This window comes from Affinundibacterium danionis (assembly GCF_042432465.1).
Lineage (GTDB): Bacteria > Pseudomonadota > Gammaproteobacteria > Burkholderiales > Burkholderiaceae_D > Undibacterium > Undibacterium danionis.
Genome location: NZ_JBHLXJ010000014.1, coordinates 1 through 57671, shown reverse-complemented (window position 1 = coordinate 57671; position 57671 = coordinate 1). Strand labels below are relative to the sequence as shown.

Genomic DNA, 57671 nt, shown 5'->3' with positions numbered 1-57671 from the left:
TCTCTACTTTTAGGCTTGATGGCAAACCATCTTGAATTGTTAACGTGGGAAATCCCACCATTTTTGAATAATGTAGATAGCTATGAGTACAATCCCTCTCACTAAATTTGGCGCAGAATTGCTCAAGCAAGAATTGCACAAGCTTAAAACCAAAGATCGCCCAGAGGTGATTAATGCGATTGCCGAAGCGCGCGCACAAGGTGACTTGTCAGAAAATGCCGAGTACGACGCAGCGAAAGAGCGTCAGGCATTTATCGAAGGCCGTATTGCTGAACTAGATAGCAAATTAAGCGCCGCGCAAATTATTGACCCAACCGAATTGGATGCAGAAGGACGCGTTGTGTTTGCTTCAACGGTACAACTCGAAGATTTGGAAAACGGTCAAAAAGTGCAATACCAGATCGTTGGTGAAGACGAAGCTGATCTGAAATTGAACAAAGTATCGATTACTTCGCCGATAGCGCGCGCTTTGATAGGCAAGTACGCAGGTGATGTGGTTGGCGTGCAAGCACCAGCGGGTGTTCGTGAGTACGAAATTTTGGAAGTGCTTTACATCTAATTATCTGTTTTGAAGCAGGCAATTCTAGGTAAAGCAAGAGTGGGGCGCGCAATTAGCGCCCCTCTTTTTTAGTGAGCAAAGAGGCTGAACAAGTCGAGTAAGAATTACGCCTTGATCGATTTTTTGACGCTAGATTGACGTGGTTTTGCACGTTTAATGGAACCACCTTGAGTGACACGTTCATTACCTTTAACTAAGACTTTAGAAACAGATGGTTTTTTTGTGCCACTTGCGCTAGGCTTCACAATCGTTACTTCGCGCAGACCTTTTCCACGTTTGACAAATTTGGTTTCTTTGATGCCGTCTAATTTAGGACGATAAATCACCAATAATTTGCCAATATGTTGAACTGGTTCGGCACCAAGTTCTGCGCAAATTGTTTCGTACATCGTTACGCGTGCTTCACGATCATCACCAAAGACACGTACTTTGATTAACCCATGAGAATTCAGGCTGGCATCGATTTCCTTCATGACAGCGGGCGTTAAGCCAGCTTCGCCGATAATGACGATAGGTTTCAAACCATGTGCTTCTGCGCGTAATTCACTGCGTTCCGCGGGAGTGAGTTTTGATTTTGGCTTGATTTTTTTAGTTGTTGCGTCGTTTGACATATAAATTCCTTTAAAAGCAGTATTTTACGCCAATGGCCAAGAATAAATTCAATCAAAATTGGGTTCACGATCATATTAATGATCCTTATGTGAAATTAGCACAAAAAGAAGGCTACCGATCACGTGCCGTTTATAAGCTCAAAGAAATTGATGAGACTGAAAAACTGATCAAAAGTGGTCAGGTGATTGTCGACTTAGGCGCAACTCCAGGTGGGTGGTCGCAATATACGCGTCATAAATTGGCGGGGAAAGAGGGCGGTGGCATCAATGGTGAGATCTATGCACTAGATTTATTGCCAATGGAACCGATTGCCGATGTTGACTTTATCCAAGGTGACTTTCGTGAAGAAGAGGTATTGTCTCAGTTGGAATCAAGATTACAAGGAAAAAAAGTCGATGTCGTTTTGTCGGATATGGCACCCAATCTCTCTGGTAACTCGACGGTTGACGCCGCGCGAGTCGAGTATATTATTGAATTGGCGGTTGAGTTTGCCAAGGCTCATTTGAAACCGAATGGCGCTTTGCTGGTCAAATGTTTTCACGGCCCTAGCTACAATACGCTAGTTACCTTGTTTAAAAACGAGTTCAAAACTGTTACCAATAAAAAGCCTAAAGCGAGCAAAGATAAATCTGCGGAGATATTTTTGCTTGGAAAAGGCTTAAAAAATCCGAATTGAGTAAAATAGCGCGAAATTTGAGAATAATTTGATTGTTTTGCCCTTGATAATTGTCAATCACGCCAGCATATCTTGTTCAGCAAGCTGTATTTAATGCGAGTAGAATGTTTGCTTGAGTGGGTAGTAAAGATCGCCAAATATTTTTCTTGCGACTTTTTGTGCGCATGAAGCACCTGAGGAGTTTTTGTGAATAATTCAATGTTAACCAAAATTGCAATGTGGGGCGCGGTGCTCTTAGTGCTCTTTATGGTGTTCAATAAATTTGATAGTAAGAATCTCGCTGCCAATGCAGTGACGATTCCTTATTCTCAATTTCTCGATGAAGTGCGCGCAAAACGCATCAAAGAGGCAGTAATTGATGATAGCAATCGCACGGTTGTTGCTACCACGATTGATGACAAGAAAATCAAAGCACAGTTGACGATCTTTGATAAGGGCTTGGCTAAAGACTTAGTTGATAACGGAATTAAATTCGATAGCAAACCACCAGAAGAGCCATCATTATTAGGGCAAATCCTGATTTCTTATGGACCAATGTTATTGCTGATCGGTGTATGGATTTTCTTTATGCGTCAGATGCAAGGTGGTGGCAAAGGTGGCGCGTTTTCATTCGGTAAATCAAAAGCGCGCATGCTCGACGAAACGAACAACCATGTCACTTTTGCTGACGTCGCAGGTTGCGATGAAGCCAAAGAAGAAGTTAGTGAAGTCGTCGATTTCTTAAAAGATCCAAGTAAATTCCAAAAGCTCGGCGGACGTATTCCACGCGGTGTTTTGATGGTTGGTCCTCCAGGTACTGGTAAAACCCTGTTAGCGCGTGCGATCGCGGGTGAAGCGAAGGTTCCCTTCTTTACTATTTCAGGTTCAGATTTCGTTGAGATGTTTGTTGGTGTCGGTGCATCTCGTGTACGCGATATGTTTGATAACGCGAAAAAACATTCACCATGTATCATTTTTATTGACGAGATTGATGCTGTAGGTCGCCATCGTGGCGCTGGTATGGGCGGTGGTAATGACGAGCGCGAGCAAACCTTGAACCAGATGCTGGTTGAGATGGATGGCTTTGAGCCAAATTCCGGCGTGATCGTGATCGCTGCGACGAACCGCTCTGATGTACTTGATAAAGCATTGTTGCGTCCAGGTCGTTTCGATCGCCAAGTTACTGTGGGCTTGCCAGATATTCGTGGTCGCGAACAAATCTTGAACGTACACATGCGTAAAGTACCAATCGCACCCGATGTGCGTGCAGATATTTTGGCGCGCGGAACACCAGGTTTCTCAGGTGCTGACTTAGCTAATTTGGTGAATGAATCTGCTTTATTTGCGGCACGTCGAAATAAACGTTTGGTCGAAATGTTGGATTTTGAAGATGCGAAAGACAAGATCTACATGGGTCCAGAACGTAAGTCTATGGTAATGCGTGAAGATGAACGTCGCAACACGGCCTATCATGAGTCTGGCCATGCTGTCGTGGCGAAATTGTTGCCGAAAGCCGATCCAGTTCATAAAGTCACAATTATGCCGCGCGGTAATGCACTTGGTTTGACATGGCAATTGCCAGAACATGACCAGATCAGCGGTTACAAAGATAAAATGTTGGAAGAGATCGCGATTTTATTCGGTGGTCGTATTGCAGAAGAAATTTTTGTCGGACAAATGTCAACAGGTGCGTCAAATGACTTCTCTCGAGCGACCAAGTTGGCGCGTGCGATGGTCACTCGATTTGGTATGTCAGATACCTTGGGTGTGATGGTGTATGAAGATAGCCAAGATAGCGGATATTTCGGCGGCTCTTCTAAAACTATTTCCGAAGCGACGCAACAAAAAGTGGATGCAGAAATTCGTTCTATTTTGGATGCACAATATGCGATCGCCCGTCATCTGTTAGAAACGAATCGTGACAAGGTAGAAGTCATGACTAAGGCTTTACTCGAGTGGGAAACCATCGATGCCGAGCAAATCAATGACATTATGAATGGTCAAGAACCGAAGCCGCCAAAGTCATATACAGCGACTCCAAAGTCGTCGTCTGATACGCCACCAGGTGGTGTCACGCCAAATGCGACTGCGCCTGCTTAAACTTTCTTAGTTTGATTGATTTTGATGATTGTGTAAGGGTGAGGAGAGTTTTCCTCACCCTTCATTTTTACAGCGTTTGATTTATGTTACCTACTTTTTTTGAATGCGGACGATTTCGTTTTCCAATGAAACCAGTCAATAACGCGTCGACGATGTGTAAGCCATTGATCATGGGTATTTTAAATATCACTCCCGATTCGTTTTCCGATGGCGGGAAATTTTCATCTTTAGATCACGCAATTAGCCATGCTGAGCAAATGATAGAAGACGGCGTTGATATCATCGATATCGGTGGCGAATCAACGCGTCCAGGCGCAGTCGCTTTGCCACTGGATGAGGAACTCAAACGTGTGATTCCTTTAGTATATGCATTACGTGATTGTGGTAAACCTATTTCGGTCGACACTTACAAGCCTGAAGTAATGCGCGAAGCAATCATAGCTGGCGCGGATATGATTAATGATATTCGTGGATTTGCCTCGTCTCAAGCGCGTGAAGTGATCGCTGACAGCGATGTAGGATTGTGTGTGATGCATATGCAGCAGTCACCAGAAACCATGCAGCAAAGACCGAGCTATGCCAATGTGACCGCTGAAGTGATTGCATTTTTACGCGAACGTTGTGATCAGCTTCTGTCGTCAGGCGTCGAGAAAAATCGTCTGAGTATTGATCCAGGGTTTGGGTTTGGAAAAACTCTGGAACACAATATCGAATTATTGCAGCACATTCGATTGATCCAAGATGAGCTTGAGTTGCCAGTTCTGGCTGGAATGTCGCGAAAAACTATGATTGGCGCGATCACTGGAAAACCTGTTGAGCGTCGAATGGCTGGCAGCCTCGCAGCAGCATTAATGGCGATGTCACAAGGTGCTCGAATTTTGCGCGTGCACGATGTTGCGGAAACAGTTGATGCGGTGAGAGTTTGGCAGGCAGTGAATGCAACCTAAGAAGTTGAGTTGGGATTGTGAATGCATGACGAGTGATGCAACATGGAAATAATCTAGGAATCAAATAAAGTAAAACAAAAAGATAGAAGAAGAAAGGAAACGTATGTCCCGTAAATATTTTGGTACCGATGGCATTCGAGGAAAAGTCGGTGTTGCTCCAATCACGCCTGATTTCGTTATGCGATTGGGTTACGCTGCCGGAAAAGTTCTGGCGCAACTGGCACCTGCTACTAGCGGCAAACCAACGGTCTTGATCGGGAAGGATACGCGCGTGTCTGGCTACATGTTGGAAGCTTCACTCGAAGCTGGTTTCGCGGCAGCGGGCGTCGATATTATGCTTTCAGGTCCGATGCCGACGCCAGCGATTGCGTACTTAACGCGTGCGCTTAGATTATCAACCGGCGTCGTAATTTCTGCATCACATAATCCTTATGATGATAACGGTATTAAATTCTTTTCCGCGCAGGGAACTAAATTGCCAGATGAGGTTGAGCTGGCGATTGAAGAAGAGCTAGGGCGCGAAATGCAGTGCGTTAGCTCTGACAAATTAGGCAAAGCAAAACGACTCGAGGACGCGAACGGACGCTATATCGAATTTTGTAAGAGTACCTATCCCAATGAGCTGGATTTACGCGGTTTGAAAATAGTGGTCGATTGTGCGCATGGCGCTGCTTATGATATTGCACCGCATGTTTTTCATGAGTTGGGCGCGGAAGTCATTGCGATCGGCAATCAACCGAATGGTTTCAATATTAACGATAAAGTAGGCGCTACGGCGCCTGATGCACTTGCCTTGGCAGTTCGCGCCAATCATGCCGATCTTGGTATCGCATTGGATGGTGACGCTGACCGACTTTTGATGGTAGATAAATTTGGAAAAATTTATGATGGAGATCAACTACTTTATTTGATGGTTTTAGATCGAATGGCAATTGGTCCGGTAGTTGGTGTCGTCGGCACATTGATGACTAATATGGCGGTAGAGTTGGCGTTTAAAGATTTAGGCGTTGGTTTTATCCGGGCGAAAGTCGGTGATCGTTATGTCTTAGAGCAAATGCAGCAGCAAGGTTGGCTGCTAGGTGGCGAGGGCTCGGGTCATTTGTTGTGCCTCGATAAACATACAACGGGTGATGGTATCGTTTCTGCTTTGCAGGTCTTGTCTGCGTTAAAACGTAACGGTAAATCTTTAGATCAGTGTTTTGAAAATCTGAATTTATTTCCGCAAGTTTTGATTAATGTGCGGGTGCAAGCTGGCTTTGATTGGCAAAGTAATGCCGCTTTGCTGACAGAAAAAGAAGCCGTAGAAAAAGAATTGGCAGGGCAAGGGCGCGTACTTATTAGAGCCTCAGGAACTGAGCCACTAATTCGCGTCATGGTGGAAACATCAGATGCCGATCTAGCTAATAAATTAGCGCGTCGTTTGGCCAATTGCTTAAGCTAAATTTGCGCAGATCGGGGATTCATTCTTGATGTTAGTAGCGATACACTGTAATATTCAGCCTTCTTATTTTTCGCTCATAATCGATTGAAAAATACGTGTGCGTCGGTAGCTCAGTTGGATAGAGCAATGCCCTTCTAAGGCATGGGTCGGGGGTTCGAACCCCTCCCGACGCGCCAAAGTAATACCAAAAAGAACTAGCAGTGTCAGACTGTTAGTTTTTTTACCTAAAAAATCTGCGATTTAGTGTGTAACAAAAAAAATACAAAAGCCTACCTAGGCGTTTTTACATACCAAGTCGGCTTTTTCTTGGGCACGCTTTAATTTCGCTTGTGCTTTCATTTCACCTTTGGGTTGGGTGCTGCGTAAATCCTCTTTCGCCCATTTGGTCTTTAACTGCTGGCTTTCGCACTGTTTTTTGGCTTGTGCATTTTTGCTTGCGATACGACGACTGGCTGCCTCTTGTTTGGCGAATTCGCGATCTCTGGCTTTTTGGTTTTTGTTGGACTCGCTAAGTCTATGCTGATGACGCTTTAAGGCGCGTTGTGTTTCTTCTTCTGGAATTTGAGTCGTTTTTATGTCGATGGGGGTAGATTGCATGCCTTTACATGGTGTTTGACTAAAAATAGTTTTACCATTTTCTTGGCATTTAAACGCTGGAGTGTCTGCATAGCTGGAAAGACTGAAGAAAAAACTGCTTAAGGCTAAACTCAAAGTTAGATTCACTAAACTAAGATATTTCATGCTGTCTCCTAAATGATTTTTCCGGGGTTCATGATGTTCTGCGGGTCTAGTGCTCGCTTGATGTTGCGCATCATTGTCAACTCTACGGTCGATTTATAACGCAGCAGTTCTTCTTTTTTGAGGGTACCTATGCCGTGCTCTGCTGATATCGAGCCGCCAAATTGATGGGTCTTATCGTGGACTAGGCGATTGATCTGATTTTGGTGAATTAGGAACTGATCGTGATTAGCGTCAGATGGAGGTGATACGTTGTAATGCAAATTACCATCACCCAAATGCCCAAATGTAACCATTCGGCAGTCGGGAAAAGCTTGTTGCAAAGCCAGGTCCGTCTCCGTCACAAAATCGGCGATGCGTGAGATAGGTAATGAAATATCGTGTTTAATATTTTTACCTTCTTTCGCTTGCGCAGCAGAAATGGATTCACGTAACGCCCAGCAGTTTTTTGCTTGCGCCAGCGAATTGGCGATGACTGCATCTTCAATTATTTGGGCATTAAGTGCGTTTGTAATTAACTGTTCGAGCTGCTGATAAGTCGCTTGTTCAGTGTCGCTACTCGATAGTTCTAGCAATACGTAGAACGGACTTGCTTCAGTAAATACTCGTTGCAATTGAGGGAAATGTTGATGCACCAATTGCAAACTAAGTTGGTTGATTAATTCAAATCCACTAATGGAGGTGTGGCAGTGTTGTTTCGCCAATGTCAGGAGCCGGACAGCAGCTTGTATGGAATTGAGTCTAATGAAGGCTGTGCCATAACTGAGAGGTTTGGGATACAGTTTTAGAACGGCGGCGGTGATAATGCCCAGCGTGCCTTCTGCACCTATCAATAGATCTCGTAAATCGTAACCCGTGTTGTCTTTACGCAGGCCGCGCAGGCCGTGCCAGATTTCACCTTGCGCAGTGACGACTTCTAAACCTAAACATAGCTCGCGCATATTCCCATAACGCAAGACCGCAGTGCCACCTGCGTTGGTTGATAGATTCCCGCCTATGGTGCAACTGCCTTCTGATGCCAACGACAAAGGGAATAATAAATTTTGTTCGTCTGCCGCGTTTTGAATCTGTGCTAGTAGACAACCGGCATCGACAGTCATGGTGCTATTTGCCGTGTCAATGGCGCGTATTTGATTTAATCGTTGTAGTGACAAGACGACCGCGTTGCCGGATTGATCGGGGATACTACCTAGTACCAGTCCGGTGTTGCCGCCTTGCGGAACGATAGGGATCTGAAATTGTGCGCAGAGACGCACGAGGTGTGCGACTTGTTCTGTGTTTGCGGGTCGAAGTACCGCGAGCGCCTTGCCCGTAGCGCGTTGGCGCCAATCTTGTAGGTAGGCGGCTTGTTGAACCGCTTCTAGCAAAACATGTTCTTCACCAATTGCTGATTTGCAGAGAGAAAGAAAGTTATGCATAAGATTGGCAGTGGATTTGGGAGAGTTATGAGTTCGATTTTTGCAAAGCTTTTTCTGCCGCCAACGCTTCTTTCTTTGCCGCTTTTGCGATTTTTTTGTAGGGGCGTACAAAATAAATGCTGCTGATAAAAAAGCTGATGCTCAATATGATTTCTAAACCTGCCAGCCAGCGCGACATATATTCCGCATCGCCCATAGCTCTGACCACGCCTTCCATGAAATAAAACATGATAAACATCGAAGCCCATTGCATGGTGTAGATATTTTTTTGAAAAACGCCACGTAAAGGAAAGAGCAGAGGAATGACTTTTATCACAAAGAGGTAATGACCCGGTTTGTAAGGTGCCAGCCACGTTTCCCATACGATACCAAGTAGTATCAGGCCGATGAGGCTAAAGCATGCGATGCGATGAAAATGATTGGTGCTTTGGTTCATATTGTTTGCAGTTTTAAAGCCGTCTCAGCCAAACGTTTGCCGAGGGCAATGGTCAATACGCGCGTTTCTTCTGTGATGGCGAGCTTGCCGTCGAGTCCTGACCAGTGGCTAGCGCCATAAGGGCTGCCGCCAGATTTTGTTGTCATTAATTCGGGATGGGTGTACGGCAATCCTAAGATCAACATGCCATGGTGCATCAGCGGCAGCATCATTGAAAGTAAAGTTGATTCTTGACCACCATGCAAGCTACCTGTTGAAGTAAATACACAAGCTGGTTTGCCACATAAAGTGCCAGAAACCCAATCGGCTGCAGTACCATCCCAAAAGTACTTCATCGCCGAAGCCATGTTACCAAAACGAGTGGGTGAGCCTAGTGCAATACCTGCACATTCTTTGAAATCTTCGAGTTCTACATACGGAGCACCATCATTAGGAATAGCCGCTTCAGTCGCTTCAGAGACAGGGGACACGCTAGGTACGGTGCGTAGCCGCGCTTCACAGCCAGCAACGCTTTCTATGCCTTGGGCAATCAATTGAGCCAATTGGCGCGTGCTGCCATGACGGGAGTAGTACAAAACAAGCAGGGGAATAGAGTGTGCATTCATTTGACGAATTATAAAGAATTTCGACCCGGTCTGGGAGCTTACACATTAATTTGGGACGCAAGTTTGGACGTAAGTTAAAGAATAAATTGATCTACATAGCGAGCTAATTGCCCTCAATCCAGGAAATTGATAAATATCTCAAGGCTTGATAGGTAAGTCTGGGTAAAATGAGCGTTTTAGTAAGATCGCTAATGTGCGCTAGCTTAGAAAACTAGCGGCGTTGCGAGTAAGTAGTCTTGGTGTAGTCAGTTACATAGGAAATGGGAAGTTAAGTATGGGTGGTTTTATTCGTGGTTTAAGTTGGGGACAATTGAAGAATTTGATTCAATTTGCCGTGCGTCGCTTGCAAGAGGTGCGCTTGCCTCAAGTGGCAGGTAGTTTGACTTTTACTACGGTGCTGGCATTGGTGCCAATTTTGACTATAGGCTTGGCCATACTAACGGCTTTTCCTCTATTTACTGATTTTAAAGCCTCACTAGAAGCTTACTTTACGCAAAGTTTAATGCCTAAGCAGATTTCCACCACGGTGATGGGTTATCTCACTCAATTTGCCACCAAGGCGACGCGTCTTTCGGCGGTGGGTGGTGTGGTCTTGATGGTGACGGCGGTTGCCACCATGGCGATGATAGACAAAACTTTTAATCAAATTTGGCAAGTGAAACGTTCTCGACCACTCGTGCAGCGCATTGTCGTGTACTGGGCAATTGTGACGCTCGGGCCGCTGCTGATTGGTATCTCTATGAGCGTGACGTCGAATTTGTTCATGGCAACTAATGGTTTGATGAAAACCGTACCTATGTTGGGAACCATTTTCTATACCACTGTGTCGATCGCATTTACAACCGGCGCCTACACGCTCTTGTATTTGACTGTGCCCAATCGACCCGTAGATTGGCGCGATGCGGTTTGGGGCGGGGTTTTTGCAGCGGTGGCATTTGAGATTGCCAAGCGTTTATTTGCCGTATTCATTAAACAATTTCCGACTTATACCGTGATCTACGGCGCCTTGGCGGCGATCCCTATTTTTCTCATCTGGATTTATTTATCGTGGCTGATTACCTTGATTGGTGCGGTGATTGCAGCGTCTTTGCCTGTGGTCAAGTATGAGCGTTGGTGGCATGTACCAGAGAAGGGGAGTGCATTTGAAGATGCAATTGCTTTGCTACGTATTTTGGTGCTGGCACGTAATTCTGATGCCAATGCCTCCGTCAACGTTTTAGATATGCGGGCGCAAACTCGATTTGGCGTGGATGAAATAGAAGGTTTGCTGGAAAAAATGCTGGAAGTCGGCTGGGTCGCCCGACTTACTTTGGATACGCCAAATCGTAAGCCAACAAAATGGTGGCGCAAACATGATGCCGGTGCTGAGCGTTGGATTTTGATTATGAATCCTGCTGCCTTATGCCTTGCTGACGTGTATCGATTTTTTGTCTTTGATGCTAAGGCGGATTCTGCGCTCGCTAAGCAAGTTCATCGCGTTATTGGTGACGGTATGTCGGAAAGTTTGTTTGAGTACTTTCTGATGCGCTAAGGCGTTGTGAGGGCGTGGCGATGATGATCCTTAATTTTATTTGGCTAAAAACGATTCGAGGTTATTTAATTTGGCAGATCCTGCATGGTGAAATAGTGTTTTCACATCGTGAAAAGTTCTAATGTGCTGCACCAAAAATTTATTTCATTTCGAGGAAAGTCGTTTTGCATCATGAAATGTATTTGTTAAGTATTTGATTTTAATTGAAAAAATATTTCTCCTATGTCTTATATAAGACATTGTTGCGCTGCAAGGTTTGTCCTACTATAGATCTCAAGGACGACCACTTTTTTAAGCAATTATTTAAAACCGCAGCAATCACATCAGGAGAACTACCATGACCCAAAAACTCACTCGTGAACAGCAAATCGCCGAAATCCAAAAAGATTGGGATACCAATCCGCGCTGGAAAGGTATTAAACGTAATTACACCGCGGAAGACGTGGTACGTTTGCGCGGCTCTTTGCAAGTCGAACACACCATCGCAAAAACAGGCGCGTTGAAATTGTGGGATTTAGTCAATAACGAACCCTTCGTCAACGCACTTGGCGCATTGACCGGCAATCAAGCGATGCAGCAAGTCAAAGCCGGTTTGAAAGCGATTTATCTCTCTGGTTGGCAAGTCGCTGGCGACGCCAACGTTGCGGGCGAGATGTACCCAGATCAATCCTTGTATCCAGCAAATTCTGTACCCTTAGTCGTGAAGCGCATCAATAATACGTTGACGCGTGCTGATCAAATTCAATGGTCAGAAGATTCAGGCGAAGTCGATTACTTCGCTCCTATCGTGGCCGATGCGGAAGCCGGTTTTGGTGGCGTATTGAATGCATTCGAATTGATGAAAGCCATGATCGAAGCGGGTGCTTCAGGCGTTCATTTTGAAGATCAATTGGCCTCAGTGAAAAAATGCGGTCACATGGGCGGCAAGGTATTGGTGCCAACTCGCGAAGCAGTAGAAAAACTGAATGCGGCACGTTTAGCTGCAGACGTGATGGGTACGCACACAGTCTTGTTGGCACGCACCGATGCGGAAGCCGCTGATTTATTGACGTCCGATATCGATGATAACGACAAGCCATTCTTGACAGGCGAGCGTACCTTGGAAGGCTTCTATAAAACTAAACCAGGCTTGCAGCAATCCATCTCTCGCGGCTTGGCTTACGCAGAGTATGCCGACATGATTTGGTGTGAAACAGGTAAACCCGATTTGGCATTTGCAAAAGCGTTTGCTGATGCGATTCACGCGAAGTTCCCAGGTAAATTATTGGCGTACAACTGCTCACCAAGCTTTAACTGGAAAAAGAATTTGGACGATGCAACGATTGCGAAATTCCAAAAAGAATTGGGCGCAATGGGTTATAAATTCCAATTCATTACTTTGGCAGGTTTCCATGCATTGAACTACGGTATGTTCAACTTGGCACACGGCTACGCACGCCGTCAGATGTCCGCTTTCGTGGAATTGCAAGAAGCCGAATTCGCAGCAGCAGAGAAAGGATTTACTGCGGTTAAACATCAACGTGAAGTGGGTACAGGTTATTTTGATGCGGTGACGCAGGTGATTCAGCAAGGCCAATCATCAACTACAGCTTTGCATGGCTCTACTGAGGATGAACAATTTTTTGATGCTAAAAAAGTGGCTTAGTAGAAAATTGTAGTTTAAGTTGTAAAAAGAGGCGACGTTGTGAGTGTGTCGCCTCTTTTTTTCGTTATTGTCGATGAGATGTAAGCATCTAACACAATGGCAAATTTATCTGACTGGCGATTCCATGTTAGAACTGATTTGCTGTACAAGGTCGCGCATAATCGTATTTTGAGGCAACTGTTTTGAATACAGTTGTGCACGTTCATTGAGCACTTTGAGATCTTCCTTTTGTTTGGCATTCTGTAGATGATCAATCAAATACTTGCCTTCAGTCGCGCTCAGAAAAGCGATAATTTTACGTGGGTCTATATTAGGATTGTTTAAGTGTTTGAAAATCAGCTCTTGATAAGTTTTTCCTGTCATGTCGATTTCCAGCATAGTGCTTGCTTGTAGCCAGGTTGTGTATCGCGAAGAATCTGAGATGCCATACTCTCCAATCGCGACAGAAAAGTTCGGTTGATTTTTCTCGAAATGTAATCGCAAAATTTTTTTCAGACTCGAGTCTAGCTTCTTAATCCTTGATGTTTGGGTAAAACTCGATGCGAGGATCTCGTTCGCATAGTTTTTATTGCCCGCGCTGAGTATGGTAAATAATTTGTGTTGATCTGAAGCTGGTGCGTACGGCAATAAATGCGCGATCTCTCCCAAATAGCCAGTTACATCTATCATCTTTTTGTTATAAGCCCGTTTTAAGAGTTCCGCTGAGTCGCTAAAATAGTCTAAGCGCGAGAAAGTTAATAGTGCTGCCACACTAATGTCTTTTTCGTTTGAATGGATATGGTGGCGCAGGTCTTGCGCAATCAGGTGATTGCTGTTGCTTTGGTTATCGTAGGTGTACAGACTTCCTGAAAGTCGAAGTAAAGCGATTTTTTCTTCCGTCTTACTGCTTGACGCAAGTAAGTTACGTATGGTCTCCACATTTCTTGCAGTTCTTGGTAAGCCTTTTGCATGAATCGCCATGATGGCTTCGGTATTGTTTGAAAATAGATTTTTTATACCGATTAGGCTATTTTTGTTGGATCGATATTGATCGAGTAAGCGCTGACCTTCGTTCATCTGTTGTTGACGTTTTTGCGGCAGTTGCGGGTCGCCATTCGCTTGGTGAGTGAGTGCAAATGAGTTGGTCGATATCAATACCAGTAGAGCTGATAGAATCCGCTTGTATCGAAGAATTGAGTTCATTTATTTGCCCGAATAAAATTTATCTACCAACTTTTTAGTGTAAATTAATAGAGCTAAAAAAACTAAATTAATTTAAATCTATGATTGTAGATTTGTATTTTTAATGGAAATCATTTTGATTGGAGAAGATCGAGTGCTGATCTTTGACTTTAGTTGCACTGAATATGAATTGAGAATGGACATTTGCAATATGCAGACATTTTTTCGCGTTGTATTTTTTTGCTTTATATTTTTGTTGATACCATTTGAGTCAATCAGCGCCGCAACTAAAGAGATCCCGATTTGGAAGCGTTCTAAGTTTGAGCAACTTAAATATGCCGAGGCAAAACTTCAAGAGGCAGAATTGGAAATTCAAAGTGATCCATCAAAAAATCAATTGAATTATCTAAATAGCCCATTGCAAAGGTTGGGTACGATTCGCACTTTTGTTGGTGATGCTTTTGGCGCTATTGAAAGTTTTGATCGATGGACGGCTTTGTCGAACCGAATTGGCACAATTCAAACTGGTGATCTAGAGCGATTACAGGAGGCGAGAGCCTTAAATGCGATCGAAACCATTGTTGAAGAAGCTAGATCGCGTCAAATAGTTATTCTTAATGAGGCCCATCAGATGCCATTGCATCGTGCATTTGCTATGCGACTTGCAAGTGAATTGCGGAAAATCGGTTATGAATACTTGGCTTGTGAAACATTAAGTGAACCCCTTGAGTCGGGTTATGTCAAGCAAAGTACAGGCTATTATTCACAAGAACCTGTATATGGCAATTTTCTGCGTGATGCTGCAAAAGACGGATGGAAATTTGTACACTACGACGACATGGCATTCGATAAAACACTGTCATCCGAGCAAAATGAAATACTGCGCGAAACGAGGCAAGCCGAAAATATTGTTGCTGCAACTATTAAGCTAAATTCAAAAGCGAAAGTGTTTGTTTATGTTGGGCATGGTCATGGAATGAAAACGCATATTGATTCAACACAGACTATTTTTATGGCTGAGTATTTGCAAAAGTTGACTCAGATTAATCCTTTGAGTATTGATCAAACGACTTTGTACGAACATTCAACTGCATATTTCAACCACCCACTTTATCTTCCTGCTTTGAATTTACAAACAAAGAATTCGCTGATCGGGCAACAGAGCGCATTTGTATTGAAATCGACAATGGCGAAATATGAGGTTTTTGGGCGCTATCAGGATAGAGTCGATATGCAAGTAATTCATCCTAGTTATAAGATAGATCCACAAACGCATAGGTATGAATGGCTATCTGTGTTAGCCCACTTATCGCCAAGTGATATTCCCGATTATCTATTACCTAAGGTAGGGCGGCGCGTCATTTATGTATACCGGTTAGAAGAAGTGACGGATGCGGTGCCTGTAGATGTCGTCATTGTGGAAAAAGGTAGGCCTATTCCCAAGTTGATGCTACCTAGAGGACAATTTCGGTTTGAATTTGAAGACTAATTGCGGGCAGTTGTGTTTATTTGGAGTCGTATAGTAGTTTGTTCTTGAGTCAAAATATTTGATTTTTGTATAAATTTATCCAGTGCCTATAGTTTTGATCGGTTAGTATTGATTGCATATACGAATTAATCGGCTAAATATTTCAAACTTAAACTATGTTTTTACTGGATAAAACCCGAATCAAAATCTGCGGTATCACCCGCTTAGATGATATTAGTGACGCAATCCATGCTGGCGCCGATGCACTCGGTTTTGTATTTTACCCACCAAGTCCACGTTACTTAAAGCCTGAGGCAGCAGCGCCTTTGATTGCCGCCATTCCGCCATTTGTGACTTCTGTAGGTTTATTTGTAAATGCGAGTCTTGAAGAGTTGCAAGCTGTCATAAAACTGGCCCCCATTCAATTATTGCAATTCCACGGTGACGAATCTCCGGATGAATGTCATCGTCTTGCTAGTGCTGTGAGCCGGCCTTTTATCCGTGCTTTTCGGGTAAAACCTGACACAAGCGCGGCAGATTTGTTAGAATGCGAAGCTCAATACAAAGCAATTAGTCCTTTATTTCAGGGTTTGTTGCTCGATACTTTCGTTGATAGTTTCGGTGGTAGTGGAAAGGTTTTTGATTGGTCTCTCATTCCAAAAGAACTCGCGCCTCGGGTCGTTTTAAGTGGTGGCTTGAGCGCACAAAACGCGACTGACGCAGTCGTGCGAGTACGGCCGTTTGCAGTTGACATCAGTAGTGGTGTTGAATTGTCAAAAGGCATTAAGGATGTGGCAAAAATGCGGTCTTTTGTGCACGCAGTGCGCTTGGCCGATAACATGCCAGACAGTTAAAATTCGTTTTCCAAGGAATTCTCATGAAAGAATTATCTTCTCTTGATGCTCACAATAATGGATTATTTGGGTATCAATTAGTCGGCGCACAAGCGCCAGCAGCGATTTATCATTCCGCAACTTATAATTTCCCCGATGCCAAAGGTCACTTCGGCATGTACGGCGGCACTTTTGTTTCTGAAACTTTGACTCATGCATTAAATGAGTTGAAAGAAGCCTATGCCAAATTTCAACATGACCCAGAATTTTTAGAAGAATTTCGTTACGAACTCAAACACTTCGTTGGTCGTCCATCACCGATTTATCATGCCAAGCGTTGGTCTGAAATCATGGGCGGAGCACAGATTTATTTTAAACGCGAAGATTTGAATCACACCGGCGCGCACAAAATCAATAATGTGATTGGCCAAGCTTTGCTGGCAAAGCGCATGGGCAAGCCGCGTGTAATTGCAGAAACTGGCGCGGGTCAACATGGCGTGGCAACTGCGACGATTTGCGCACGCTTTGGTTTGGAATGCGTGGTGTACATGGGCTCTGAAGACGTCAAGCGTCAGGCGCAAAATGTGTATCGCATGAAGCTCTTGGGCGCGACCGTAGTGCCAGTTGAATCTGGATCTAAAACATTAAAAGATGCCCTGAACGAAGCGATGCGTGATTGGGTCGCGAATGTCGATAATACTTTCTATATTATTGGCACGGTGGCGGGGCCGCATCCTTATCCTATGATGGTACGTGATTTTCAATCGGTGATTGGTGAAGAATGTTTGTGGCAGATGCCGGAAGTCGCTGGGCGTCAACCTGACGTGGTGACCGCTTGTGTGGGTGGAGGTTCGAATGCGATGGGTATTTTTTATCCTTACATCGATTTAAAAGAAGTGCAGTTGATTGGCGTTGAAGCAGCGGGTGAGGGCTTGGAGACAGGAAAACACTCTGCGTCTTTAACGGCCGGTTCACCCGGTGTTTTGCACGGTAATCGTACCTATTTGATGCAAGATGAAAATGGTCAAGTGATAGAAACGCACTCTGTTTCTGCCGGTCTCGATTATCCAGGCGTGGGGCCTGAACATGCTTGGCTTAAAGATTCTGGTCGTGCGCAATATGCGACGATTACCGATGACGAAGCGCTCAAGGCTTTTCATGATTGTTGTCGTATTGAGGGCATTATTCCTGCTTTGGAATCGAGTCATGCGCTCGCCTATTCGGCGAAGCTGGCGGCAAGTTTGCCTAAGGATAAGATCGTGTTGGCGAACTTGTCTGGGCGGGGTGACAAGGATATGCACACCGTTGCTGAGCGAGCTGGGCTGAAGTTTGCCTAATTCCCTCCCTTTCAAGGGGAGGGCTGGGTAGGGATGGGGTTAAATTTTGCGTCGAAATCTTTGGAATTTTGACCAAGACCCATCCCCATTCCCCCCCTTCCCCTTGAAGGGGAAGGAGCTAAAACCGGACATCAAGACTGAGATTGTTGCTTGTAGTGTTAAGTGACACATGACGCAGAATTGGTTTTGATGAAACAGTATTCAATTTAAAGTGACTCCCAAAACTATGTCCCGAATTCAAGCATGTCTAGCTGCCTTAGCAGCACAAAATAAAAAAGGTCTTATCCCATTTATCACTGCAGGCGATCCCGATCCTGAGTTAACTTTGCCGCTGATGCACGCCTTAGTCGAAGGTGGTGCTGATATTATCGAATTGGGTGTACCGTTTTCCGATCCTATGGCGGATGGCCCTGTGATACAGCGAGCCTCTGAGCGTGCTTTGCTCAAAGGTGTCGGTTTGCGTGATGTCCTGAGTATGGTTAAGCAATTCCGCAGCACCAATCAAAGCACGCCCGTGGTACTGATGGGTTATGCCAATCCAATTGAGCGTATGGGGCAGGAACAATTTATCCATGCGGCGTCCGAAGCCGGCGTGGATGGTGTTTTAGTGGTCGATTATCCGCCAGAGGAATGTGACTATTTCGCAGAAAATATGCACAAAAATGGCATGGATACGATTTTCTTGCTGGCACCGACTTCGACCGACGAGCGTATTGCGCAAGTGGGTAAAATCGCGACTGGCTATGTGTATTATGTTTCACTCAAGGGAGTAACTGGCTCCGGTGCTTTGGATTTGGATGCGGTTGCAACCATGATTCCCCGCATTAAGAAGCATGTGAACGTGCCAGTTGGGGTTGGCTTCGGCATACGTGACGGCGCAACTGCCAAGGCTATTGCATCGGTCTCGGATGCCGTCGTTATTGGTTCTCGTATCATTCAAGAGTTGGAAAATACCCCAAGAGCGCAAGCGGTCGCTGCGGTACAAAATTTTATTATGGGAATTCGTAGTGCTCTTGATAATTGAATGCGTTAGGAATACCCGATAAATCGCTATTTGATACTTGTCAGGTAACTATCTGAGTCGCAATTGGCGCCGAAATAGAATAGAATACGCGCCAATTGCAGCATTCCCAGATGAGTGCGCCCCCGTTTGATGAATGAAAATTGATCAAATAGATATGAGGAGAGAGCTATGAGTTGGTTAGAAAAATTACTTCCCCCACGTATTCAACGTTCTGAAACGGCTAACCGCCGTTCTATGCCCGAAGGCTTGTGGGTCAAATGCCCATCTTGCGAAGCCGTTTTATACCGTTCCGATTTAGAAGCGAATGTCCATGTCTGTTCTAAGTGTAATCATCACTTACGTATCAGTGCCCGCGAGCGTCTGGATGCCTTGTTAGACACAGGCGGTCGTTATGAAATTGGCCACGAAGTGGTTCCTGTCGATACTTTGAAATTCAAAGATAGCAAAAAATACCCAGAACGCATTAAAGATGCCATGGACAGTACCAACGAAACCGATGCATTGGTGGTGATGGGCGGCTCTATTATGTCGGTGCCGGCTGTGGTTGCTTGTTTTGAATTTGGCTTTATGGGCGGCTCTATGGGGTCAGTCGTCGGCGAACGTTTTGTGCGTGGTGTGCAGGCGGCTTTAGAGCAAAAAGTGCCATTTATTTGTTTCACCGCGACGGGTGGTGCGCGTATGCAAGAAGGCTTGTTGTCTTTGATGCAGATGGCGAAAACGACCGCGATGTTGACCAAATTGACAGAAAAGAAATTGCCGTTTATTTCTGTGTTGACTGACCCTACTATGGGCGGTGTATCTGCGTCTTTCGCTTTTATGGGCGACGTCGTGATTGCAGAACCTAAGGCCTTGATTGGTTTTGCAGGTCCGCGCGTGATCGAAAATACCGTGCGTGAAAAATTGCCTGAAGGCTTCCAACGCTCAGAATTTTTGTTGCAAAAAGGCGCGGTCGATATGATTGTTGATCGTCGTAAAATGCGTGAAGAATTAGCGCGCTTAATGGCGCTGTTACAAAATCAACCAGCGGAAGCGGTTTCTTAATTTTTGCTGGTAATCACGGAGCCTGAAGATATTTGCTGAAACAGCAAAGTCTTCAGGCTCTTTGCATTTCAGCTAGATCGCTTATGAGTCAGTCGCAACGACGGCTGCAAGTGGCACACAAACTTTAGCTAACTAATTTAATTCATTATGTCATCCAATACTATTGATTCTTCCTCGGCCATCTCACCCAGCAAGCTAGCTGATTGGCTTAAATTGCTGGAGCAACGTCACGCTAAAGAAATCGATATGGGCTTAGACCGTGTGATGCAAGTCAAGCAGAAGTTGGGAATTCATTATGATTGCCCGGTCATTATGGTGGCAGGCACTAATGGTAAGGGTTCTACTTGTGCGATGTTGGAAGCGATCTTATTGCAAGCTGGCTATAAAGTTGGGCTCTACAGTAAGCCGCATTTTCTCGATTTTAATGAGCGCGCTCGGATTAATGGCATTCCAGTGGGTGATGAACTGTTTGTTGATACTTTTCAAGAGGTTGAAGCGGCGCGTGGCGATATTTCGCTCACTTACTTTGAATTCACCACCTTGGCGATCTGCCAGTTATTAGCGCGTCAAAATTTAGATGTCGTGATCTTGGAGGTGGGCTTGGGTGGGCGTCTCGATGCCGTGAACGTGATCGATGCCGATGTCGCTATCGTGACCAGCGTAGATATTGATCACGTTGATTATTTGGGTGATACGCGCGAGAAGATAGGTTTTGAAAAGGCGGGGATTTTCCGTAGTGGTAAGGTCGCCATTTGTAGCGATCCACAAGCACCGCAAAGTTTGATTGATCATGCTCAAGCAATTGGCGCTGATTTACGCTTGTTTGGACGCGATTTCAATTACAACGGAGATAAACAGCAATGGAATTTTGGTGGACGTGATCAGCGTCGCAATTCCTTGGCTTATCCAAGTTTGCGTGGTGCCAATCAGTTATTGAACGCTTCCGCTGTATTGGCCGCTTTGGAGGCATTACGGCATCAGTTACCGGTTGGTGCGCAGGAAGTTCGTACCGGATTGGTAATGGTCGATTTACCAGGACGTTTTCAAGTTTTGCCGGGACGTCCGACCGTGGTGTTAGACGTGGCTCACAACCCACATGCGGCGGCGACCTTGGCGCAAAATTTGGATAATATGGGTTTCCATGCATACACCTATGCAGTGTTTGGATCTATGTTGGACAAAGATATCGCCGGTGTGATTTCGCATATGAAAGCGAAAGTTGACCACTGGTGTATTTGTGATCTGCCTTTGCCACGTGCTGCCAGTGCAGACCATTTGGCGCAAGCGCTGGAAGTGGCTGGCGTGTTGGAAGATAAGGAGCATAGCTTGCAAAAATTTAGTTCGCCCGAAGATGCGTATGCGTTTGCGCTGAGCAAAGCGGGGGAAAATGATAGAATAGTGGTCTTCGGTTCTTTTTTAACGGTCGCAGGTGTTATGCGAGCTAGAAGAAACGCCAGTTCTTGATTGTCAACATTAAAAAGAATACGGCCTTAAACGTATTTTTTGAGATGTTTCTACTAATATCAGTTTGAGATAAAACAGAAATTTGCTATGAGCCTGGACTCGCTATTTAAGCAAAACAACAAGAAGAAAAACGATACAGAAATCGCTGACGATCAAGTGAGTGGTGAATTTCGTTCTCGCGCCGAAGAAGAAAGTTTGGCGGCCTCCGAGTCATCCGGTCGTGGCAAAGCAAGCAAAGCTAATAAACGCCCCGTCAATAGCCGTAAAAATAGCCCTGATGAAGTCGCTTTACCCGAGAAGAAACGAGCACGTCGGCGTCTGATCGGAGCGGTTGCGCTGGTTTTAGCTGCCATCATCACTTTGCCTATGGTGTTTGATTCTGAACCCAAGCCGGGTAGTCAAAAAATTTCTATAGAAATTCCTTCAAAAGATACGCCTTTAGTCTCCACCAACCCAGTTCGAAATGCTAACTCACCAGCGACTGCAATCGAGCCTGGAAATGAGGCTGCGATAAGTCAAGGTATAGATAAAGCAGAAGAGATTGTAGCCGCACCAGTTCCAGCTGCGCCGGCAGTCGCAGCGAAAGCGACAGTCGCGCCTAAAGTCGAAGATGCTCGTAACGTGGTGAAAGTTGAAAGCGCCACAGCGCAAAAAACATCAGAAAAAAATTCAGAAAAAAACACAGAAAAGAAAATTGAATCGAGCGCAGTAAATAAAACGACGCTGCCTTCTACATTGCCACCCACACCTACTAGCAATAAAGTTGTGCAAGAGTCGGCAAAAAAAGTCGATGCAAGGCCGGAGCCTAAAGCACTTGCTAAAGTTGATGCTAAGACAAAAGTCGATGCCGACATAAAAAAAGAAAATAAAAACGATGCTGAACGCGCATTGGCTCTGTTAGAGGGGCGTACCCCTTCTTCGGATGAAGCCAAGAGTGCGACAAAATTAACAAGCACTGCGACTCCTTCTAGCACAGGAGCCTACACATTGCAGATTGCAGCATTGAATTCTCCAGAAAAAATTCGTGAGTTACAGAGCAAATTAAAAGCAGCAAGCATTAACTCTTATACGCAAAAAATTACTACGAAAAATGGTGAAGTTAGTCGCATACGGGTCGGCCCTTTTGCTAACAAAGCTGAGGCTGAAAAAATGCGGGCGAAATTGGTGAAGCTGGGTTTGAATGGCTCATTGTTACCAAACTAAGTGACTTATTTAATAGACTTAATTAGTGAGCTGGTTAGTGAACTAATATTTAGGTCGGAATGACAAAATTTGATTATCTAGACTAGTCATAGAAACCAGAGAGCGGATAGATTCGTGACCCTATTTGATTACATCGTATTGTTCATCATTATTTGTTCTGTCGTTATCAGCACGATGCGCGGGCTGGTAAAAGAAATTTTGTCTTTGATCAGTTGGATCGTTGCCTTGGTCGTCGCGAATGCATTTGGCGCAACGGTGGCGGCTTGGTTGCCAGATGTGATTCCAGGCCAATTGACACGCATGATCGTAGCGTTTTTGGCTTTATTCATCGGTGTTCGACTGCTAATGGCTTTGTTAATGCGAGCGGTGGATGCCATGATTAAAGCGGCAGGTTTGAATCTGGCAGATCGCGGTCTAGGTGGATTATTCGGCTTGGCACGTGGTTGTGTCATTGTGATGGCAGCAGTCTTGGTCTGTGGCATGACCGCCATTCCGCAGCAAGCATTTTGGCGTGACGCTTTATTGAGCCCAGTCGCGGTATCCGCAGTGCGTACTGTGATGCCATTTTTACCTGGCTCCGTGACCCAGCATGTTCGACTGTAATCGTCACCGTAGTGTATTTGTTTTTGTAGTTCGTTTTATTTTCTTTTCGTTTTTTTAGGAGTCCACCATGTGTGGCATCGTCGGCGTAGTTTCAAAAAATCCCGTTAATCAATTGATCTATGATGCCTTGTTGCTGTTGCAGCATCGCGGTCAGGACGCAGCAGGTATCGCGACTAGTCATGGCAATAAATTCGCCATGCATAAGGCGAATGGTCTAGTACGTGACGTGTTTCGTACTCGAAATATGCGTTCATTGCCGGGTAATATCGGTATCGGTCAGGTACGCTATCCAACTGCTGGTTCAACCAGCGAAGAAGAGGCGCAACCGTTTTATGTGAACGCGCCATTTGGTATCGTGTTGGCGCACAACGGCAATCTGACCAATGCAGCTGAACTGAAAATTGAATTATTCAAAAATGATTTTCGTCATTTGAATACCGACTCTGATTCAGAAGTTTTATTGAATATTTTGGCGCACCAAATTCAGGAAGTCGTTAGCGGTTACTCCCTCGATCCAGCGTCTATGTTCCGTGCGGTAGCGATGTTGCATAGACGTGTACGTGGCTCCTATGCGGTGGTAGCGCAAATTGCTGGCTATGGCATGTTAGCGTTCCGTGATCCGTTCGGTATCCGTCCATTATGTATTGGTACTGCGCAAACCGATCAAGGTGTTGAATACATGCTGGCAAGTGAATCGGTTGCTTTGGAAGGCACAGGTTTTAAATTTGAACGTGATGTTGCACCTGGTGAAGCGATCTTTATTGACCTTGAAGGCAATATGTATAGCGAGCAGTGTGCAGAGAATCCTAGTTTGAATCCATGTGCATTTGAGTATGTTTACCTAGCACGCCCAGATTCTACGATCGACGGCACATCGGTGTATCAGACCCGTTTAAATATGGGTAAATATTTAGCAGAAAAAATTCGCAATCAATTTGCACATGCTGATATTGATGTCGTCATGCCTATTCCGGATTCTTCACGTCCATCGGCGATGGAGTTGGCGGATAGTTTGAATTTGGATTATCGCGAAGGTTTTATCAAAAATCGTTATATCGGCCGCACATTTATGATGCCGGGCCAAGCGATTCGTAAAAAATCGGTTCGCCAAAAATTAAATGCCATCGCTTCAGAGTTCAAAGGTAAAAACGTCTTGTTGGTCGATGACTCCATCGTTCGTGGTACGACTAGTCGGGAAATTGTGCAGATGGCACGTGAGTCTGGTGCACGCAAAGTAATCTTTGCATCTGCTGCGCCACCAGTTCAGTTTCCGAATGTCTATGGTATCGATATGCCGACGCGCAGTGAATTGATCGCCTATGGACGCTCACAAGAGGAAATTTGCCGCGAAATTACTGCTGATGCTTTGGTCTACCAAGATGTCGGCGATATGAAGCGTGCGATCTCAGATGCGAATCCAGTGCTGAAGAGCATAGAAGCTTCTTGCTTTGACGGTATGTACATTACTGGCGATGTAACACCAGAATATCTGGATCGCCTAGAAGCAGCGCGTAATGGTTCTCGTCCAGATAAAGAAGATATGGTGCGTTCTCAACTGAATTTGAATTTGTCGCATAGCGTGGATTAAATATGGTTTGATGCAGTAGTATCAATTTTGTATCTAAAAAGCCTGTAATCAATAATCATTGATTGCAGGCTTTTTTTCGTCATTTGTCGTTAGTCTTGTCATAGTAAATTAAAAATCGCTACACCTCCGCCAAAGCTTCTGATCGACAAATAAATACTGCCTTGAAAGCAATTTTCATGGGAGTATTTTTGTCTTAAATTCAATTAATATAAATTTATTAATCATTAAAATTGTTTATTTTTTAATGATATAATACCTGTATTGGTATTATAAAGGCATGTGTATTAATTATTTTATGCTTGTAATTTTGAATATTATGACGAAATCTGCATATAGCCAAAATTTCATCACTGGCGTCTTAACTCTCTATAAATATCTTTTAATTAAGTCTTAAGGATGTGTTTTGTTGATCTCTTACTATTCTAATTCTTTGCCTGCAATTTCAAAAAAAGCAAATTTTGTCTTCTTTTTGGCTTTTGTATTAATGCAATTTGCTGATGTTGCTCTTGCTCAAAGTGGTCAAAGCAATGGGCAAATCGTAAAGCCGGAAGACATTGCGAGAGAGGCTATTCGACAGCAAGAAGCCAGAATAGAAGAACAGAGAAAAAAATTACAAGTAAGTCCTGATGTGTTGAAGGCTGGTACCGACATTAGTCAGTCATTTACTTTGCCGACAGAGTCAACTTGTTTTGTTTTGCGTGAAATACAAATCACCAGTGACTACCGATCAAATTTTAATTTTTTACAAGCTATCGCAGATCGATTCTTAGGGCAATGTGCTGGCGTTAATGGCTTGCGTCAAATCGTTTCTGTATTGGACTCGGTTTTGCTGGAAAAAGCTTACGTAACAACGCGTGTGAGTCTTCCAAGACAAAATCTCGCAGAAGGAAAGTTAGAGCTGTTTTTACATGTCGGGCGTATTGCTGATGTCAAGATGATTGAGGCAGGCGACGCCACTCAAGCATTGAACAGCGATTGGGGGACATGGAAGAATGCCTTCCCGATTTCTAAAGATCAAATTTTGAATGTACGTGATTTGGAACAAGGGGTAGAGCAAATGACGCGTCTACCTAGTCAAGTGATTAATACAAAAATAGAGCCGGGTGATGCAGCTAACACCAGCGTCATTTTGATAGAGCGTCAGCCAATACGTTTTAATGATCGCGTTCATGGAGGTATTACTTTGGATAACTCTGGTTCGCAAACCTTAGGCCGCGCGCAATCGTCCAGTTATCTATCTTTAGACAATCCTCTTGGTTTTAACGATATGTTGACGGTAAACGCGGGTATCAATCTGCAGAATCCCAATAACACGCATCGTAGTCAAAGTGTTTTTGCTAGTTACAGTATTCCGTGGGGATACCATCATTTAAATATTTCTCTTAGTAATAATCAATTCGCACAAATGGTGCAAGGTACCACCACCAAATTTTTATCGAGCGGTGGAAGTCATGGCCTCGACGCCAAATGGAATACGATTTTTTGGCGTAGCGCATCCACCAAAGTGAGTGCATTTGTTGGCATATCGACACGTCGTGCGAGTAGTTTTTTGGATGATGTCGAATTACTAGTACAACGCAGGCGGACTTCAAGTGCGGAGATTGGATTTTCCACCAAAACCCTATTTGAACAAGGCAGTTTTAATTTTGAGGCCTATTTCAAGCGCGGCGTTTCTTGGTTCGATGCGCAAGCTGATTTTGAAAAATCAGATGAAAGCACAATTACCTTACGACCGCGCATCTTTAATTTTAATGCTGCTTTTCAAAAATCTTTTTTGTTCGCGAGTTCAAAGACGCCAGTTCAATATAGCTTGAATTTGCGAGGCCAATACACCAGTGATAATACCCTTTCGATTGATCAAATTAGCATAGGCGGGCGCTCAAGCGTGCGCGGTTTTGACGGCGACAGTGTTTTGTTGGCAGAAAGTGGGCTAGTGCTACGTAATGATTTTTCGACTGCACTGCAGACTTTTTTTTGCGCAAATAATTCTCTCTATTTTGCCGTTGATTATGGGCGAATTGCAGGGAAAAGTGCTCGTCATTTACAGGAAAAATCTTTATCTGGCACCGCAATAGGAATGCGTACCGGGTGGAAGAATCTTTATGTGGATTTTAGTGTGGGTTATCCGTTAAGTGCTCCCAAGATTTTTCAAACACGTCGAATAAATCCTTATCTTTCCATGACGTACTCTATGTAAAAACGCAGCAATGGAATGGATGTGACGATGAAAACTTATGTCTTTCAATCAAGCGAGTTAAACAAAATGTCTAAGAGTGATCAATCAAAATCGATGTATGTTCATGCTGATGAGGTACATAATGCTGTTGCTCACGCTACTTGGAAAAAGTGGGTTATTAAATTCACTTTGTTTGCCTATCTGACACAGACTGCATTGGGATTTGTGCCCGCTTATGCGCAAACGGTGCGAGCAGCGGCACCAGTAATTTCGCAGCAAGCACAGCAACAGTCGCAGGCAGGCAAGGTGCGAGCGATTATTACACCAGCCGAACAAGCACCAGCAGGTCAAAAACCGTTGGTTGATGCTGCTGCAAATGGCGTGCCGATTGTTTTGATTGCACCACCCAATGCAGGTGGGATTTCACACAATCTTTATGCTGATTTTAATGTTGGTCAGAATGGCGTAATACTGAACAACAGTAAGGGAAATGCCTCGACGCAACTGGGTGGCATTATCGCAGGTAATTTACAGTTGGGCATGACCACGGCACGTTTGATTCTGAATGAGGTTACTTCAAGTAATCCTTCGCAATTGAATGGCTTTATAGAAGTCGCTGGGCAAAAGGCCGATATCGTTATCGCCAATCCAAACGGCATAAGTTGTGACGGGTGTGGCTTCATCAATACCAATGGACGCGTTACTTTAACCACTGGCAAATTAATGTTTGACGGCGGCGGAAATTTAAATAGTTTTGATGTGCGTAGTGGCGTTCTCACCGTAGGTGGAAAAGGCTTAAATGCTAATAATTTAGAGCAATTAGATTTATTCGCGCGCGGTATTGTGATCGAAGGTGAAATCTCCGCCAAAAATCTGAATGCTATATTGGGCTCGAATAAAATTTTACATGGCACCTTAACAGCCGCACCGATCTTGAGTGCGGGTGGCACGCCAAATTTTGCGATCGATATTGCAGAATTAGGCGGGATGTATGCGAATCAAATTTACCTGATTGCGACCGACAAAGGCTTGGGAGTCAATAGTCGCGGCCGTATTGCCTCATTAGAAGAAAATTTAAGCCTGAGTGCACAAGGCGATGTAACGCTTAAAGATAACTATAGTAAAAAAAACGTAGAGATTAACAGCACTTCCAATGTGAATTTTACAGGGAAAACTAGTGCGGAAAATAACATTAGTGTTGTCGCGCCAGATAGTATTAAGACAAACACCGGTTCTGTACTACTCTCAGAACAATTGATTTCGCTGAACACTAAAAAAATCGATAACAGTGGCAGCTTAATTCAGAGATCACCGTCAAATGATTTTAATTTGAAAGCCAATGATCTCGCCAACCACGGTCAAGTTTACTCAGCGACCAATTTAAACTTACAAGCGCAGCGCATAACAGCAACGACGGGTGGCTTACAGGCGGAAAATTCACTTCGTTTGCAGGCTCCGGTACTCAATTTTGACCAACAAACTTTGATCGCAAATAAAGGAATTCGTATCGAAGGCGATCACGTAAGTGCTGATCGTGCAGTTATACAAGCGCCAGATGTTCATCTCCAAGCCCAAAATACCTTGAACATCACCAACTCTCAGTTGAGCGCGGACAAAGACCTCCATTTACTGCAAACTGGTTTGGGTGACATTACACAATCTTCTGCTAATACCGGTAGCGCATTAGTGCTGAATGGGTCGAAGTTGTCAGCTAAGTCGGCGATTACACTACAAGGTGACGGTGTCGCGAGTAAAAGTGCGATAATAGTTGCGCCACTTATCACTCTTAATGCGGGAATAGGGCGTTTCGATAATCAAACAGGCACTTTATTCGCAAGTAAAGAACTTAATGTAAGCGTGGTCGGTGTCAGTAATGCTGGTGGGCAGATAGCGTCCACTAACAAACTTGCTTTGGATGTGCAAGGTGGGAAAATTGATAATTCATCAGGCTTAATTTCTGCGCCTCAAAGTAGTTTAAATAATGTCAGCTCTCTAAAAAATGCTAGCGGAAATATTATTACGCAGAGCGATCTTTCCTTGACAGGAGAGTTTGATAATCAAAAAGGGCAAATCGTCACGGAAGGTAGCTTGACGATTCACACGCAAAAAATAGAAAATCAGGGCGGGCTGCTGCAAGCGCGCAATGCAATTAATTTAAATGCCATTTCTGGTAACGGCATCTCTACGATCAATAATGATGACGGCGCAATCCAAAGCACCCATTCGTCGGTCACTCTCAAGGCCGATCAAATCAAAAATGCGAACGCCGCCATCGCCGCAAACTCTTTAGTCATTCAGACACAAACACTCAATGCAAATGCGGCGAAAATCTCAGCGCAAGGCGCAGTTGATTTGTCCGCGACTAAGATTGAAATGCTAGGCGCGACTATTTTTTCCAGTGAGAATATCAATGTAACAGCGGAAAGCCAGCATGGCGGAAAATTAGTAGCGCAAGGTGATGTCACGGTAAATGTACGTGACGGGCTTAGCTTGCAAGGAGGTGGTTTAGTGGCAGGACGCACGGTCAATGCAAATGCGACAGGCATCATGAATGACAATGCCGTTATTCAAGCGAAACAAGTGAATTTGAATGCCGGTAGCCAATCGTTAAGCAATCAAAATGGAGAAATTTTAGCGCTAGGTAGAGGGGGGGCTGCGGATGCTCCTTTGCAAATTCACGCGGCCGGTATCGATAATCGCGGTGGTGTTTTGTTCTCCCAATCAGGCGCAGTATTAGACGTAAAAAATCAATTGTTGGACAACAGCGCTGGAAAAATTACCGTGGTTGGCGATGTGAATTTGATTGCCAATACCACGCGTAATATTGCAGGGCTAATTGAGGTGGGAAACAGTATTAATTTTATCGATAAAACGCTCGATAATTCCCAAGGGAAATTGGTGTCTGGCGGCGATGTTGCGATTAATGCCTATGGTGGGAGCTTTCAAAATAATGGCGGCACGATCGTCGCTAAAGGAAACTTGGATGTCACCTCAGGAAATTTGCAGAATAGTGGTGCTAGTCTTGCTGCTAGTGGTGGCATTAATATCGCCGCAGAAGCAATAGATTCGAGTTCATCTAGTATTCGTGCAGGTGCAGGTCTTACAATAAGTGCTGCAAAGAATATTGCCATTGAGCACAGCACGATATCCTCCGGTGATTCCGTAAGTTTGTCTGGGGAAAATATTCATGCCAATGCAAGTTCGATCGCCTCTAATGGTAGTGTAGCCTTGAATGTCGCACGATCACTCGATATGAAAAGTAGTGATGTGCAAGCAATTGGTAGTATTAATTTAAATGCGAGCACGCTTAACGCCGATGGCAGTGCGTTGCTGAGTAATGATTTCGTAAGTTTGGTATCTGCAGGCGAGATCAACTTCCAGTCTGGCTCAATTAATGCAGGGAAAGGCGTCAGTGTTGGCGCACTGGATAAACTAAATTTGCAAGGCGCACAAATCACTAGTAATGGTGCAATGACATTGAGTGGGATAAATGTCGATGCAAGCGGTGGTCGTTTTGTCAGCGCAAAAGATGGTGCGATATTGGCTACCACAGAAAATCTCAATTTAGATGCCAGTACGATTATTAGTGGTGCTAGCCTGCAAATTGGTGGAAATGGGGTAAAAGCGAATAATGCCAATATTGCTGCCAAAGAAAATATCTCAATCACTGTTAATGATGGTATTTATCGAGCGAATAATGCATTGCATCGTAGTCAATCGGGTGATATTACAGTCAGCGCGAACAATATTGAAATTACTGCTAATGGTGTAATTGCCAGTCCAGATCCGCAGCATGGGATCTTGGCGAGCGGCAATATCAATCTCATCGCGAAAGGGGACATTAACAGCGCAGGTAATCTAATCTCTGCCGGAAAAAATGTTGCCATTACCACCGATGGAAATGTCAATAATACTGCAGGGCAAATTCAGGCCAACAAAGAAATTAAATTAATCGGTGCGGATATCAATAACAGTGCTGGTGTTATCAATGCGAAAGAAATGCTCGCGCTGACGGCGAAACTTGGTAGCGTGAATAACCAAAGTGGCAGTATTAGTAGTGGAGCACAGGTCAATATCAATACCTTGAGTGGCTTAAATCGCGCTCTAGGCAAGCCAGATTCTACGAGCGGACAGGTCGAACTGAATAATATTAATGGCAGTATCGTCGGCGTCAAAGGCGTCAATTTGAATACTGGGATAGTCGAAAACAAGCAAGGAAAAATTGCTAGCGGAAGCGATCTGAATATCGATATAGGAAGTACTGATTTTAGAAGCATATCTGGCAGCTTGCAAAGTGCAGGCGTCACCCATATTAAGGCTGGTAGTATTGATCTTCATCAAGGTAAAGTTGAAACAGGTTTAGGCATTAGTTTTGATACGAATAAATTAAAATTGCAAGATGCAACTGTTTCTGTTGCGAACGGCGATCTTAAATTCAAGATCAATAATGCCGGAACTATCGAGGCCAGTGGCAGCCTTTTAAAGGCCTCAGGCAATATAGAAATCACTGCCGGCAATACTAATTTAGATCGTGCCAGTTTGGTGAGTGGTGTCGATACCAAACTCAAGACAGCAGACGTGTCCGCACAAAAAATGCAAATTAATGCGGGCGGCAATATCGGAATCGCGAGCGCAAACTTGCGCAGCCAAGACGCCCAAATTTTTGCCAACGGGTCAATTCATGTTAAAGCGGCTCAAGTCCAAGGTGGGCACTATGCGGCGATAGGCGATATTCAACTGAGTGCCACAGGCAGTATTGATCTCAGCTTGGGTACCCAAGCTGGTTCCCTAGTGACCGATAGCCGCCTGGATGTGCAGGCGCAAGGCATTACCTTAGATCGTGCGAAGCTCATTGGAAAACAAGTTAGCCTTGATGCTGGCAATGCGGCCTTGAACATCCAAAGCGGCACAATTTTAGCGACCGATAACGCCATCAACGCAAATAGCCTACAAATAAATAGCGTAGGGTTTAACGCTAATAATGCACGTATTAGCAGCAACAGCAATGCCAGCATTCAAGCCAACAATGCGCTGTTCAATAATCAAGGCGGTCAAATCGCCAGCGTAGGTCTGCTCACTATTCAAGCCGGCGATATCAATAATGTGGGAGGCATTATCGGTAGCAATCAAAATGCCACGATCCAAGCCTTAGCGCTGAATAATCAACAAGGTAATATTCAAGCAGGTAAGCAGCTTAGCATCACCAGTAGCACGCTCGATAACCGTGGTGCGGCATTAATTGGGGTAGAGGGTGTATTAGTCAATACCTCGACACTCAATAATAGTCTTGATGCGCTCATCGCAAGCAATGTCGACATAACACTCAATACAAGCGAGTTCAATAACAGTGATAGCCAAGTGGTCGCGGGCGGCAATGCCAAAATCATTGCAAAACAAGCGCAGCTTGGTGATGGAAAAATCAATAACGAGAAAGGCAAACTACTCGCCAATGGCAGCCTGTATTTAAGTAGTGACAGCGATATCAATAATCAATCAGGCGTTATCACCGCTAAAGATATTTTGCACATACAGGCCGATGGCAGTTTCAATAATTACTTAGCCAAACTGAGCAGCGATAAGCAATTAACGCTGAATGCAAAAACAGGCGTGAATAACCAAGCAGCCAGTATCGTTTCAGGTGCCGATATTGATATTCAAACACAAGGCGACTTGGATAACGCTAACGCAAAAATTATCGCCAACAATGACACGAGCATCCTTGCAAAGAATATCAACAATAAAACAGCACTGATCAGTGCGGGTGGATCGCTCAATCTCAATGTGCAACAATTAGGCGGTGCGATTAATAATCAAAACGCCACCATTCAAGCATTAGGCAGCGCGAACATTAAGGCGCAGGGGGTAGATAATCAAGCCGGATTCATTATTGCCAAACAAAATCTTGAGATCGACTCCGGATCGGCAGCCTTGGATAATCGCTCAGGAATACTTCAAAGTCTGAATGAAAGTCTCCATATTAAAGCGGCTGACATTAATAATTTTGGCGCGCAAAGTGTGATCCTCGCCGCAAAAAATATTCAGATTCAAAATACCGGTAATGTCAATAATCAACTCGCCTTAATAGATGCTGGCGCGGAGCTGAATATTCGCTCACTAGGAAAATTAAGCAATAGCCAAGGCAACATTCTTGCCGGAACGAATGGTTTGGTTGATGCGTTTGGCATTGATAATCGCCAAGCCTCGATTGCGGCGAATGGTCATTTGAGCGTGCAGGCAAACACGGGTGCGCTAGAAAATAACAATGCAAAAATTATCGCATCAAATACCTTAACACTAGGTGCTCAGACATTAAATAATAGTAACGGCATCATCGCCGCAAATGACGATGTCGTAATCGCTTCGGACAACAAGCATGTGGGAGGGAGAGCAGGCAGCTTAGTGAATACCGCAGGACTAATTCAAAGTACCAATGCCAATGTCAGCCTCGTGAGTGGCGATTTGCTGAATCAAAATAATGGACAAATAAAGTCGCACAAGAACATCACAATTAGTGCCTCTGGTTTGCTCAATAATATGGGTAGCGCAATCAACGCAACGCAAGAGCTCAGCGTAAATGCGAGCGCTAAACTCACCAATAGCAACGCGCAATTAATCGGCGTGAATAAGTTGACAGTGGTGGCAAACGGCATCAGTTCAACACAAGGCGTGATTGGTAGCAATGGCACTGTAGTCGTGGATGCAGGTGCTGGTAGTTTAGAGAATAAAAATTCAAGTATCACAGGTATGGCTGGCGTCACATTGCGCAGTGTGGGTGCATTTTCCAATATCGATAGTGTTGTAAAAACACAAGGTGATTTACTAGCCAATGTGGGTGATCTTAGCAATCACAATAGTTTGTTAAGCGCCCAAGGCAAAGCGACTTTCACTACGCGAAATTTTGATAATCAACAAAGTAATATCATCGGTGAACAAGCATTAAGTATCAACACCCAAGGGCAGACACTCACCAGTCAATCTGGGCAGTTCGCCAGCAATGGCGATGTCTCCTTTAAAGTAGGCAACACAAATTTAAGCAATGACAAAATCGCGGCAGGCAAAGCGATTCAATTAGAGACGAATGCCCTAGTCGCCAACAATGTACAAATCGCTGCGAAAGACGATATTCAAATCGATAGTGGCGATAGCTTTTTGCAGAGCACAGAAATTCGCTCAGAAAAAAGCGTCAATCTAAGGAGCCAAAACTTAGTAATGCAAAGCAGTATGATCGCCGCGCAAAATGCGATTAACACCAAAGCAACAGGCATCAAGCTCGATGCCGTCAGCATGAGCACACAGCAAGACCTCAATGTTGAAGCTGGCAGCAGCGGCATGGATGTAAACAATACCAAGCTAACTTCTGGTGCAAACTTAAACTTGCTAGCAGGTATAGGTGGTGGCAGATTATTGTTCAATCAAGTCGATATGCAGGCCGAGAATTACCTGACTGTGACGGGTGGCGCGATGGATCTCAATGGTCGCTTACATGCAGTCAAAGGCGATCTCACTATTGAAGGGCATCAGATCGTTACACGAGGCGTTTCCGTCAATGCCGGTCAGGATATTCGCCTGACGGGCACGGGTGAGCTAGACAATACCAAAGTGAGCTATGCCGTAGGTCGAGACATTTATCTCAAAGCACAAGGGATCAATAACCGCGCGAATTCCTTTGTCAGCAATGGCTACATCAGTCTCGATGCCGGCAGCGGTATGTTGGATAACCGACTAGGCATCATTGCGAGTGCTGCGAGCAATGTCAATATCGTTTCAGGTGAGATCAACAACACCCAAAATGGCAGTATTACCGCGCAGAATGCACTTCAAATCCAAGCTGGCACAACACAAAATGCCACAGGAAAAATAGCAAGCAATAGCAAACTCACTATTGACGCTGGCCAATTAAATAATACCAACGGCACCTTACTGAGCAACACAGACTCGGTCACACTCACTGGTGGGAGTGTCGACAATACCAACAGCAGTATCACCGCAGCAACCAATCTCACGATTGATATTGGCGGAAGCTTGAGCAACGTGAATGGTAAATTGATGGGGGGCGATAGCACCAAAATCAACGCCAATACGTTGGTGGATAATCGATCCGGCATGATCTCATCGCGTGGGCAAACGATTGTGTCTAGCCGTGCTGGTGACGTGAATAACTCAGCGGCAGGCAAAATACAAAGTGAAACCGAGTCGGTCACCGTCTCAAGTAAAGCTAATTTAAATAATCAGCAAGGTGAGATCTACGGCGTAAGTGCTGCCAATGTGATTGCCGAAGGAACATTTAATAATGCGCAAGGTAAACTGATCAGCCCAGAGTTAGTCAATATCCAAGCTGGCAGATTAGAAAACAAACAAGGACTGATCAGCAGTAAAAATGTTGTAGCAAAAGTGACGGTCAACTTTGATAACCAACAAGGTCTGGTCACGAGTGATGAGCGGATTCAAATTGACACGAATAATTTGAACAATGGCGACGGCATTATCGCGGCAAAAAAAGATATCGCGATGCAAGCCACAGGAAGCATTAGCAATACGAATGGGGTTATCTCTGGCATTGACGGAGTGAAGATCAAAGCCATCAATACCACGAATAATGCCGGTGTGATTGAAGCAGGTGCTGGCGGCATACAAATCGAAGGCAATCTCACCAACAGCAACAGCGGTAGCGCGCGCGGGATCGTCAGTCTAGGCGATATTCGCCTCACAGGCAGCACTGCGACCGTCACGCAAAATGCAGGCTACATAGGCGCTTCGGGACAATTGTCAATTGATGTCGCCAATGTGAATAATACGAATAATAGCCAACTGATTGGCTTAACCGATCTGAAGCTTAATGCAAGCAGTAGCATCACTAATCAAAATAGCAGTGTCAAATCCGGTACCAATTTAACCGTCACTGCCGACACGCTCACCAATACCGCAGGTACATTTTTGGCCGCGGATAATTTAATTGTCACTGCCAACACGATCAACAATAATGCGACCAATAGTGCAGCCTATGATAAGGGGCTATTGGCAGGTGCCGATGCCATCATTAGCGCTAATATCTTGGATAACAGTAGTGGCGCCATCATCGCACTCAATCAAGTGAAAGTAACTGCGGCCGATACGCTAAACAATGCTGGCGGCAAACTGTCCGGAAACGACGTGACGATCGCCACCGCTAATTTTGATAGTGCTGGCGGCAGGGTGGATGCACAAACACTGCTCGACGTCAAAATGAAAAATTTGACGGGCGATGGCACTTTAGCTTCTTTAGGCGTCGTTAAATTAACGGCGGACGATGATTTCACCAACAACGCGACGATTGCAGCGGTCAGCAGTTTAGAGATCACGGCGAACGGCGGAAAATATGCCAACAACGGCAATATCAGTAGTCATCAAAATTTAACACTCAATGCCAACTCCTTAGAGAACAAAGGAAAAATCACCAGCCAAAACACCACCATCAATGTCGGTGAATTGAACAACGGTAGTGCTGGGGTGATTAATTCTAATCAGCTCACGACCGTCAACGCGGGTATCACCAATAACTTCGGCAAAATCTACGGCACGGCGCTTGAGATCAATGGCGCAGTCAAAAATCAAGCCGACGCCACCATTGCGTCACGCGGCAACTTGAGCATCAACGGCACATTAACGAATATGCCCGGTGCCAACGTCATCAGTCTAGGCGATATGCAATTAGGCAATGTTATCAATGCAGGTGCGCGTATTGAAGCTGCGGGCAATATTAGTATTGGGAATTTAAGTAATCGTAACTGTGTACAAGGAAGTGGTGGAGGCGGCAGTGATGCATCTGATTGCGCCAGTTTAGGTTTGCAGGCTGGAGTTACGGTGACAACTGAGACAAAAAATCAGGCTGCGCATATCGTTACGATCATACCGAGTGGTGGGACAACTGGATACTCATTGTCTGAGCTGGAAACTTATACGACTCTACGAGGCGGAACTGCCTATAAATTAGTTGCAGCGCCTTACACAAAATTTGAAGACTATACTGAAAAAATCATTTCCAACCAATACACGCTTGAAAAAGTCGTCAATTCTGCGAACCCGGGAATCGTGCGTTCTGGCGGTAGTATTTCTGTGGGCAGTGGACAAAATATCGATAGCCAAATAACGGCAGCGGGTAATATCAGTATGGGCAGTGCACAAGCGCTTGACTTAGATGGTGATTTAAATGCTGGTGATACTACCAATATCTTAACGCGAGGCACAAAGTCGGTTACCGAATCTGGTACTTCAGTTTTTTCTAAAATAGTAAATGATTGCGATTGGAAAGGTTCATGTAAGCACGTAAGAGAATATGATCCAAAGCTTAACTTTCAAACCACGACAAACACCACAAGCAAAAACAAGACGGTTGTTTTTAAAGTTGAGTCAAATTCTGTCAGTGCCGCCATTGATCCAGCCGCAATAGATCCTGCTTCATCAGCAGTAGTAGTAACAAAACTAGGCGCAAAATTAGACACATATTCACGGGGCTTGATCGACAAGGCGAGTAATACGGATGGCGGTCAAGCGGTCACTATTAATGCGACCGATGTCGCCCAAAGCGCGGGGGGCACATCCGCCGGTCGAGCGGTCGATGTAGTGACGGTCAGCTCCCCGCAAAAAGCCGCCAATGTTGAAACACAGACGCTAGCACAAGCCAATGCCGTCGTTGCACCCACGGCGAACAATAGTGGCGCCCAGTTAGCCAACGCCGATATTCATGGCAATACCAGCAATCAAGCGCTATCCATCAATGCACTACAGCAAGCGAACAACAAAGTAAGTCAGCTCACCATCAACATCGGCAGCACGCCCCAAGTGCAAGCAAAGGCCATCAGCAACGCCTTACCTGGCAGTGTCATTGCGGGAGCAGCGAGAGCCAGTCAAGAAACGCGTATCGACCAAATCAGTACCCAGTTTGCAGCTTATGCCGCCTTAATACCAACCGCCCCTGTCGGTGCGAATGGTGAAATAGGCGGACCATTAAAGGCCGTCGGCTACCCACAGACCGCGCAGCCTATCGTCAATGGCACCACCCTAACGACCAACACGCCTTGGAAAGTGCCTGCGGGTAATCTGTTTAACGTCAATGCTAAAACCGGCGCAGCGTATCTCATCGAGACCGATCCCACCTTCACCGATCAACAAAGGTTTTTAGGGAGCGACTACTTTTTACGTCAGCTCAATCTCGACCCAGAGCGCAGCTTAAAACGCTATGGCGATGGCTTTGTAGAACAAAGAGCTGTTGCCGATCAGCTAGTGGCAATGACGGGCCGTGCCAATTTAGGCGGCTACAACAGCGAACAAGGTTTCCAAGCTTTGATGGACGCAGGTGTTGCTTACGCCAAAGAATACCAACTCACGCCAGGCGTCGCCTTATCTGCACAGCAGATGGCACAACTCACGACCGACATCGTTTGGTTACAAGCGAGCACGGTCACCCTAGCGGATGGCAGTCACACCCGAGTGCTGGTGCCGCAAGTGTATCTGCGCCGTCCACAAGGCGGTGATCTCGACACTAGTGGCGCACTGATTGCCGCCAACAACATCAGCATTCGCAATAAAAACGGTGATATCAACAACACAGGCACCCTCTTAGCAGGCGTTGCCAATGCAAGAGAAACAGGCCAGCAAGGCCAACTCATCCTCACCGCCAATAACGTCAACAATCAAGGCACACTAGCCGCCAACATGATCGTGGCGAATGCAGACAAAGACATCAACAACTTAGGCGGAAAAATAATCGGCTTGAGCAATAGTGCAGGCAATGCAAATGCAAAACTTAATGACAGCAGCAACGACAGCCTAATTGCCCTCAAAGCCGGTGGTGACATCAACATCGCCAGCAACACTCGTAGCGACAGGAATAGCACGCTCAATAAAAACGGGAGCCGAAGTGAAAGTAGTACCACCAATATCGACCGCATCGCCACACTCGCAGCGGGCAATATCCAAGTCGATGCCGCAGGCAACTTCACGGCCCGTGGTGCGCAAATCGGCGCCACAAACAATTTCATCGCGACGGCAGGTAAAGACATCCAAGTGATCGGGGTACAAGAAAGCCGCAGCCTTGCTGCTAGTCACAATGCCAATTACTTCAAAGAATCAAGCACCACCAATGTTGTCAGCAATATCAATGCCGGCAATAATCTCAGCCTGATCGCGAACGCTAACGTCAACATCGCCGGCAGCAATCTCAATGCCCGCAATGACCTAGGCCTACAAGGCAGCAACGTCACCATCGCTGCAACCAAAAACAGCAACGCCATTGATATTCAAAGCATCACTAAAAACAGTCGCTCACGATCGGCACAGAACACCGAAAGCATCTCCGGCGGCAAAAACAATGCAGGCAATAACCTGACCGTGATCGCCACCGCCGCCAACACAAACACCAACGCAAACGCAACAGGCACCAACACAGACCAACTCAATGCCCTAGTCAGTAATAACCCAACAGCCGCGGGCAATATCAACATTACAGGCGCAACACTCAATGCAGAGACGGGTGTCACCAGCGTCATCGCCAAACACGACATCAACATCACCGAGCTCATTACCAACAGCAACAGCATTGCCACGAGCAGCAACAAATCGAGTAATTTACTCAAATCAAAAAACAGCAACAGCAACGCCAGCGCCAGCAGCAGCGCAGTCAACAGCAGCACCGTCAGCGGCAATCAAGTCGTCCTACAAGCCGGCAATGACATCAAGGTACAAGGCTCCAACGTCATCGCCATCAATGATTTAACACTCAACGCCGCACGCGACCTCAAGATCATCAGTGCCGTGCAAAGTGACGGCAGTACACAAAGTAGTCAAACAAAGACGTCAGGCATCACCGCCAGCTACAGTTCTGGCGTAGCGAGCATCGGCATTGGTACAAATAGTAGCAATGCGCAAGGTAGCAGCACCAATATCACCCAACACGCCTCCAGTGTTGGATCATTACAAGGCAATGCCACGCTCACAGCGGGCGAGACATTACAAGTCATTGCTTCCGATATCGCCGCTTCGCAAAACCTCACCCTCATAGGCAAAAATGTCGATCTAAGTGCCGCACAGAATACCAATCAATCGACGCAAAGCGCCCAAAGCAAAAATACTGGCATCGCCGTGGGCGTCACACTCAACCCCGTCGCCGCCTTCAAAGATGCCTACAGCGCCAGCACCAAAAACAGCCAATCTGGCAGCACCGTCGGTAAAAGTATTAGTCAAGGCGAAGGCTTCGCCGATGGACTCAATGCCGCCAGCACAGCGCTCGTCGTACAGCTCAACAACAAACAAAGCAATACCAATCAACAACAAAATGCCAGCACTGCCGGAATCAGTAGCCTCACTGCTGGGAAAGACCTCAATATCATCTCCACCGACGGCAACATCAACAGTCAAGGCACCCAAATTAGCGCAGAAGGCAACGCCTTACTATTCGCTAAAAACGACATCAACCTTGATGGTGCCCACAACACCCAAGGGCAAGACCAAGCCACAAAAAGTAGTGGGCTCAGTATCGACAACCGCAGTCGTCTAATCGCAGGCACCTTCAACAACAAGGGCAATGGCGCAGGCACCACCGACACCATCACTGGCACCCAACTCTCCATTGGTGGCAGCACCACGTTAGCGACAGAAAAAGGCGACATCCAACTCATCGCCACCAACATCGCAAGCCAAGGCGATGTCAACATCAACGCCGCTAAAAACCTTAGCATTACCAGTGGTCAAGACACGGCCAATAACGCCAACCAAAGCAACAACAAAGCCATAGGCCAAGTCGTCATCTCAGACACCGAACGCTTTGCCGGCTACCATAATGAAAAGAGTAAAGACAACAACAGCCAAGTCACCCAAGTCGCCAGCAATGTCGCCAGCTTAGGCGGCAACATCAAGCTCACTGCCGGTGATCAATACACCCAAACAGCCAGCAATGTCCTCGCCAAAGGCGACATCGGCCTCACCGCTAAAACAGTCGATATCACCACCGCCAACAACACCGGCAGCCAAAGCCAAGACAGTAGCGATCTCAAAATAGGCGCCTTCGCCCGCGTCAGCTCGCCGCTCATTGACTTGGTCAACAATGTCGAAGCCGCCAGAAAATCGGATGGACGTCTGCAAACCATGCAAAACATGGCAGCCGGCGCCAACGCCTACCAAACCGCCAGCGCAGTGAGTAGCCTAGCTGGTGGTGCAGGTAGTGGCACCTTGATCAAGGGCGAAGTCGGCATTGGCTTTGCCAGCAGCAGTGACAGCAACAACGGCAACAGCAGCACAGCCCAAGGCAGCACCATCAGAGCCGACGGCAACGTCAACATCACCAGCACAAAAGGCGACATCACAGCCCAAGGCGCAACGATCAGTGCAGGCCAAAACACAGGCACAGTCACCTTAGACTCCGCCAACAACATCAATCTACTAGCCAGCCAAAGCACCAATCAAAGCGCAGGACAAAACAAAAATGCTGGGGTAGAAGTCGGTGTCGGCTACCAAATCGGCGCTCAAACCGGTGCCTACGCCTATGTGGCCGCCAACGTCGGCAGTGGCAACAACAATGCCAACGAGACTATCAATAACAACACCCGTTTAACTGGCAACACCATTAACCTCAACAGCCAAGGCGACACCACCCTAAAAGGTGCGACCGCCACCGCCAACACCATCAACACCGATGTCAAAGGCAAGCTCAGCATAGAAAGCCTACAAGACAGCAGCCAACAAAGTAGTAGCCAAACCAATGTTGGTGGCCGTGTCCAAGTCTCGTTTGGCACTGCATGGGAAGCTTCAGGCAGCGTGTCACAAAACAAAGGCAGTGGTGCTAGCCAAGCAGTCAAAGAACAATCGGGACTCATTGCAGGCGAGGGCGGCTACCATATCAAAGCGGATACGGTTGATCTCAAAGACGGTGTAATTGCGAGCACCAACCCAAGTAAATCAGACCTAAGCACCAACGCCCTCACGTTCCAAAACATCGAGAACAAGATGGACTACCAAGCCAGCAGTGTCAGCATGGCAGGCGGTATTGGTGGCAGCAGTAGCAATGCCAACGGCAGCAGTGGCAGCGGCACTTCCATCCCTCAATCACAACACTTTGGTGACGCCAAAGGCGGCAACGTCACCCTAGGTCTACCAAGCCAAACCAAAGGCAGTGACCAAAGCACCACCTACGCCACCATAAGCGAAGGCAACATCACCATCGCAGGCAAGAGCACCACTGCCAAAGCATTAGGCATCAACACCGATGTGGCCAAAGCGAACCAACAAATCGCCACTGCCCCTAACATTAAGCATGTCCTAAAAGAACAGCAAGCGATGAGTGCAGGAGCAGGCACAGTGATTGCGACGTCAAAACAAGTAGCAGGAGATATCGCCAGCAATGCCGCCAAAACGCAAGACAGAGCACAAAAGATTATTGATGACAAAACCAGCACACCAGAGCAAATAGCAGAGGCAAAAAAAGTCCAAGCAGAGGCTAAGCAAACACAATCAGACTGGAGCGCAGGTGGCATCTACAACCAAGCTTTAGGTGTAGTCACGGCCTTAACGGTAGATAAAACAGCAGGCCAAGGTGGGGCAGCCACCGCCAATGCGGTTGGTGCAGTAGTTGCCAAACAGATTGGTGATATAGCCAAGGCAAAAGACTGGGAAGAAGGCTCCCCAGAAAAAGTCATCCTGCATGGCTTAGCAGGATTAGTCCAAGCCAAACTAGGTGGCACCAGTGAATTAAGTGGTTTTACATCAGGCGCGACTAAAGAAGCAGTTACGCCATTGATGGAAAGTTTCCTCAAAAGCCAAGGCTACAGCTATGGCAGTGCAGAATTTAATGACATGATGAAACTAGGCTCCACCTTAGTCGGTGCAGCCACAGGTGCAGTGGTAGGAGGCGGTGCACAAAACATCAATGTAGGGGCGAACATTGCATTGAATGCGGAGCAGAATAATCGGCAGTTGCATTACAAAGAAGCTGCATTGATTAAAGCTCTTGCGAACAACAAAGCAAAAGAACAATGTCGTGGTAATGCTGATTGTGAAAAACTAGCGACCATTCAATGGACTGATGCGATGGAACGTGTGGCAAAGAGTTTAGTCGATACTAAGGAACAAGCCAAAAATGAAGAGTATCTTAGTAGTTTGGTGCAAGCATCTAGCCATCCAAATAGTGAGGGAGCGAGAGGGCGACTAGATGCTTATGTAGCGACCTTAAAAACAGCACAAGCGATGCTTGCTCCTTATATGGGCGAGGTAATTATGGTCAACGGTGTGCCTAGCATAAACTATGGCACATCACAAACTTACTTTAGTGCCACAACGGCACAAAGAAATGACGATCATATCAATACCAATATTTTTGGTGAAAAGCCCAATTCGATCATACCCTTAATGCATATACGCGATGAAGATCGCGTAGAGAGACTACATGCGCAAAATGGGTCAGCTACGCCAGTTTATCCGCTGGAAGAATTGTTAATAGGGGGCGCTGTTGGGAATCGATTAGCAACGGCGGCGGGGAGATGGTTAGCTTCATTAGATGAGGTGGTTGCTGGTAAAGTGACGAGTGCTGGTGCAAGTAAATTGTCTGAGGTAGAGACTAAAGCATTGGCTGCAAAAATGAATAATTTTTATCGAGATGGCACCTCTCCAGAGTTAGTTCAGAAAACTTTTAACCAAGCTGCATTGAGTTCAACGCATAATGCTACTTCCTCAGAAGTAGTACTTGGAAAATATATTCCAAATAGCTCTCAGTCATATGAAGCCGTTGCAGAGGCTAGAGGAGCTACATATTTCTCCATGTCAGATTGGTCAGTTGTTCAAGGACAATTAGGTGCTGATCAAATGTGGAATATTAACAAAGCATTTTTAGATCAGCAGATTGCACAGGGAAAGAAATTTTTATTTACAGCTGATCCAAGCGCATCTACTGCGGGGTATTTTACTAAGCTTGAGTATCAACATTTGATCAATAATGGCTACAGAGTTATTAAGGATGGAGGGTATTATCGTGCAATTAAAAAATGATGAGATTGGTTTTTCTGCACTTTATAATACAGTCGTGAAGTATTATGAAGTTCATGGTGAGCGTTCAGTGTTTATCTTTGAAAGTCAAGAGCCCTCAGATGATTTCGATAGCGGATACTATGTGAGGTTCTTAATGGATAGAAAAAATATTATTCAGTATAAGATATGTAGCGACAGAAATATGTCTATTGCAATTCTTTCTTTAGCTATTGGACCCCATTATTTCAACCCTGGGGAATTTTGGAACTACAAAAATTCTCAACGTTTTACGCTTGAGGCTACAACGGAAGGGCTTGAATTTAATTTGAAATTGTTAGATGAATTTCTTGGGTATATGTGAGCCGACTTTCTCCCTTTTTCCCCATAGTTTACCTGAACGTTTTACAATGGTTTACGCCACTGTTTCGGGATATCGAAGCTGGCAAAATTTGCCCACCGCAAATTTATGAATTCGGGAGTGCATTAGGTAAAGATAATTCTTTTTATGAGACTGATAAGCTTTTTCATAAAGTAGAAGCAGATTTCGTCTCGGCACTAGAGGATTGGGAATCACAAGAATGGTATCAGCAACTTACGAAATCGGGATGCTGTAGAGCCTGTAAGAGATTCTGTGTATATGTCCACGGTCTATTAACTTCTTGCGAGGAATCTACCGATAGGTGCCACGGCCACCGCCAATACTATCAACACCGATGTCAAAGGCAAGCTCAGCATAGAAAGCCTACAAGACAGCAGCCAACAAAGCAGTAGCCAAACCAATGTTGGTGGCCGTGTCCAAGTTTCATTTTGCACCGCATGGGAAGCTTCAGGCAGCGTGTCACAAAACAAAGGCAGTGGTGCTAGCCAAGCAATCCAAGAACAATCGGGACTCATTGCAGGCGAGGGCGGCTAACATATCAAAGCCGACACAGTTGACCTCAAAGGTGGTGTAATTGCGAGCACCAACGCAAGTAAATCAGACCTAAGCAACAACGCCCTCACGTTCCAAAACATCGAGAACAAGATGGACTACCAAGCCAGCAGTGTCAGCATGGCAGGCGGTATTGGTGGCAGCAGTAGCAATGCCAACGGCAGCAGTGGCAGCGGCACTTCCATACCTCAATCACAAAACTTTAGTGATGCCAAAGGCGGTAACGTCACCCCAGGTCTACCAAGCCAAACCAAAGGCAGTGACCAAAGTACCACCTACGCCACCATAAGCGAAGGCAGCATCAGCATCGCAGGCAAAAGCACCACCGCCAAAGCATTAGTCATCAACACCGATGCGGCCAAAGCGAACCAACAAATCGCCACTACCCTCAACATCAAAGATATCTTAAAAGAGCAGCAAGCGATGAGTGCAGCAGCACGCACAGTGATCTCGACAAGTAAGCAAGTCGCAGGCGACATCGCCAACAATGCCGCCAAAACGCAAGACAAAGCGCAAAAGATTATTGATGACAAAACCAGCACACCAGAGCAAATAGTAGAGGCAAAAAAAGTCCAAGCAGAGGCTAAGCAAACACAATCAGACTGGAGCGCAGGTGGCATCTACAACCAAGCTTTAGGTGTAGTCACGGCCTTAACGGTAGATAAAACAGCAGGCCAAGGTGGGGCAGCCACCGCCAATGCGGTTGGTGCAGTAGTTGCCAAACAGATTGGTGATATAGCCAAGGCAAAAGACTGGGAAGAAGGCTCCCCAGAAAAAGTCATCTTGCATCGCTTAGCAGGATTAGTTCAAGCGAAACTAGGTGGCACCAGTGAGTTATCGGGATTGACAGCTGGGGCGACCAAAGAAGCATTAACTCCAGTGATGGAAAGTTTCCTCAAAAGCCAAGGCTACAGCTATGGCAGTGCAGAATTTAATGACATGATGAAACTAGGCTCCACCCTCATCGGTGCCACTGTAGGTGGCCTAGTCGGAAACGGCGCATTGGATATCAACTCTGGTGCGAATGTGACCTTGATTGCCGAGCAGAGCAACCGAAAATTACATCCGAACGATTACAAACTCGCGAAAGCGTTAGCAAGCAAAGGTATATTTAAAGAGGAAGAAATTCTCGATGCATTGCGATGGTCTGGCATTACCGACGGCAAGAAATTGTTAGTAGAAGCAGGTCATAAAGAAGCCTACGCCGTAGGAAGCGATGGCAGGGTTTTGAACATAACGAAAAATGAAGGATGGGTGTCAAGTTCGGAAATGGCAGGAGTGAGTTTAGAGCCGATTAAAGGTGAACAGCTAGTTTTAAAAGAAGTCCTGCCAACAGCACCAAGTGCGGAAATCATTGCCTTTATTAAAGCTAATACAGGAGATACAAGTAGTCCTTATGTACTCTTGCCTGCGATAACACCAAAACCGAGCATCACATCTAGCCTACCAGCGGTATCGGCAGGGCTCACTAGAGCGACAGTGATGGTCGATGGAGTGGCTTACTTCCCTTTAAAGGCAGAATGTCCACAAGGCTGCTTTGATTCAATTGCCCACGGCATTGACGACCCAGGAACACTCGCCTATGAAAGAGCTTTGGACGATAAATTGGCACGCGATGCGGTCATGTTTGGATTAGGCTTACTCGATCCAACAAAGATCGGTTTTGGATTGGGGCGAAGCGCAGCGGGAGTGGGTGTTGCAAAAGGCACCGTCGGCCGGACCGTTACAAGGGAGGTGGTAGAAGGCGCAATCATCGTCAAGACGGCCACAAATGACGCAATTGGAACGACAGGCTTAATCAACAGCACTAGAACAGCGACGTCGGTGGAGGTGGATGTTGCTTTGCGTGGCGTGGCGGGTAGTGGGCTACCTACTTCGTTGGTTAAAGGTGCTGATGCAGCAAAGCTAGCGAGTGACTCACCTAATATTACTGCTGGAAATGGTTCAACAGCTTTAATGGACGGACATAAAATATATGATCCAAATTTTAATCCATTAAGCGCAAATCCAAGCGCTACTTACCGATTGTCGGATCCGGCACATCGGCCAACGGGTGCGGATGTATATTTTGGTGAAAATGTATCTACTTCGTATTTTGAAGTGCGGTAGAACATAACTGGAAAATCGCTTTTTGTAGGTAGTGTTAGAGTTGATAATGTCTTGGATTTGACCGATCCAGCAATTGTTCGGAAAATGAACATTGATATGACTAGATTCACGCAGGTGGTGGTTGATGCGAACATAATTCAAAAGAATGCGGTATATCAATATACAAATAGCATTGCTAATCAGGCTTATGATCAGGGTTATTCTGGCGTTATATATCCAAGTAGCCGTAATTTAGGGACTACAAATAATAGGGCAGTAATTTTATTTGATGGACGATATGATTCCAGTAAAATTACGCCGATTATTAATGTGCCAATTAGGAAAAAATAGGATAAAACTTATGTCAAATCTGAAGTTGTGCTCGTCACGGGAAGTTGGTGTAAGAGCTTTCTCAATCAAGGGACATTAGGGGCGGGGATTAGCGTATTCAGTAACAACCATGCCAGAAAATGCACCTGTCGGAGGCCAATGCGCGTGTTGTAATACTGTGATTTGGACGAACAGTCGAGAAAATTCCATCCTAAATGCACCAATTCCGTTAGAAGCTCGAAATGGAGGTGAAATTTATAAGGAGTACTATCGTAATAACTTGAAGTTTTTTTTGAATTCTTTGCCTTCTTGTCCCAAGTGTCTTAATAAGCGATATGATTTATTCATAAATAATATTGTCGTATCAAGGTTTGAAAATGGAGATCAGTATGTTTTTGATCCCTCCATTTCAGCGGATAAATATACATATTGTTACCCTGATGTATGGTGGTACGAAGAAGGCCAAGCGTAACAAAAGTGCTGCCCTGTCCATTCGTTCACAACAGTTATTTTTCCTCTCATCCTGATATTTTTTATTAGTCTGAGGTCACCAATTAGCCCTCGGTAGTCAAGAAGTCGAACCAAATACTCGCAAATTACCGTGATAAAAATATTCCTGTAACGCCACCACACGTCTATCTCAAAATGCCATCGTGCCTTTTGCTTCAATGTATGGTTGCGTGAATCGCACCAGTCACGCATGTGGTTCTAGCGAAAATGATGTTGCTGTTTTCGCCCAAGTAGCGCCGCTAGTCCAGAAGCATCTCAGTACCGCTTTGTGTCCAAATGATGGGCTGATCTGTGGCTACCTTGTAGTTTCAAACCCTTGTGGTTCACCGAAGTTGTAACTGCGAGACGCCTCATTTTAAATAAACTATCGTGATGGAAACTGCAACGTGTCCAATCAAGCCCATTGGTTTGCAGTTCAATCCCAATAGCTGGCTCATGGAGTGGTAGTTTTCCTGCGCGTGCTAGTTCCTCTTATGAATCACGAGCGTTAGCTCTAGGCTACGGTGCTTCTCCAGTGTATGAATACGTCGTAATAAAGCCATTTTCAGTTATTTAAGGTGATATTACATCAGATTTTGGGCAGCCAGGTGGCGGAATGCAAATATTGCCAAATTTCGAACAGAGAGTAAATGTGCAGTGGCTGTTGGATAATAAATATATAAAAATTGTGGAAAAGAAAAAATGATGCCGTTAAATGAAATTCAAAGGAAAATATATAAAATGGGGCAGGACGCGGCAATTCATCCAAGTAGATTGATATTGCGTACTGGTTCATCTGGCGATGGTGTTCCTTATATAGATATTTCAAATGGAACTTATGACTATGTTATTGCCGAGAGGGGAGTTGAATTTAGTAGAAGAATAACAAATGATTTGGACGAGTTTTTATATTATTTTCTTGATGGTGTGATATCAATGCTTTCATTCGAATATGAATTTGCACATAGAAAAAATAGCGAGTATTTAATAAATGTTGCATTTGATAAAAAAGTCGAGTTGATGTCACTAATTAGTAAAAGCTGGGGGATACGTACTTATGAAGAAATAAAACACCTTTGAAATTAAACGAAGGGGAAACCCATTAGCTCCCGATAGTTAAGTAATCGAATTAAATACTGGCAAATTACCGTGATATCTGGTGCAAGTATTGACACTAACACGGTGATCGGTGCAGGCGCCTTCAACAACAAGGGCAATGGTGCGGGTACAACTGACACCATCACCGGCACCCAACTCTCCATTGGTGGTAGCACCACGTTAGCCACAGAAAAAGGCGACATCAAACTTATCGTCACAAACATCGCTAGCCAAGGCGATGTCAACATCAATGCCGCCAATTACCTCATATTGGTTTGTGCAGCCACGTCTTGAAGCAATCAGCTTGGCACAAGATTACTATATTCAAACGATGGGTTGTTATATATAACCACGGATCACTATAAAACGGTAACCCATATTGGTTCAAGACGAGACATTTGCATGGGACGATAGGTTTCCTTTCGTCTTTGATTAGTTGGTATCCCATCCAAGCGTGTAAAGCATCAATTCACTCCAAGTCCGCTGTATTTTCTAAAAAATAAATGTAGCGTTTCATCGTTGGCACAGCCAACCGCGCATGAGTAATATTTTGCTCAGCTTTTGCTGAGTGGAGGTTGTTTTTTATCTTAATATATTTTATTTAAGTAAATATTTATCTTGTATGACAGCCATTATCTGGGATACTTCGGCGTTTTGCTTTAATTGTCTTTTAATTAATCTCATCATTCAACGCGAATGCCGACCAGACTAAATTATGAAAAATAAATCGTTTTACTTAATCGCTACTTTTTTACTTGTTTTACTCACCGCTTGTGGCGGTAATCCTGAAGATCGCACATCTTCAGTTGCTGTGGTCCAGGCACCGCCCGCCGCTGCTGCGCCTGAGGATGGCACAGTGATTTTTACTGAGCCTCGAAAAAACTACACCTTGGTACACAGCCCATCTAGTGTTCTTGTCACACACAATACGACACAGGTCAGCTCCACACATCATGGTGCAAAACACCTTCGGTTTAGCGATGTCAGTGTTAATTTGATGGTTGCGCAGAGCGCGAAAACGATTGCCAGTAAAGACCTCAATTCCCTGATTGATTTGTACATCGCCTTCTTTAATCGCGTGCCAGATGCAGATGGATTGAATTACTGGATCGACAATTTAAAAGCGGGCGCGACCTTAGAGGACATTGGTGCTAATTTTTATCGTGTCGCTAAACAATATCCGGAGGTAACGGGTTACGATGAAAAAATGAATGATGAGGCATTTGTTCGTTTAATTTACAAGAATGTTTTAGGGCGGATTGGTAGCACTGCGCCACCAGATTCGCATGTCGCTTACTGGGTAAATGATTTGCAAAAAGGCTTAAGTAAAGAGAAGTTGGTGGCAGTAATGTCAGTGGCTGCGCGTGAGTATGCCAATGATAAAGAGTGGGGTTGGATGACTTCTTTACTCAATAATAAAGTCGCACTCGGCAAATATTTTGCAATCGAACAAGGCCTCACTTACCTCACTTATGAAGACTCAATTCGCAAGACGGTGACACTTACCGCAGCCGTAACGCCGACTGATTATCTCAAAGCAAAAAAACTTGTCGAGGTCAAAGACAGCGAATTTAATCTACAAACTAGTTCGAGCTCTGGCTTAGGTAAATTAATCGATTGTTTTAATCCTGCTGTGTTTGCCATCGGTAATACCATCCTTCGCGAAGATGTACAGACAAAGATAAATATAGACGTAAATAATAATCCGATTAAAAGTATTAGCACTACTATTGAAGAGGCTAAGGTTACCGGTCCTGTGAATTTTAAAGGAAATTCCGTGTTGGCTTTGGTGGGAACAAAAACTTACCGTGGCGATGGACTCTCAGATTCAGTGGACTCAACTACAGACTATCTTAGCGTAGAAAAAGATGGGTACGTTTCATATGGGCACACCTATAATACTCATGATTCGAAGAATCAAAACATCACTATTTTGAGTTATTCATTGCCCGCAGATAAACTTTCTTTCACGCTTGGGGTCAATGAAACGGTCTCGCAATCGTATATCTTCTACCAAGAAAACTTTTTAACGGGCGCAACTATTAGTCAAAATCAAAGTACTCAAGGAACGACTTTCCTTGGTATCGAAGAAATTACTGTTCCTGCAGGTAGTTTTTCAGCATGTAAGATTAAATACTCATCACCAAGTTGGATGGTAGGGCAACCTGATGTTACCACTTACGTGTGGTGGATCGCGTCGGGGCCGTATCGTGGTTTGAGGGTAAAAATCCTAGATAGTGAGCGCTGGATCATCGAGGCGAGCAGACTTGCAATTAACGGCAAATAGGGAAGTAGCGACTTCAAGTCATCGGTTGTACAAAGACATTGGTTCTGCCGCTTATTTGTAGACCGATTTGCTTAAGTAAGCACGGCAGGGCTATGTATTTAAATGTGACAAAAACCAGCAATCAAGATCATTGATTGCTGGTTTTTTTTCGTCGAACTTTGAGAATTTGTTATTTGATGTGGATAGTCATAATCTGACATTTGTCATATCAAAGTTGTGGCAAATTGTTCTATTTTAAATCATGCTTTTCTTTGAAAATACCTGCCATACGGTGAATAAGCTGTTTAAATGAATTGACTTGAATTTATACAACCACGGAGCAAACAACATGGCCAATATTTTGCTTGAAGTACAACAATTAACTAAATCATTTAGCTCGCGCAAAGTGGTCGATGAGGTGTCGTTCACGGTGCGCCACGGTCAAACGATAGGCTTGTTGGGACCTAATGGCGCGGGTAAATCAAGCACGGTTAATATGATCTGTGGCTTATTGCAAGCTGATAGCGGATACGTAAAATTATCTGGGCAGACAATCAGTGGTGGAAATAATCAAGCGAAAAGGAAGCTGGGACTAGTGCCACAGGATCTAGCTCTTTTTGAAGATTTATCGGCACGCGAAAATTTGAAAATTTTTGGTGCGCTTTACGGTTTATCTGGGCAGCAATTGCAAACACGTTGTGATGCCGTCTTAGAATTAGTAAGTCTTTCAGATCGTGCTAAAGATAAAGCGGCGACATTCTCTGGTGGAATGAAACGTCGTCTGAATATTGCTGCTGCATTGTTGCATGAACCAGACTTGTTAATTTTGGATGAACCTACAGTCGGGGTTGATCCACAAAGTAGAAATGCGATTTTTGATGCTTTAGAAATCTTGAAGTCGCAAGGTCGCTCTTTGATCTATACCAGTCACTATATGGAGGAAGTCGAGCGTCTAGCGGACCATATTGTGATTATCGATCATGGCAAAGTGATTGCCAACGAGAGTCCCACAGATCTATTTAAACGTTTGCCAGCGCATGCCGCTTTAGAGGTGCAACTGCCTCAAGCACTGACGGCGCAGCAAGTGCAAAATCTACGGCAGCAAGCGGGTGTCGTGAATGTAGAAAGCAAAGATCAGGATCTACAACTTTCGATAGCCTTGAGTGATGGTGCCTATGCCATCAATCTGCTCAATTATTTACAAAGAGAAGGCATACCGTTTTTGCATTTTGCGACTGCAAAGACGAATTTGGAAGATGTTTTCTTAAAGTTGACCGGGCGCACTTTGCGCGACTAGTTACCCGGATATGCAAGCTATATGAACAGCTTGCATCTCAATAAATTCTAAAACTACTTTAACAAAAATAGACACGGACGGTCCACGATGAATTCTTTGATTCCACTATTGGCTTTAATACGAAAAGATTTGATTTTATTTGTCAATGATAAGCGCGCCTTATTATTGACGCTGTTGATGCCGATAGTCCTTGCGGCATTTTTTGGTTATATATTCGGGGGCAGTGGCAAACAAGAAGCTGCCAAGATAGAGCTGGGCATAGTGCAACAAGATGAACATTTAATTACCAAAAATATCGTTGCGGGCTTACAGAAAGAGGCCGCTTTGAACGTCAAATTAATGCCGCTGGCGCAGGCACAAGAGCTCGTGCGCAAAGGTAAGTTGAGTGTCGCTGTGGTATTGCCAGCGGGATTTGGCGAGGCCGCAGGTGCCGCTTTATTTAATGCTAAAACTAAGCCAGAACTGACATTTTTGTTTGATCCTTCGCAAAATGCAATGTTGGCGATGGTAAAAGGTATGTTAACGCAGCAAGTGATGCAAAGTGTGAGTGCTGAAATGTTCTCGGGACAGGCTGGCGGACAATTGGTCGATCAAAGTTTGGCGCAATTGGCGCAAAAACAAAGCGAAGGAAAAGGGGAGGTGCAGGATAAGGCTTTAAGTGAATTTCTGAGTAGCTATAAAAAATTTCAAACTTCACAGACGGCTGATAGCCAACAATCCAACGTGACCGCAAAATCAGGTTTAAGCATGCCATTTACAACTCGTGAGCAAGCAATGGTGGCGAATGATGGATTGCAAGGGCAATACAATGCCTACGCTCATGCCTTTGCTGGGATGATCGTACAGTTCATATTATTTATGGCTGTTGATGCCGGTATTTCGGTGCTGTTGGCGCGCAAACAGGGAATTTGGAACCGCCTATTGTCTGCACCGATAGGATTGAATAGCTTAATTATTGCGCGAGCTCTATCGTGCGCCTTAATCGCTTTTTTTGTTACTGTGGTCATTTATGTTGTCGCGATCATGGTCTTTAAAGTGCAAATACTCGGCAGCTTGTTAGGCTTAGTGGCTGTGGCACTGAGTTTTGCACTTATGACCGCCAGCTTTGGCTTACTGATTGCAGCATTTGGTAAAACGCCTGAAGCTGCGCGTGGTATTTCTGTGTTTGCGACCTTAATCATGGTGATGTTAGGCGGCGCATGGGTGCCATCTTTCTTGTTTCCCCAATGGCTGCAAAGTATCACAATGTATATACCCACCAGATGGGCGGTGGACGGATTCGATGCCGTGACTTGGCGTGGTTTGGATTTTGCGGCGGCCTTGCCTAATGTGGGCGCTTTGATGGCTTTTACTACTATTTTTTCTGCGCTAGCGTTGTGGCGTTTTAATGCGAACAAAGAACAATAGTAAATGATGAAAAGTAGGAGTACGTTAACTTTTTCAATAAGCACGTATCCTTAAGTAACAGTAATCAGCTTCTTGTTTCAAATTCATACAAAATTGGCTAAGGCAATTCGATTGTTGCGGTATGAATTGAAAATATAATGGCGGCAGTATAATTTTCACCAGCTTCCGCCATTTCTATTCCCTGTAAAGTTCAAGAAAAATAATGATTACGCCACATTTCAAATTGAGTGCCGTTGCGCTTGCTATTAGTAGTCTGTTTGTAATTGAGAGCGCTCATGCGCAAGGTGAGACGACAACTACAAATAAAACGCAAGAAGAGCAAACTAAAAAAAACAAGGAAGAGGCGAAGAGTTCGGATGAAAAAGGAAAAACTTTAGATTCAACCAGAAAAACCAATGCGCAAAGAAATGCGACATTAAAAGCAGCGCCTGAGCAAAACGCACAAGCAGTTCAAAAAGTGACTGTGAATGGTAGCAAACAATCGGATGTTGATTTACGTCGAAATTCTATCGCTGGAAAAATTATTGTCGGTCGTGAAGAGTTAGATAGAGATGGTGATTCTAGCGTTGGTGAGATTTTGAAGCGTTTGCCTGGCGTGACGACAGGTGGACGCCCAGGCCGAGGTGGTGATATTCGTATGCGCGGCATGGGTGGCGGCTATACACAGATTTTATTAAATGGTGAACGTCCGCCACGTGGTTTTTCTATGGAGTCGCTGTCGCCAGATCAAGTGGAGCGCATTGAAGTCATGCGTGGCCCCGTAGCAGAATTTAGTACGCAAGCGATAGCGGGCACCATCAATATTATTTTGCGTGAAGAGTACCATCCTAAAGACGTGGATTTGAAATTGTCTCTAGGTATGGAGCAAGGTCGCGTCGCGCCAAATTTGTCGATTACCTATCCAGGTCAGATTGGCGAATTAAATTATGCCTTGAGTGGCTCTATTTTTAAAAATGGCCAGAAGGATTATGGCACTTCGCAAAGAATTGAACAGACCGACGATGGGGCTATTCGGTTGGTACAAGATCAGATTGATCAGACTAAACGTGAATCCAGCGGAATTCATTTCACACCGCGTTTTAGTTATAAATTCGAGAATGGTGACAACCTCACAGTACAACCCTTTTTGATGACATCACGTAGTCATTCGCGTACCAGTTCTACGATTACACAGACACCGGAAAACATCGATCCAGATACCTTGCTTGCACCCGTCGCATATGCTAATTCAAACGGAAATTCTGATTCCACTTTTTTCCGTTTTAATTCGAATTATCAACATCGATTCGAAGATACGGCAAAATTGACTTTGAAAATTGGCGGCGGCGTAGGACGCTCTAATAGCGATAGTTTGCGCACGCAATTTGCAAAAAATGGTGAACAATTGAATTTGATCACGGATGAAAATAATACGCGTGATAAGTCGTTCAGCACTGGCGGCAAATATACGACGCCTATCGGTGACAAGCAAAATCTAGCCGCAGGCTGGGATATTGAAAATAGCCAGCGCGAACAAAAGCGTGTTTCCTTAGATAATGGTAAGCCGCAATTTAGTGATTCTGGCGACAATCTCGATGCATCAACGCGCCGTCTTGCAGCCTGGGTGCAAAATGAGATTGATATTAATGCGCAATGGTCGGGCTATGCAGGCTTGCGTTGGGAAGGAATTAAAACGCATAGCAGTCGCTCTAACTATATCGTCGATAATTCAACCAGTGTGTTTAGTCCTATCGTCCATGCTGTGTATCGAATCCCCGATTTTGGCAAAGACCAGATTCGTATGGGCTTGACCAGCAGCTATCGCGCACCGGCTTTGAATGATGTTATTGCTGTGCCAGCGATTTCACCTTTAAACGGCCCAACTCGCCCTGATCGTACCGGTAATCCAAATCTAAAACCTGAGTTATCGCGTGGTATCGACATCGCTTATGAACACTATCTGAAAAGCGCGGGGATTATGAGTGTGAATCTGTTCATCAAGAATATTGATGACCTGATACGCCGACGTACCGAGCAAGTAATGGTCGGTGACAAGCTACGCTGGGTGAATTCACCCATTAATATTGGTCATGCCGTGGCAAAAGGCATAGAGCTGGAAGCAAAATTCCAAGCTCAAGAATTTTTTCCTGAAGGGCCGGCAATTGATATTCGTACCAATTACAGTCGCTTTTGGTCGAACGTCGATGATGTAAAAGGTCCAAATAATCGACTCGATCAGCAGCCAACGCAAACAGCGAACTTGGGCATGGATTATCGTATGAGTGGATTGCCTCTGAGTATGGGGGGCAATATTAACTGGACACCCGCTTATATTAATCAAACCAGTGATACACAAACCAGTAGTTATGGTATCAAACGTCAGCTAGACGTTTACACACTATGGAAATTATCACCGACTGCTAAAATTCGCCTGTCGGCTAGTAATTTGCAAGCTAATGATTCGGTCAATGGAAGTACAGTTTATGTAGGTGGTGTTCACTATTTACAAAGTAATCGTTCCAAAACTTATACCGTATTTAATTTGCGTTTGGAACTGAAAATTTGATCGTGAGCGCAGATAGAAATAACTAGCTGAATTAGTTGAATTAATTGAGTTAGTTACTAATCGCGTCATTTAAATCACGCACATTGTGCGTGATAATTTGTATTAAACCGGACTGCGCCGCTTGCTGCGGGTGGCGCATGATGCGATTATAAAAGTCATCGGATTGTGGCAACAATTCAAGTTGCACATGGGGAGCTTGCGCAACGCCTATACAGGCATTTCGGCCAGATTTTTTGACCATATACAAACCTTGATCGGCAAAATTGATGACTTGCGCCCAAGTGATCAAATGCGGCTGTTTGGGAATGAACGGAAAACTCGCGTATCCCACTGAGCAGGTGCGTGAAATCTCTAAGTCGTCCAATAATTTGAACGAGCAAGATGCCACAACTTGGCGTATCCGTTCTGCCACGATGCCAGCGTCTTTACGATTGCAACTGCGTGCGACGACCAGGAATTCTTCGCCACCCCAGCGTATCAAATAATCGGATTCGCGAAACACGCTTTGTAGGCGATCACGCATTTGTATCAACACCATATCACCACAGGCATGACCATAAGTGTCGTTGACGGATTTGAAGTGATCCAAGTCAACCATGAAAAAAACTAAATCTTCGTCATTGTTGATATGGCTATTGGCATGCTCAGCTTCAAGTTGATTTTCGTAAGCGCGGATGGCACGGGCAACGTCAGCCTCAATATTTTGTAGAAGAAAGCGACGGTTTCTCAAGCCTGTAAGCGGATCGGTAATGCTGACTTCTTCTAGTTGATTTTGTGTTTCGCGCAAAGCGTGTACGGTTGCTTCGAGTTGTTTATATGCAGATGCATTGTCTAATGCAATTGCACCATAAGCTGCCAGCGTGCGCAGTATGGATCGCTCACGTTCACCGTAGACGTGGGCACGGGTCGATTGTATGGACATCACACCTAGCAGGCGCTCGCCAACGATGAGTGGAGTGTAAAGCAGACTTAAGGTTTCCATGGTCCCTGGAATGATGAAGCGACCGGTTGCTCCAGGCTCTCTTTCTAGGACAATTTCCTGGCGCTCTCTTGCGCAACGGGCAAAGGACGAAATCGGATGATCGATGGCGGTAGCAAAACTGGAGATAGGTTTACCGTTTTCTATTCCGAATACGAACTGTAAGGTTTCACCATCAGGTGAGATCAAAGAAATACCAAAGCTGGTCGCATCTAATAATTCATCCACGTGGCGGTGCAAGGCTTTAAAGACTTCTTCCTCTTTTAAGTTAGCGGTAATCTCACGTCCGATTAATCCAAGGGTTTCCAAGGTGTTGCTAGATTCTTGTAAGCTAGCCGCACGCGCCGCTTCGGTTTTTGCGATTTGTCTGTGATATTCGGCGTCGGCGCGGTGGCGTTCATTGTCATGCTTTACCTGCATCGCCGTAGCGCGATTTTGCGCCTCTTGTAAACGACGATTTTCTTTGGCTTTGGCAGACAATTTTGCGTAATGAAATGCTGATTCAAAATCTGATAATTGCGCATAGCTATCAGCGATATCATCTAACGAGTAAGGTTAGATCGTGACGCGAAGCGGCCACGATCTGAACCGTTTGTTGGACGAGCCCGATTTATTTGCGTGTGTTTGGGGATGGCTTATGCAAATAGCTTTTGCCTGTTCGCACTGT

At 45.1% G+C, this 57671-nt stretch carries 35 protein-coding genes and 1 tRNA gene; 29 read left to right on the top strand and 7 right to left on the bottom strand.

Translation table 11 applies throughout. The annotated features are described in order from the left end of the window. The first annotated feature begins 82 nt into the window (after positions 1-82). The gene (gene greA / locus ACFFJH_RS12945) at positions 83-559 is read left to right on the top strand and encodes a transcription elongation factor GreA (protein ID WP_212673867.1); all 477 of its coding nucleotides are present in this window, start codon (positions 83-85) and stop codon (positions 557-559) included. 104 nt (positions 560-663) lie between these two features. Here the strand turns inward: greA and ACFFJH_RS12940 are convergent, their stop codons facing one another. After that, complete coding sequence (locus ACFFJH_RS12940; protein WP_390213238.1) at positions 664-1170, bottom strand: YhbY family RNA-binding protein; 507 nt, start codon at positions 1168-1170, stop codon at positions 664-666. A gap of 32 nt (positions 1171-1202) precedes the next feature. Here ACFFJH_RS12940 and ACFFJH_RS12935 point away from each other — a divergent pair, with 32 nt between their 5' ends. From ACFFJH_RS12935 to ACFFJH_RS12915, 5 genes are all read left to right on the top strand, one after another. After that, on the top strand, positions 1203-1847 hold the full coding sequence (locus ACFFJH_RS12935; protein ID WP_390213237.1) for an RlmE family RNA methyltransferase: 645 nt from the start codon (positions 1203-1205) through the stop codon (positions 1845-1847). Positions 1848-2045: 198 nt separating this feature from the next. Then, positions 2046-3926, top strand: coding sequence for an ATP-dependent zinc metalloprotease FtsH (gene ftsH / locus ACFFJH_RS12930; RefSeq protein ID WP_390213325.1), 1881 nt, complete (start codon positions 2046-2048; stop codon positions 3924-3926). A gap of 83 nt (positions 3927-4009) precedes the next feature. After that, positions 4010-4873, top strand: coding sequence for a dihydropteroate synthase (gene folP / locus ACFFJH_RS12925; RefSeq protein WP_390213236.1), 864 nt, complete (start codon positions 4010-4012; stop codon positions 4871-4873). Between the two features lie 103 nt (positions 4874-4976). Beyond that, on the top strand, positions 4977-6314 hold the full coding sequence (gene glmM / locus ACFFJH_RS12920; RefSeq protein ID WP_390213235.1) for a phosphoglucosamine mutase: 1338 nt from the start codon (positions 4977-4979) through the stop codon (positions 6312-6314). A 99-nt stretch (positions 6315-6413) separates the two neighbouring features. After that, positions 6414-6490: transfer RNA gene (locus tag ACFFJH_RS12915), tRNA-Arg, on the top strand. Between the two features lie 97 nt (positions 6491-6587). Here the strand turns inward: ACFFJH_RS12915 and ACFFJH_RS12910 are convergent. From ACFFJH_RS12910 to wrbA, 4 genes are read right to left on the bottom strand one after another with little or no spacing between them, the layout of a single operon-like run. Further along, positions 6588-7055: a hypothetical protein gene (locus ACFFJH_RS12910; protein WP_390213234.1), complete on the bottom strand. Its 468-nt coding sequence runs from the start codon at positions 7053-7055 to the stop codon at positions 6588-6590. 8 nt (positions 7056-7063) lie between these two features. Continuing rightward, on the bottom strand, positions 7064-8470 hold the full coding sequence (locus ACFFJH_RS12905) for an FAD-binding oxidoreductase (RefSeq protein WP_390213232.1): 1407 nt from the start codon (positions 8468-8470) through the stop codon (positions 7064-7066). Between the two features lie 25 nt (positions 8471-8495). Next, on the bottom strand, positions 8496-8906 hold the full coding sequence (locus ACFFJH_RS12900; protein WP_390213231.1) for a DUF2069 domain-containing protein: 411 nt from the start codon (positions 8904-8906) through the stop codon (positions 8496-8498). After that, positions 8903-9511 (bottom strand): NAD(P)H:quinone oxidoreductase, encoded by a 609-nt coding sequence (gene wrbA / locus ACFFJH_RS12895; protein ID WP_390213230.1) that lies wholly within the window; start codon positions 9509-9511, stop codon positions 8903-8905. The genes ACFFJH_RS12900 and wrbA overlap by 4 nt, the downstream gene beginning before the upstream one ends. 274 nt (positions 9512-9785) lie before the next feature. On the opposite strand from wrbA, the gene ACFFJH_RS12890 reads away from it, so the two are divergent. Together ACFFJH_RS12890 and aceA are read left to right on the top strand one after the other, a co-directional pair. Continuing rightward, positions 9786-11042, top strand: a complete 1257-nt coding sequence (locus ACFFJH_RS12890; RefSeq protein ID WP_390213229.1) for a YihY family inner membrane protein — start codon at positions 9786-9788, stop codon at positions 11040-11042. A gap of 337 nt (positions 11043-11379) precedes the next feature. Then, a complete protein-coding gene (aceA, locus tag ACFFJH_RS12885) occupies positions 11380-12687 on the top strand; it encodes an isocitrate lyase (protein WP_390213227.1) in 1308 nt (435 codons plus the stop codon). 105 nt (positions 12688-12792) lie between these two features. Here aceA and ACFFJH_RS12880 read toward each other — a convergent pair whose 3' ends face one another. Continuing rightward, on the bottom strand, positions 12793-13869 hold the full coding sequence (locus ACFFJH_RS12880) for a hypothetical protein (protein ID WP_390213226.1): 1077 nt from the start codon (positions 13867-13869) through the stop codon (positions 12793-12795). 103 nt (positions 13870-13972) lie between these two features. Here ACFFJH_RS12880 and ACFFJH_RS12875 point away from each other — a divergent pair, with 103 nt between their 5' ends. From ACFFJH_RS12875 to ACFFJH_RS12775, 21 genes are all read left to right on the top strand, one after another. Next, positions 13973-15337, top strand: a complete 1365-nt coding sequence (locus ACFFJH_RS12875) for a PAZ domain-containing protein (protein WP_390213225.1) — start codon at positions 13973-13975, stop codon at positions 15335-15337. A gap of 155 nt (positions 15338-15492) precedes the next feature. Further along, positions 15493-16170 carry a phosphoribosylanthranilate isomerase gene (locus ACFFJH_RS12870; RefSeq protein WP_390213223.1) on the top strand — a complete coding sequence of 226 codons (678 nt, stop codon included), beginning with the start codon at positions 15493-15495 and terminating at the stop codon, positions 16168-16170. Positions 16171-16193: 23 nt separating this feature from the next. Then, the gene (gene trpB / locus ACFFJH_RS12865; protein WP_390213222.1) at positions 16194-17486 is read left to right on the top strand and encodes a tryptophan synthase subunit beta; all 1293 of its coding nucleotides are present in this window, start codon (positions 16194-16196) and stop codon (positions 17484-17486) included. A 226-nt stretch (positions 17487-17712) separates the two neighbouring features. Continuing rightward, positions 17713-18510 carry a tryptophan synthase subunit alpha gene (gene trpA, locus ACFFJH_RS12860; RefSeq protein ID WP_390213221.1) on the top strand — a complete coding sequence of 266 codons (798 nt, stop codon included), beginning with the start codon at positions 17713-17715 and terminating at the stop codon, positions 18508-18510. A 168-nt stretch (positions 18511-18678) separates the two neighbouring features. Next, entirely contained in the window at positions 18679-19551 is an 873-nt protein-coding gene (gene accD, locus ACFFJH_RS12855) for an acetyl-CoA carboxylase, carboxyltransferase subunit beta (RefSeq protein WP_390213220.1), read from the top strand. 147 nt (positions 19552-19698) lie between these two features. Beyond that, positions 19699-21015, top strand: a complete 1317-nt coding sequence (gene folC / locus ACFFJH_RS12850; protein ID WP_390213219.1) for a bifunctional tetrahydrofolate synthase/dihydrofolate synthase — start codon at positions 19699-19701, stop codon at positions 21013-21015. An 87-nt stretch (positions 21016-21102) separates the two neighbouring features. Then, positions 21103-22218, top strand: coding sequence for an SPOR domain-containing protein (locus tag ACFFJH_RS12845; protein WP_390213218.1), 1116 nt, complete (start codon positions 21103-21105; stop codon positions 22216-22218). Between the two features lie 114 nt (positions 22219-22332). Beyond that, positions 22333-22821 carry a CvpA family protein gene (locus ACFFJH_RS12840; protein WP_390213217.1) on the top strand — a complete coding sequence of 163 codons (489 nt, stop codon included), beginning with the start codon at positions 22333-22335 and terminating at the stop codon, positions 22819-22821. Between the two features lie 67 nt (positions 22822-22888). Further along, positions 22889-24409, top strand: a complete 1521-nt coding sequence (purF, locus tag ACFFJH_RS12835; RefSeq protein WP_390213215.1) for an amidophosphoribosyltransferase — start codon at positions 22889-22891, stop codon at positions 24407-24409. A 484-nt stretch (positions 24410-24893) separates the two neighbouring features. Continuing rightward, entirely contained in the window at positions 24894-26606 is a 1713-nt protein-coding gene (locus ACFFJH_RS12830) for a ShlB/FhaC/HecB family hemolysin secretion/activation protein (protein ID WP_390213214.1), read from the top strand. Positions 26607-26633: 27 nt separating this feature from the next. Further along, entirely contained in the window at positions 26634-43595 is a 16962-nt protein-coding gene (locus ACFFJH_RS12825) for a hemagglutinin repeat-containing protein (protein WP_390213213.1), read from the top strand. Beyond that, positions 43579-43935: a hypothetical protein gene (locus ACFFJH_RS12820; RefSeq protein ID WP_390213212.1), complete on the top strand. Its 357-nt coding sequence runs from the start codon at positions 43579-43581 to the stop codon at positions 43933-43935. The genes ACFFJH_RS12825 and ACFFJH_RS12820 overlap by 17 nt, the downstream gene beginning before the upstream one ends. A 315-nt stretch (positions 43936-44250) precedes the next feature. Continuing rightward, on the top strand, positions 44251-44487 hold the full coding sequence (locus ACFFJH_RS12815) for a hemagglutinin repeat-containing protein (protein WP_390213324.1): 237 nt from the start codon (positions 44251-44253) through the stop codon (positions 44485-44487). A 111-nt stretch (positions 44488-44598) separates the two neighbouring features. After that, positions 44599-46614, top strand: coding sequence for a hypothetical protein (locus ACFFJH_RS12810; protein WP_390213211.1), 2016 nt, complete (start codon positions 44599-44601; stop codon positions 46612-46614). A gap of 51 nt (positions 46615-46665) precedes the next feature. After that, positions 46666-46944: an RES family NAD+ phosphorylase gene (locus tag ACFFJH_RS12805; RefSeq protein WP_390213210.1), complete on the top strand. Its 279-nt coding sequence runs from the start codon at positions 46666-46668 to the stop codon at positions 46942-46944. Positions 46945-48114: 1170 nt separating this feature from the next. Then, entirely contained in the window at positions 48115-48492 is a 378-nt protein-coding gene (locus ACFFJH_RS12800; protein ID WP_390213209.1) for an Imm63 family immunity protein, read from the top strand. A 69-nt stretch (positions 48493-48561) separates the two neighbouring features. Next, complete coding sequence (locus ACFFJH_RS12795) at positions 48562-48804, top strand: hypothetical protein (protein ID WP_390213208.1); 243 nt, start codon at positions 48562-48564, stop codon at positions 48802-48804. A gap of 421 nt (positions 48805-49225) precedes the next feature. Continuing rightward, positions 49226-50797, top strand: coding sequence for a DUF4214 domain-containing protein (locus ACFFJH_RS12790; RefSeq protein ID WP_390213207.1), 1572 nt, complete (start codon positions 49226-49228; stop codon positions 50795-50797). A gap of 328 nt (positions 50798-51125) precedes the next feature. After that, the gene (locus ACFFJH_RS12785) at positions 51126-52073 is read left to right on the top strand and encodes an ABC transporter ATP-binding protein (protein ID WP_390213206.1); all 948 of its coding nucleotides are present in this window, start codon (positions 51126-51128) and stop codon (positions 52071-52073) included. An 87-nt stretch (positions 52074-52160) separates the two neighbouring features. After that, entirely contained in the window at positions 52161-53480 is a 1320-nt protein-coding gene (locus tag ACFFJH_RS12780; protein ID WP_390213205.1) for an ABC transporter permease, read from the top strand. A 202-nt stretch (positions 53481-53682) separates the two neighbouring features. Beyond that, entirely contained in the window at positions 53683-56025 is a 2343-nt protein-coding gene (locus ACFFJH_RS12775) for a TonB-dependent receptor plug domain-containing protein (RefSeq protein WP_390213203.1), read from the top strand. Positions 56026-56074: 49 nt separating this feature from the next. On the opposite strand, the gene ACFFJH_RS12770 is transcribed toward ACFFJH_RS12775, so the two are convergent. Beyond that, a complete protein-coding gene (locus ACFFJH_RS12770) occupies positions 56075-57484 on the bottom strand; it encodes a sensor domain-containing diguanylate cyclase (protein ID WP_390213201.1) in 1410 nt (469 codons plus the stop codon). Positions 57485-57671: the final 187 nt, after the last annotated feature.

What these genes read in the sequence shown, in the direction of transcription:
- greA (WP_212673867.1), top strand. Translation starts at nt 83, where the DNA reads ATGAGTACAATCCCTCTCACTAAATTTGGCGCAGAATTGCTCAAGCAA.
- ACFFJH_RS12940 (WP_390213238.1), bottom strand. Translation starts at nt 1,170, where the DNA reads ATGTCAAACGACGCAACAACTAAAAAAATCAAGCCAAAATCAAAACTC.
- ACFFJH_RS12935 (WP_390213237.1), top strand. Translation starts at nt 1,203, where the DNA reads ATGGCCAAGAATAAATTCAATCAAAATTGGGTTCACGATCATATTAAT.
- ftsH (WP_390213325.1), top strand. Translation starts at nt 2,046, where the DNA reads ATGTTAACCAAAATTGCAATGTGGGGCGCGGTGCTCTTAGTGCTCTTT.
- folP (WP_390213236.1), top strand. Translation starts at nt 4,010, where the DNA reads ATGTTACCTACTTTTTTTGAATGCGGACGATTTCGTTTTCCAATGAAA.
- glmM (WP_390213235.1), top strand. Translation starts at nt 4,977, where the DNA reads ATGTCCCGTAAATATTTTGGTACCGATGGCATTCGAGGAAAAGTCGGT.
- ACFFJH_RS12910 (WP_390213234.1), bottom strand. Translation starts at nt 7,055, where the DNA reads ATGAAATATCTTAGTTTAGTGAATCTAACTTTGAGTTTAGCCTTAAGC.
- ACFFJH_RS12905 (WP_390213232.1), bottom strand. Translation starts at nt 8,470, where the DNA reads ATGCATAACTTTCTTTCTCTCTGCAAATCAGCAATTGGTGAAGAACAT.
- ACFFJH_RS12900 (WP_390213231.1), bottom strand. Translation starts at nt 8,906, where the DNA reads ATGAACCAAAGCACCAATCATTTTCATCGCATCGCATGCTTTAGCCTC.
- wrbA (WP_390213230.1), bottom strand. Translation starts at nt 9,511, where the DNA reads ATGAATGCACACTCTATTCCCCTGCTTGTTTTGTACTACTCCCGTCAT.
- ACFFJH_RS12890 (WP_390213229.1), top strand. Translation starts at nt 9,786, where the DNA reads ATGGGTGGTTTTATTCGTGGTTTAAGTTGGGGACAATTGAAGAATTTG.
- aceA (WP_390213227.1), top strand. Translation starts at nt 11,380, where the DNA reads ATGACCCAAAAACTCACTCGTGAACAGCAAATCGCCGAAATCCAAAAA.
- ACFFJH_RS12880 (WP_390213226.1), bottom strand. Translation starts at nt 13,869, where the DNA reads ATGAACTCAATTCTTCGATACAAGCGGATTCTATCAGCTCTACTGGTA.
- ACFFJH_RS12875 (WP_390213225.1), top strand. Translation starts at nt 13,973, where the DNA reads ATGGAAATCATTTTGATTGGAGAAGATCGAGTGCTGATCTTTGACTTT.
- ACFFJH_RS12870 (WP_390213223.1), top strand. Translation starts at nt 15,493, where the DNA reads ATGTTTTTACTGGATAAAACCCGAATCAAAATCTGCGGTATCACCCGC.
- trpB (WP_390213222.1), top strand. Translation starts at nt 16,194, where the DNA reads ATGAAAGAATTATCTTCTCTTGATGCTCACAATAATGGATTATTTGGG.
- trpA (WP_390213221.1), top strand. Translation starts at nt 17,713, where the DNA reads ATGTCCCGAATTCAAGCATGTCTAGCTGCCTTAGCAGCACAAAATAAA.
- accD (WP_390213220.1), top strand. Translation starts at nt 18,679, where the DNA reads ATGAGTTGGTTAGAAAAATTACTTCCCCCACGTATTCAACGTTCTGAA.
- folC (WP_390213219.1), top strand. Translation starts at nt 19,699, where the DNA reads ATGTCATCCAATACTATTGATTCTTCCTCGGCCATCTCACCCAGCAAG.
- ACFFJH_RS12845 (WP_390213218.1), top strand. Translation starts at nt 21,103, where the DNA reads ATGAGCCTGGACTCGCTATTTAAGCAAAACAACAAGAAGAAAAACGAT.
- purF (WP_390213215.1), top strand. Translation starts at nt 22,889, where the DNA reads ATGTGTGGCATCGTCGGCGTAGTTTCAAAAAATCCCGTTAATCAATTG.
- ACFFJH_RS12830 (WP_390213214.1), top strand. Translation starts at nt 24,894, where the DNA reads ATGCAATTTGCTGATGTTGCTCTTGCTCAAAGTGGTCAAAGCAATGGG.
- ACFFJH_RS12825 (WP_390213213.1), top strand. Translation starts at nt 26,634, where the DNA reads ATGAAAACTTATGTCTTTCAATCAAGCGAGTTAAACAAAATGTCTAAG.
- ACFFJH_RS12810 (WP_390213211.1), top strand. Translation starts at nt 44,599, where the DNA reads ATGGACTACCAAGCCAGCAGTGTCAGCATGGCAGGCGGTATTGGTGGC.
- ACFFJH_RS12800 (WP_390213209.1), top strand. Translation starts at nt 48,115, where the DNA reads ATGATGCCGTTAAATGAAATTCAAAGGAAAATATATAAAATGGGGCAG.
- ACFFJH_RS12790 (WP_390213207.1), top strand. Translation starts at nt 49,226, where the DNA reads ATGAAAAATAAATCGTTTTACTTAATCGCTACTTTTTTACTTGTTTTA.
- ACFFJH_RS12785 (WP_390213206.1), top strand. Translation starts at nt 51,126, where the DNA reads ATGGCCAATATTTTGCTTGAAGTACAACAATTAACTAAATCATTTAGC.
- ACFFJH_RS12780 (WP_390213205.1), top strand. Translation starts at nt 52,161, where the DNA reads ATGAATTCTTTGATTCCACTATTGGCTTTAATACGAAAAGATTTGATT.
- ACFFJH_RS12775 (WP_390213203.1), top strand. Translation starts at nt 53,683, where the DNA reads ATGATTACGCCACATTTCAAATTGAGTGCCGTTGCGCTTGCTATTAGT.